The organism is Bacillus sp. D7-8, assembly GCF_052055895.1.
GTDB lineage: Bacteria > Bacillota > Bacilli > Bacillales > Bacillaceae > Bacillus > Bacillus velezensis.
The window spans coordinates 3737193-3794863 of record NZ_CP179922.1 but is presented as its reverse complement, the minus strand read 5'-3'; the positions used below and the strand labels follow the sequence as shown (position 1 = coordinate 3794863).

Genomic DNA, 57671 nt, shown 5'->3' with positions numbered 1-57671 from the left:
GCCCGGGGCATCCCCGGAAGCGATCAGCGGACAGGTGTGGGATTTGATTTCTCAAAAACGGTTTTACTGGCTGTTTGGCCGCCGGATGCCGGAACAAGAAGAAAAAAAGCCCGCCGACCGCCGGGTGACAAGGACGAGGCAGGCCTTGCAAGAAGCCATGATCGGCTTAATGGCAGAAAAAAAAGAGTACGCGGCGATTACGATTTCCGATATTGCCCGTCAAAGCAACCTCCGCCGTGCCACTTTTTATGACCATTACGCCAACAAAGAAGCATTGCTGAAAACGATCATCCATCAATCATGCCGGGATCTGATCGGATTATTGACGGTAAAAGGAGAGCCTGCCGATTGCTCCATGGAAGAAGCGGAAGCCGCGCTCGTCCGTCTCTTTTCGGCACTGTCGGAAGGCCTGCCGCTCGTCCATTTTCTGAGAGAGTGTTCCGGAGTGCCTGACGTCATCCCGGAAATGTTCAGAGCGCTGCAATCGTTTTATCTTCATCAGCCCCTGCACATTCAGGCGGGCAAAAAACTCTATGCATATTATGTCGCGTCCATGCTCGCCGGCTTGATTCAATATCGTCTTCATGAAGGAAAAGACCACGCGCCGGATATACTGGCCCGAGAGTTTCTGCAGTTTTTGGATATAAAGAAGTATCGGGTGATTTTGCTGTGAGGATGATGAAAAAGAACTCAGCCGAAAACAGGCCGGGTTCTTTTTTGCTGTTTTTTTTGAGAAGTGCCGATATGAAGTGTCCGGCTTTATCCCTTATAAAAAAACCTTCTATATGCCGCCTGATCAGCATTCTGCCGCCAAACATGACAAATGTCATATTCGGGGCATGATGGCTGCTACTACAACCGCCGCGAGCGCCTCGGTATACTTGGAATCATAATAAAAAAAAGGGGATATGACATTCATGACCAATCACGCCGCAACTCAAAAACAAGCATCTTTAAAAAAGCAGGTTGCTGCATTTTCCGGTGCCGATACAAAGCATAGTGTCAATCAGCTTTTCAACACGTTTGTGCCGTTTTTTGCCCTTTGGTTTCTTGCTTACTTCAGCCTCAATGTCTCCTATCTTCTGACCCTCGCCTTTACTGTTATAGCAGCGGGATTTTTGACAAGAATCTTTATTATTTTCCACGACTGCTGCCACCAATCCTTTTTCAAACAAAAGAAACTGAACCGGCTGTTCGGGTTTATTTCAGGTGTGCTGACACTGTTTCCGTTCCTTCAATGGCAGCGCAGCCACTCCATTCATCATGCGACAAGCAGCAACTTAGATAAACGGGGCACCGGCGATATTTGGATGATGACCGTCAAGGAATACAACGAAGCGTCAGCTTGGACAAAAGTACGCTACAGACTTTATCGCAATCCGTTTATTATGTTTATTCTCGGCCCGATTTACGTATTTCTGATTCAAAACCGTTTCAATGTAAAAGGCGCCCGCCGCAAGGAGCGCTGGAACACCTATTTCACGAACGCGGCGATTGTCTTATTGGCTGCTGCGACGTGCCTGCTTGTCGGCTGGGAAAACTTTTTGCTTGTTCAAGGTCCGATTTTCCTTATTTCGGGGTCAATCGGCGTCTGGCTCTTTTATGTTCAGCACACGTTTGAGGATTCTTATTTTGAAGCCGATGAGCATTGGGACTATGTGCAGGCCGCGGTAGAAGGAAGCTCCTTTTACAAGCTTCCGAAGCTTTTGCAATGGCTGACAGGCAATATCGGCTACCATCATGTCCACCACTTAAGCCCGAAAGTGCCGAACTACAAGCTGGAAGCCGCTCATGAGGGGCACGAGCCTTTAAAAAACGTACCGACCATTACGCTTAAAACAAGTCTTGAATCCATGAAATTCCGTCTGTGGGATGAGGACGAAAAGCAATTTGTCACCTTTCGGGAGGCGCGGAAAAAACCGGCGCCCCATCCGGTACCGAAAGAACCTTTAAAGAAAAATGCCTGATATGGCGCGCGGCTCTTTCTCTTATCAGAAAGGGCCTTCTCTTCATGCGTGAGGATGCAATGAAGGCGGTGTTTTGATAAAGTGATGGTAGACACAAGCAGCAGAAGGTGGAACAAAGATGAAGAAGTATTTTAAATTTCAAAAACTGAATGGGATTTCTCCTTATATATGGATGATTTTTTTCATCTTGCCTTTTTATTTTATTTTTAAAAGCTCTTCTACCTTTGTCATCGTGGCCGGCATCATTTTCACACTTGTTTTCTTTGGCGCATACCGCTTCGCATTTGTTGCAAAAGGCTGGCCGCTTTACTTATGGGCGCTTCTTCTGATCGGCATTTCGACCGGCTCAGCCATGCTGTTCAGTTATATTTATTTCGCCTTCTTTATCGCCTACTTCATCGGCCATATCCGAGACAAAGTTCCATTTTACATCTTATATTACATTCATATCATCAGTGCGGCGGTTGCCGTCAACTTCAGCCTTGTTCTGAAAAAAGAGTGGTTTTTGACACAAATACCGTTTATCGTCATTACACTGATCAGTGCCATCCTTCTCCCGCTCAGCATTCGAAGCAGAAAGGCACGGGAGCGCCTTGAGGAGAAATTAGAATATGCAAATGAGCGAATCGCCGATCTTGTGAAGCTGGAAGAAAGGCAGCGCATCGCCCGGGACCTTCACGATACACTTGGACAAAAGCTCTCCTTAATCGGACTGAAAAGCGACCTCGCCCGAAAGCTGATTTACAAGGACCCTGAACAGGCCCGCACTGAGCTGAAAAGCGTGCAGCAGACGGCCCGCACCTCCTTAAATGAGGTCAGAAAAATCGTCTCATCGATGAAAGGCATCCGATTGAAGGATGAGCTCGGCAATGTTCGGCAAATTCTTGAAGCGGCAGGAATTGAATTTGTGTATGAAGAAAAAGAAGCGCCAAAACATATCTCTCTGCTGAACGAAAACATCGTCAGCATGTGCATAAAAGAAGCCGTCACCAATGTCGTGAAACATAGCGGCGCCAAAGTATGCCGCATCACCATTCAGCAGCTTTGGAAAGAGGTTGTCATTATGGTAGAAGATGACGGCAGCTTTCAATGCAAAGAAGACCGCTTTTTTTCAAAGGGGCACGGCCTGCTTGGAATGAGGGAACGTCTTGAATTCGCAAACGGCAGTTTAGCCATCGATACAGCCGCCGGAACAAAGCTGACCATGAGAATCCCGAATGATTCAAAATCAAAAGAAAAGGATGGTAGCAGATGATCAACATCTTCATTGCCGAGGATCAGCAAATGCTGCTCGGCGCACTCGGTTCACTGTTGAATTTAGAAGAGGATATGACGGTTGTCGGCCAAGGCACAAGCGGCCAGGATGCCATCGATTTCGTGAAAAAACATGCGCCTGACATCTGTCTGATGGATATTGAAATGCCCGGGGTATCAGGTCTTGAAGCGGCAGAAGAACTCAAGGACAGCGGTGTGAAAATCATCATTTTGACGACCTTTGCCCGCTCCGGCTATTTTCAGCGGGCGCTAAAAGCAGGCGTCAGCGGGTACATGCTCAAGGACAGCCCGAGCGATGAGCTCGTCAGCGCCATCCGCAGCGTCATGAAAGGAAGACGCGTCTACGCACCTGAATTAATGGAGGACATCTATAGTGAAGAAAACCCGCTGACCGAACGGGAAAAAGAGGTGCTCGAGCTTGTCGCAGACGGAAAAAACACGAAAGAAATCGCAAACGCCCTCAGCATCAAAAGCGGCACAGTCCGCAATTACGTTTCGATGATCCTGGATAAATTAGAAGTGAAAAATCGAATTGAAGCCATTACCAGATCAAAGGAAAAGGGCTGGTTTAAGTAACCCGCCCTCAGCTTGTTCAGCCAGTGTTTTTGCACTGGCTTGTTTCTTTTTCACCGTCACTCCGTCTCTTCCTTCCACTTCTTATCAATCAGCATTTTCCCTGGCCAAGTGTATGCCATGATGCCGCCGTCTGCGGTGATGTCTTCTCCCGTGACGTAAGAGCTGTCGTCTGAAGCGAGGAAGAGCGCGACGGCTGCCATTTCTTCCGGTTTTCCGAGCCGGCCGAGCGGCGTGATCCATTTGTTGGCTTCACGGAACGCTTCGCCCATTTCGTCTTCTGTCGTGCCTGCCAATTTATCAATGAGCGGCGTTTCAATCGTCCCCGGCGATAAGGAATTGACGCGGATTCCGCTTCTGGCGTAATCAATGGCCATCGCTCTCGTCAGGTTCGTGATTCCGCCTTTTGCGGCGTTATAGCCGGAGCGGTCAAGGTCTGCGGCCCGGCCGGACATGGAGGAGGTGTTGATGATGGAGCCTCCTTTTTCGAGCATGAGCGGAATCAGGTATTTGCTGCACAGAAATGTGCCGCGCAGATCGACGGCGATGATCCGGTCAAACAGGTCGACCGGGTATTCATGGACTTTTCCGCCCTCTTGGTCAACACCAGCATTGTTGAACAGAATATCAATTGTTCCGTACTTTTGCTGAATGCCGTCTGCAAAAGACTTTACGTTTTCTTCGTTTGATACATCAAGGTGAAAGGCTTCTGCTTCTCCGCCGTTTTTTCTGATGGCGCTGACGGTTTCATTCAGTTCGCTTTCATTGATGTCACCGCAGATCACGCGGGCGCCTTCATCGGCGAAAACCCGTGCCGTCGCTTGTCCGATGCCTGTCGCGGCCCCTGTGATGATTGCGGTTTTGTCTGTTAATCTTCCCATATTGCGATTCCTCCTTTTTTTATATCTGTTCCCGCTGAATAGGGGGTTAAACATACGGAGGTCTGTTTCTAAATACCTATTAAATATGTTAATATTATGTATATACATCATTGGGAGTTTTACATATTTTGAAGATACAGCATAAGAAGGAGATAGCGTTTTATTGTTATGCCAGTGTTCCTATGGGATTTGTGATTTACACCGTTATCTCTATTCTATTTCAGGACATCACATTTCCTCTCACTGTAAGAAATGTTCTTCATGAGTCTTTGCGAAACTTGGGATCTCTTATCTTATTTAGTTTGTTTTTCTACCCGTCATACATATGGATGAAGAAGGAATTCGGCAGCCGGAAAGAAGCAGAGAGGAGAGGATGATCAACATTCTCTCTTTTTTATTGATAAAATGGGTGAAATGAATCCATTAACATGTTAAATTTACAATATATGCATCTGCTAATCCTAGTTGACAATTGTCACTGTATATGATAAATAGATGCTGAAAAGATTTTACATAACATCAAAGCATAATTAAAGGAGAGATCTGAAGTGCGGAAAAAAAAGTTTAAAGCAGAATCCAAGCGATTGCTGGACATGATGATTAACTCCATTTACACGCAGAAGGAAATTTTTCTCCGCGAGTTAATTTCCAACGCGAGCGATGCGATTGACAAAATCTATTACAAGGCGTTAACCGATGATTCATTAACGTTTGATCAAGACAATTACTACATAAAAGTGACGGCGGACAAAGAAGCGAGAACGCTCACCGTCACAGACACCGGTATCGGGATGACAAAAGACGAGCTTGAACAGCATCTCGGCACAATTGCGAAAAGCGGTTCACTCGCTTTCAAGCAAGAAAATGACTCGAAAGACGGCCATGACATTATCGGCCAGTTCGGCGTCGGATTTTATGCGGCGTTTATGGTGGCTGATAAAGTCACGGTGAAAAGTAAGGCGCTCGGCAGTGACGAGGCGTATGTATGGGAGTCGGAAGGGGCTGCCGGCTACACGATCGCGCCGTGTGACAAGGAAACCATCGGTACGGAAATCACCTTGAAAATAAAAGAAAACACAGAAGATGAAAGCTATGATGAGTTTTTAGAAAACTACCGCATCAAAGCGATCGTGAAAAAGTACTCTGATTTTATCCGCTACCCGATCAAAATGGAAGAGACGGTCAACAAGCCGAAAGAGGGCAGCGAGAACGAATTTGAAGAAGTTCAGGAAGAACAGACGGTCAACAGCATGGTGCCGATCTGGAGAAAAAACAAAAGCGAGCTGACGGATGAGGATTACGAGGCTTTTTACGCCGAGAAGCATTACGGTTTTGATAAACCGCTGACCCATGTGCATATCAGCGTCGATGGAGCGGTGCGCTACAATTCGATTTTGTTTATTCCGGAAAACATGCCGTTTGACTATTATACGAAGGAATTCGAAAAAGGATTGGAGCTGTACTCCAACGGCGTGCTGATCATGAACAAATGCGCCGACCTGCTTCCGGACCATTTCAGCTTTGTAAAAGGCATGGTGGATTCTGAGGATCTGTCGCTGAACATTTCCAGAGAGATGCTGCAGCACGACCGCCAGCTGAAGCTGATTGCGAAAAACATCAATAAAAAAATCAAAGCCGAGCTCAAGAGCCTGCTGAAGAACAAAAGGGAAAAATACGAATCTTTCTATGAATCTTTCGGCAGACAGCTGAAATTCGGCGTCTATAATGATTTCGGCGCGAATAAAGACGTATTAAAAGATCTGCTTCTCTTCTATTCATCTAAGGAGAAAAAGCTCGTCACTCTGGACGAATATGTGTCCAGAATGCCTGAGGATCAAAAATATATCTATTACGCGTCCGGCGATTCATATGAGCGGATTGAAAAGCTGCCGCAAACTGAAATGGTCGCGGACAAAGGCTACGAAATTTTATATTTCACGGAGGATATTGATGAATTCGCGATCAAAATGCTGACAAGCTACGAGGAAAAAGAATTCAAGTCCGTATCCAGCGCCGACTTAGGCATCGACAGTGATGAGGATGAAAAGCAGACCGAAGCCGAAGAAAACGAATATAAAGACCTGTTCGAAAGCATGAAAGAGATTCTTGCGGATAAAGTAAAGAACGTCAGAGCATCGAAACGTTTAAAATCCCATCCGGTATGCTTTGCGACAGACGGCGAAGTGACGATCGAAATGGAGAAAGTGTTAAACGCCATGCCTGACAGCCAGCAGGTCAAAGCGGAAAAAGTGCTGGAAATCAACCCGAATCACGAAGTGTTTGAGACGTTAAAGAACGCGCACGGACAAGATCGGGAAAAGCTGGCATTATACACAAATCTTCTCTACAATCAGGCGCTTCTGATTGAAGGGCTGCCGATCCATGATCCGGTCGAATTTACGAATGACATTTGCAAAGTTATGGTATGACGCCAAAAAGGAATCGCCCAGCGGGGGCGATTCCTTTTTTTGTTACAGTGTGCGCTGTTTAAGAATTTGATTTTGTTTGCTGCGCTTTTTTAAGGAGAACCGTTTTTTCAAGTGCGTTTCGATTTCTTCTAAACTTCTGCCCTTCGTTTCAGGAACGATGTAAGCGGCGAAGAAGAAAGATGAGAGGCAAATGACTGAGAATATTCCGAATACCCAGCCGATGCCCATAGCGCTCAGCATAAGCGGGAATACCAGTGAAACGATCAGGTTGGTTGCCGACAGAATCAATGTCGTAAATCCGGTTGCGGCTCCGCGTGCGTTTGACGGGAACAGCTCCGGCATCAGAACCCATACGACGGGACCCCAGGTCGCCTGGTAGAAGACGATATAGATGCCGAGAAACAGCACGGTCAGCCATGCTGTTGAAGCTGACAGGCCGGCCAGAAGGAGAATGGCTGATAGTGACGCCAGGCTCAAGGTAATGCCGACGCTTCCCCACATCAGCAGTTTTTTCCGGCCGATCCGGTCGATTAAGATCATGGCGGTGATACACATGATGACGTTTAAGACACCGATGCCCATCGTGCCGAGAACGGACGCCGAAGTGCCGAGTCCGGCCTTTGTAAAGATGGTCGGCGCATAGTAAATCACCGTGTTGATACCGACCGCCTGCTGGAAGATGGCGAGGCCGATCCCGATCAGCAGCATAGGACGGATCCATTTTGCTTTCAGCAAGCCGAGCGTAGATTCTTTTTTCTCGGCTTCTCCTTGTTTCATTTCCGCCAATTCAACGGCGATATCCTCTTTGTCGTGGGTCATTTCCATGACTTGTCTGGCTTCCTGCTCACGGCCGCGTTTGACGAGCCATCTCGGAGATTCCGGCATAAACGCGATTCCGATTAATAAAAGCGCCGCCGGTACTGCGGCGAGACCGACCATCCAGCGCCAAGCTTCAAACGGGGTGAATATGTAATTCACGATATATGCGAGTAAAATTCCGGTTACAATCATTAAGTTATTCAATGTGCCGAGCGTTCCGCGTATTTTTGTCGGCGCCATCTCAGATAGATAAACGGGAACCAGCGCCGTTGAGCCCCCGACGGCTAACCCGAGAATGACACGGGAGATAATCAGCATGGTGACGGTTTGCGAAGCCGCACAGGCAAGCGCGCCGATAATAAAAATGAGTGAAAGGACGAAAACCACTTTTCTCCGGCCCCATCGGTCAGAGCATGTCCCGCTTAATGCGGACCCGAAAATCGCACCGAGCAGCAGCATGCTGACGACCAATCCCTCGGTCAGCGTGTTTAAAGGAATATCATTGTTAATAAATAACAAAGCCCCTGAAATCACACCGGTGTCATAGCCGTAAAGCAGCCCGCCTAATGCTCCGAAAAAGTAAATCAGGTATTTTTTGGTGTTTTTCTTCACAGATGATCCTCCTCATCTTTTGGAACGCATAATAGTTTATTTAGATAACTATTTCATTCCCCGAAGAGAAAAATATAAACATAAAAAAACACGCCCCTTTAAGAGGCGTGTTTTTTTCTTAGGAAAACAGCTTGTCGATAAACGCGATTTCTTCAGCAGATAGCGTAATGGAGGCTGCTTTCATGTTGTCTTTTAATTGATCCGCGCGTTTGGCGCCCGGAATCAGGATATCGATTTCAGGTCTCGCCAAGTACCAGGCAAGCACGATATGCGCCGTATCGGCATTGTGCTTTTCGGCAATCGGTTTGAGCTGGTTGACTTTTTTGATGTTTTCTTTAAACTGCTCCCCTTGGAAATGCGCCTGATCATTGCGCAGGTCGCCTTCAGGGAAGGTTGTGTTCTCGTCGTATTTGCCGGCCAGCAGTCCGGATACGAGCGGGAAGTACGGAATGAATGAGATGCCGTGTTCTGTCGTATAAGGGAAGAAAGTCTTTTCCGCCTCACGGTTCAGCAGGTTGTATTCTCCTTGAATCACGTCGACTAAGCCGTCTTTATTGGCTTCTTTCAGCTGTTCCAAAGAGAAATTGGATACGCCGATGGAACGGATTTTTCCTTCTTTTTTCAGCTCATTCAATGCTTGAACGGCTTCGTCCTTCGGCGTGTGCTCATCCGGGAAATGGATGTAGAATAAATCGATGTAATCAGTCTGCAGGCGTTTCAGGCTGTCTTCGACCGATTGTTTCAAAAAGGCCGGTGAATTGTCGAAAACAAAGTCATCGCCTTCTTTTCTGTGAGCGGCTTTTGTGGCGATGAAGACATCCTCGCGGTTACATTCTTTCAGCACCTCGCCGATTAATTCTTCAGAACGGCCCACACCGTAAATATAGGCGGTATCTAACATGGTAACGCCGCTTTTAATCGCTTCCCGAACCAATTCTTTTCCCGTTTCTTCATTCAGATTCGGATAGAGATTGTGTCCGCCGACCGCATTTGTTCCCAAACCGATCGGAAATACCTTTAGGTCAGTTTTGCCGATTGTTACTTTGCTCATGTTTTCGCCCCCTGAAAAAATTGGATATCATAGCGACTGCCGGAAAAATACGGCAGCGTTCTCTATTAACTATAACGCTATGCCAAGTGAATGTCGATTTGATGCTCTTGGCAATACTTCGTATATTCCTCATCGAGCTGCTGAGAAGTGACAATGCTGTGAAGCCGGTCGAAAGGCGCGTATGTCAAAAGCGTGGATTTGCCGAATTTGGAATGATCCGCGAGCAGATACACTTCGTTCGCCTTTTCGGAAATTCTCTTTTTCACCTCGTATTCCAGTAAGTCGGAATTCGTCAGGCCGTGGGTGATCGTTGTCCCGGTAGCGGACATGAACGCCTTGTTAATGTTGTATTTATTGAGTGTGCTCGGATCATCAATGCCGACAAACGACCTTGTCTTCCGTTTGTAGTTATTGCCGATGATGATCAGGTCGATATTTTTCATGGATGAAGCCGCGTTAATAATATCAAGGCTGTTCGTCAAAACCGTTACATTCTTATCGGGATCAAGCGTCTCCAGCATCGATTTGGTCGTCGTGCCGGAATCAATAAATACAAGATCGTGATCCTCGATAAACCGTGACGCATAGCGGGCGATTTTGATTTTTTCATCCTGATGTTGAATGGTGCGGTTTTCAAAAGGGACGAGCACAGATTTTTCGGCTGACGTCACGCCGCCGTATACCTTTTTGATAACCCCTTTTTCCGCAAGCTTATTAATATCGCGTCTGACCGTGTTTTTAGAGACGTTGAATACCTCGCACAGCTCATCCAGTGAAGTGGCTCCGTGTTTGAGAATGTATTCTTCCATCTCCTGAATCCGCATCAGTTTCATAAAAAAACTCCTTCTAGAATTCTTAAAGTAATTAAAATATATAATAAACACCAGAAGTTAATCAATAGTTACTTAACAAATGATAAAAAAGAGGGATCATCCCCTCCGATTCGACACGGTTCTCCAAGTTCCTGTTTTCCCGATCAAAAAAAGTATGGTAAAAATAATGAAAAAATTTTGATTTTTTAGATTGACTTGAAGATGTGTTGGGCTTACAATGTAACCAAGAAATGACCAAAACATAACCTGTAAAATCAAAAGTGAAAGATGTAACCGTTTGCTTTTTCCGGTACATGACCAAGTTTTACATGGAAAGATTGGGATTCACCATCATTTTAGCATTTGTAAGCGTTTAATTCATGTCTTTTATATGTAAAAGATGAATATATTCATCCGTTATTATCCAGCTGAACAGGATGTTTACTATTTAAGGAGGCAATGAGAATGGCAGAGATCAGAAAACTGAAAAACTACATCAATGGTGAATGGGTTGAAAGTAAGACAGATCAATATGAAGACGTTATCAATCCGGCTACAAAAGAAGTGATGTGCCAGGTTCCGATTTCTACGCGGGAGGATGTGGAATACGCCGTCCGCTCAGCGTCAGAGGCATTTCAAACATGGTCAAAGACGGCAGTGCCGCGCCGTGCGAGAATTCTATTTAACTATCAGCAGCTTCTCCAGCAGAACAAAGAAGAGCTTGCCCGTCTGATTACTTTGGAAAACGGTAAAAACACGACGGAGGCACTCGGTGAAGTGGGACGCGGAATTGAAAACGTCGAATTCGCAGCGGGCGCGCCGTCACTCATGATGGGCGATTCACTTGCCTCCATCGCGACGGATGTAGAGGCGGCGAACTACCGCTATCCGATCGGGGTGGTCGGCGGTATCGCACCGTTCAACTTCCCGATGATGGTCCCGTGCTGGATGTTCCCGATGGCGATTTCGTTAGGAAATACGTTCATTCTGAAGCCGTCTGAGCGCACGCCGCTGTTAACGGAAAAACTGGCAGAGCTGTTTGAACAGGCCGGCCTTCCGAAGGGCGTCTTCAATGTCGTGCACGGCGCGCATGACGTCGTAAACGGCGTTCTTGAACATCCGGATATTAAAGCCATCTCATTCGTCGGTTCAAAACCTGTCGGCGAGTATGTTTTCAAAAAAGGCAGCGAACATTTGAAGCGCGTGCAAGCGTTAACGGGCGCGAAAAACCATACGATCGTGTTAAATGACGCCCACCTTGAAGATACGGTGACAAACATTATCGGTGCGGCATTCGGTTCGGCAGGAGAGCGCTGCATGGCATGCGCGGTTGTGACGGTTGAAGAGGGAATCGCCGATGAGTTTATGGCGAAATTACAGGAAAAAGCAGCGGACATCAAGATCGGAAACGGACTGGATGACGGCGTGTTCTTAGGCCCGGTCATCCGCGAGGACAACAAAAAACGCACGCACAGCTATATTGAAAAAGGCATCGAAGAAGGAGCGAGACTTCTTTGTGACGGGCGTGAAAACGCAACGGAAGACGGCTATTTCGTCGGACCGACGATTTTTGACAACGTGACGACGGATATGACGATCTGGAAAGATGAAATCTTTGCGCCCGTTCTGTCGGTCATCCGCGTGAAAAACTTAAAAGAAGCGGTGGACATCGCCAACCAGTCTGAATTTGCGAACGGCGCGTGTCTGTTCACTTCAAATGCGAACGCGATCCGCTACTTCCGTGAGAATATTGACGCGGGAATGCTCGGCATCAACCTTGGCGTCCCGGCGCCGATGGCATTCTTCCCGTTCTCTGGCTGGAAGTCTTCTTTCTTCGGCACATTGCACGCAAACGGAAAAGACAGCGTCGACTTCTATACACGTAAAAAAGTCGTGACGGCACGATACCCGTCTCCTGACTTCAATTGATCTGACAGCCGGCCCGGACGGCTTTGTGATTCCGTCCGGGTTTTCTTTTACCATCCATTAAGGAGGAATAAACATGAGTCATTTGCTGCGCAAACCGCAGGCCGATGAGATTTCTCAAGGCGTGAACATCATACATGACGTCACTTCAGCCAATTCAGACCTCAAATACGTCGGATTTAAAGTCGTTGACCTCACTCCCGGTTCCGCATATACAGAAGATTTGAAAAAGACGGAGTGCTGCATCGTTGCGGTAACGGGAAAAATCACCGTCACTGATTATGATCAGACATTTGAAAGCATCGGCACCCGTGAAAGCGTATTTGAAAGAAAACCGACGGACAGCGTTTATGTGTCCAATGACCGCTCTTTTGAGATCACAGCGGTCAGCGGGGCGAGGGTCGCGCTGTGCTATTCTCCGTCCGAACACCAGCTTCCGACAAAGCTGATTAAAGCGGAAGACAACGGTGTGGAACATCGCGGCAAGCTGGCAAACAAACGAACCGTTCATAATATTCTCCCCGATTCAGATCCATCGGCAAACAGCCTTCTCGTTGTTGAAGTTTACACGGACAGCGGCAACTGGTCGAGCTACCCGCCTCATAAACATGACCAAGACAATCTGCCGGCTGAATCCTTTTTAGAAGAAACCTATTACCATGAAACGGACCCGCCGCAGGGGTTTGTCTTCCAGCGTGTGTACACGGACGACCGCTCGATTGATGAGACGATGACCGCAGAAAATGAAAACGTTGTCATCGTGCCGGCGGGCTATCACCCGGTTGGTGTTCCGGACGGGTATACCTCTTACTACCTGAATGTAATGGCGGGACCGACACGAAAATGGAAGTTTCATAATGATCCGGCCCATGAATGGATCCTGGAACGCTAACAAGTGAGGAGTGGCAGATAACGATGAAATATACATTTAATGAAGAAAAAGAGTTTGATATTGTCGCGATCGGACGCGCGTGTATTGATTTGAACGCTGCGGAATACAACCGGCCGATGGAAGAAACGATGACGTTTTCTAAATATGTCGGCGGCTCCCCGGCAAATATTGCGATCGGCAGCGCCAAGCTCGGATTAAAAGCCGGTTTTATCGGCAAAATCCCGGACGATCAGCACGGCAGATTCATCGTTTCTTATATGCAGGGAAAGGGCGTTGATACGTCACAAATGACCGTTGACAGAGAAGGGCGCAAAGCCGGGCTCGCTTTTACCGAAATTCTCAGTCCCGAAGAGTGCAGCATTCTGATGTACCGGGATGACGTGGCGGATTTGTATCTTGAGCCGTCCGAAGTCAATGAAGGCTACATCGCAAACGCGAAAATGCTGCTCGTATCAGGCACGGCGCTTGCGAAAAGCCCGTCGCGCGAAGCCGTCTTAAAAGCGGTGCATATCGCAAAAAAACATGACGTAAAAGTCGTGTTTGAGCTCGACTACCGTCCGTATACATGGCAATCGGCAGAAGAAACAGCCGTGTACTACACGCTGGTGGCGGAACAATCCGATATCGTCATCGGTACGCGTGACGAATTTGACGTAATGGAAAACCGCAGCGGCGGAGGTAACGATGAAACCGTCCGCCATTTGTTTGCGCACTCCGCCGACCTTGTCGTCATTAAGCACGGCGTTGACGGATCATACGCATACAGCAGATCGGGAGAAGTTTTCCGGGCGCATGCCTATAAAACAAAGGTGCTGAAGACCTTCGGAGCGGGTGATTCCTATGCGTCAGCCTTCATCTACGGACTTGTCAGCGGCCGGGATATTGAAACGGCTTTAAAATACGGGAGCGCTTCCGCTTCCATCGTCGTCAGCAAACACAGCTCCTCAGAAGCAATGCCGGCTGCCGGTGAAATCATCGAACTGATTGAAGCGCAGCACAGTCTTAACGGTAAATAGAACGTATAAAAGGTGGGATCGTTTGTGGGTAAGACAATTCGCTTAACGACAGCACAAGCGCTGATTCAATTCTTGAACCGGCAGTACATTCATGTTGACGGAAAAGAAGAGCCGTTCGTTGAGGGCATCTTCACGATTTTCGGCCACGGAAATGTGTTGGGGATCGGGCAGGCGCTTGAGCAGGACGCCGGGCACCTGAAAGTCTATCAAGGCAAAAACGAACAAGGCATGGCGCATGCCGCGATGGCATACAGCAAGCAGATGCTGAGAAGAAAAATTTACGCGGTATCGACATCGGTCGGTCCGGGTGCCGCTAACTTGACGGCTGCCGCGGGTACGGCGCTGGCCAATCATATCCCGGTGCTGCTGCTTCCGGCCGATACCTTTGCGACGAGGCAGCCTGACCCGGTGCTTCAGCAGGTGGAGCAGGAATACAGTGCCGCCGTCACAACAAACGATGCGTTAAAGCCCGTGTCCCGCTATTGGGATCGCATCACCCGCCCCGAGCAGCTGATGAGCAGCTTAATCCGGGCGTTTGAAGTGATGACAGATCCGGCAAAAGCGGGCCCGGCGACCATCTGCATTTCTCAGGATGTAGAGGGAGAAGCATTTGATTTTGATGAAAGCTTCTTTGAAAAACGCGTTCATTACATTGACCGGATGCAGCCGAGCGAGCGTGAACTGAAAGGCGCCGCGGAAAGAATTAAGCAGAGCAGCCGTCCCGTCATTTTAGTGGGCGGCGGCGCGAAGTACTCCGGCGCGCGTGAGGAATTAATCGCGCTTTCTGAAACATACGGCATTCCGCTTGTCGAAACGCAGGCCGGCAAGTCAACGGTTGAAGCCGATTTCGCCAACAATCTGGGCGGCATGGGCATCACGGGCACCCTCGCCGCAAACAAAGCCGCCCGCCAGGCTGATCTGATCATCGGTGTCGGCACACGGTACACGGACTTTGCGACATCCTCGAAAACGGCGTTTGATTTTGACAAAGCAAAATTTTTGAATATCAACGTCAGCCGCATGCAGGCTTACAAGCTTGACGCGTTTCAGGTCGTAGCCGATGCGAAAGTGACGCTTGGCAGGCTGCACGGCTTATTAGACGGATATAAAAGTGCATTCGGCACGGCGATTAAAGACTGGAAAGATGAATGGCAGGCTGAACGGGACCGGCTCGGCAAGGTCACTTTTACACGTGACGCGTTCGAACCGGAAATTAAAAACCATTTCTCACAGGATGTGTTAAACGAGTATGCCGACGCGCTCGGGACTGAGCTGCCGCAGACAACGGCGCTGTTGACCATCAATGACACGATTCCTGAAGATAGCGTCGTCATCAGTTCGGCGGGATCTCTTCCGGGAGATTTGCAGCGGCTGTGGCATTCCAACGTCCCGAATACGTACCACCTCGAGTACGGCTATTCCTGCATGGGATATGAAGTATCAGGCACGCTCGGCCTCAAGCTGGCCCATCCCGACAAAGAAGTCTATTCACTCGTCGGCGACGGAAGCTTTCTGATGCTGCACTCAGAGCTGATTACCGCGCTTCAATATAACAAAAAAATCAATGTCCTGCTTTTTGACAACTCGGGATTCGGCTGTATTAACAACCTGCAGATGGATCACGGGAGCGGCAGTTATTTCTGCGAGTTCCGCACAGAGGACAATCAGATTTTAAACGTTGATTACGCGAAGGTGGCAGAGGGCTACGGCGCTAAAACATACAGAGCCAATACGGTTGAAGAACTGAAAGCGGCGCTTGAAGATGCGAAAACGCAAGACGTATCCACTTTAATTGAAATGAAGGTTCTGCCGAAAACGATGACGGACGGCTATGACAGCTGGTGGCATGTCGGCGTGGCGGAAGTGTCGGAGCAGAAAAGCGTTCAGCGGGCATATGAAGCGAAAGAGACGAAGCTGAAGTCTGCAAAGCAGTACTAGAGGGGAGGCATCACGATGGGCAAACAAGATATTCTGTGGGGCATCGCTCCCATTGGGTGGCGCAATGACGATATGCCGGAAATCGGAGCCGGGAATACGCTGCAGCATTTGTTAAGCGATATTGTTGTCGCCGGCTTTCAAGGTACGGAAGTGGGAGGGTTTTTCCCTGAACCCTCCGTCCTCAATAAGGAGCTGGCTCTCCGGAACTTGCGGATTGCGGGGAAATGGTTCAGCAGCTTTATCATACAAGACGGTATTGAAAAAATGGCTGAACAATTTACAGAACACTGTGATTATTTGCAGAAAGTCGGAGCGGATGTCGCCATCGTTTCTGAACAGACGTACAGCGTTCAGGGCTTGGACATTGATGTATTTAAGGAAAAACCGCACTTCTCAGATGAAGAATGGGATACGCTGTGCCAAGGCTTGAACCGTCTCGGGAAAATCGCTGGCGAATACGGGCTGGACCTCACGTTTCATCATCATCTCGGCACAGGCGTCCAGACGGCGGAAGAAGTTGACCGGCTGATGGATGGAACGGACCCGCGGTATGTCCATTTACTTTATGATACCGGCCATGCCTATATCTCGGACGGAGACTATATGACGATTCTCAACAAGCATATGGATCGGATCAGACACGTTCATTTCAAGGACGCCCGGTTTGACATTATGGAGCGGTGCAGACAGGAAGGCAAGTCATTCAGGCAGTCGTTTTTACAGGGCATTTTTACGGTTCCCGGCGACGGATGCATCGATTTTACCGAAGTATACCGAACGCTCGTCCGTCATGATTATTCAGGCTGGATCGTCATCGAAGCCGAACAAGACCCGGCAGTCGCCAATCCGCTTGAGTACGCGCTGATTGCAAGAAAGTACATCGACAGTGAACTGCTTGATCCTGCAAATTAGAGGGGGACTTATATGAATAGTGCCAAGGCGGAATCAGCTTTCAGCAAAAGGACCATCGCCGCAGCATTAGCAAATTACATTGATGCGGGTTCCATCGTGGCAGGATCAGCGGGTTTATCTATGTGGGTCAGCTACTTGAAGCTGTCCGACAGCCAGATCGGATTGCTCGGCGCCTTCAGCGCAAACGCGATATCAGCGGCCGTCGGAGCGCTGCTCGGCGGGTATTTGGCTGATAAGGTCGGCCGAAAAGCTGTATACACAAACAGTATGCTCGTCTACGTCTTAGGAATTTGTTTGGTTTTGTTTGGATTTAACTTTCCCATGCTGTTATGCGGATACATGATTATCGGGATTTCTGTAGGCGCGGATATTACGGCTTCATGGACCATTATCGCGGAAAACGCCCCCGAGAAAAACCGGGCGAGGCATTGCGGAGTGGCGCAGGTGGCGTGGGCCGCAGGAGCCGTTGTGGTTCTGCTGTTATCCGTTTTGGTCGGTGACCTCGGGCTTTTAGGAAATAAAATTGTCTTTGCGCATCTATTGGTGATCGCCCTGATCACATATGTGATAAGAAAGCGTTTACCTGAGTCGGATGCCTGGAAAAACAGTGAAGAGCGGCCTGCCGCCGTGAAAAAAACATCTTATTTTGACCTGCTTCAGCCGAAATTTTTCAAGAACATTTTGTTTTTAATGGGTGTGTTTCTCGTATGGAATCTCGCCGCGGGCGTCATGGGATTCTTCATGCCGTACATCTACCAGCAGGTCGGCGGCGTATCCGCAAATACGGCCAACATTCTGCAGATGGCCCTGTTTATCTTCACCGGGCTCGGCGTCGCCTGTATCTTCATGCCTTTTGCAGATAAATATCGGAAAACGGTGTTCGGAATCTGCGCAAGTATGGCCGTTGTCGGCTGGTCGCTGTTTTTACTGCCGTTTCAGGGGCTCCCGATGCTGCTTTTGTTTGTTTTAGCGATCGGCATCAATAACGGAGCCGGCCAGCAGGCGAACTACCAGCTGTGGGCAAGCGAGCTGTTCCCGACAGAACACAGAGCGTCAGCACAAGGGCTCATGTTCTTTCTCGTCCGTATTTCAATCGGAATTTGGAGTTTATTTGTGCCGGTCATCATGTCACAATTCGGCATCGGTTTTATGGCCGGTATTCTGCTCATATGTGTGACGGCCAGTATGATCATCGGGCTTGTTTTCGCACCGAATACGTCCGGCAAGTCGCTTGAACAGATACAGGAGGAACTGTACGGCGCTCCTCAGGACGGCAGCGAGAAAAGAAAGACGAGAACCATTATTTGATTATCAGAAGGAGTGGCGATCAATGAATTTACGTATAGGTGTTATCGGAACCGGTGCTATCGGAAAAGAGCACATCAACCGCATCACAAATAAGCTGTCCGGAGCGGAAATTACCGCTGTCACAGATGTGAACCAGGAGGCCGCGCAGCAGACCGTTCAGGATTTCAATTTGAACGCCTCCGTTTATCCTGATGACGACAGCCTCCTCGCTGCTGAAAATGTGGATGCCGTCTTAGTGACAAGCTGGGGCCCGGCTCACGAGTCCAGCGTTTTGAAAGCGATTCAGCACGGCAAGCACGTGTTTTGTGAAAAGCCGCTTGCGACAACGGCAGAAGGCTGTATGCGCATTGTCGAGGAAGAAATGAAGACGGGAAAACGATTGGTGCAGGTAGGTTTCATGCGCAGGTATGACAGCGGTTACGTTCAGCTGAAAGAAGCGATTGACAACCGCGTGGTCGGCGAGCCGCTGATGATTCACTGTGCGCACCGCAACCCGACAGTCGCATCGAATTATTCAACGGAAATGGCCGTCGTCGATACGCTCGTTCATGAAATTGATGTCCTCCACTGGCTCGTCAATGACGACTATGAATCCGTACAGGTGATCTATCCGAAGAAATCAAAAAATGCGCTGCCGCATCTGAAAGATCCGCAGATGGTCATCATCGAAACAAAAGGCGGCATCGTCATCAATGCCGAAATCTACGTGAACTGTAAATACGGCTATGACATTCAATGTGAAATCGTCGGGGAAGACGGCATTATCAAGCTTCCGGAACCGTCAAGCATCAGCTTGAGAAAAGAAGGGAAATTCAGCACCGATATCCTGATGGATTGGCAGCGCCGATTTGTGGCTGCGTATGATGTGGAAATTCAAGACTTCATTGATTCGATCCGGAATAAAGGCGAAGTCAGCGGTCCGACGGCATGGGACGGTTATATTGCCGCGGTGACAACTGACGCGTGCGTAAAAGCTCAGGAATCCGGACAGAAAGAGCCTGTGGCGCTGCAAGAGAAACCGGCATTCTACCAATCATTTACGACTGTGAACAAATAATAGATCGGGAGTGAAAGAAATGAAACTGGCCTTAGATCCATCCATGTACCGCGATGATTTAACGTTAGAAGAAATGGTCTATAAAACGGCGGAACTCGGATACGAATATATCGAACTGTCTCCGCGCGAGGATTTTTGTCCTTTCTATAAATATCCGAAAGTCGATTCAGCAAAAATCAAACAATTGAAGCGCCTTTTAAAAGATACAGGTGTGAAGCTGTCTTCTCTTCTTCCGCTTTACCACTGGGCGGGTCCTGATGAAGACCGTCGTCAGGCCGCCGTGCGCAACTGGAAACGGGCGATCGAAATTGCGGTTGAACTTGAAGTGGATTTGATGAACAGTGAATTCAGCGGTTCAAAATATGATCCGTTGACAAGTGAAGAAAAATTCATCAAATCCATGGATGAACTGCTGCCCGTCTTTGAAAAAGAAGGCGTTAAACTCAATCTGCAGGCTCATCCATACGATTTTATCGAAACGCACAAAGGTGCGATGGATATGATCCGCGCGCTTGACAAGGATTGGATCAATCTTGTCTACTCGACTGCGCATACGTTCTTCTATGATGACGGAAAAGGCGATATTGCGACCATGTTTGATGAAGCCGGCGACCGCCTCACACATGTTTTATTTGCAGATACTTTTAATCATAAAGCGGCGCATGGCCTGCGCTACATCGTCAACCCGCCTGACGCGAAAGTAACGGTTCACCAGCATTTGGACATCGGGCAAGGCGAGGTTGATTTTGAGACGATTTTCAGAAAGATGAGAGAGATGAAATTCGACGGAATTGCGACGAACGCCGTTTTTGCTTGGGTCGGCGAAAGAGCGGATGAATCAAGCCGGACCACGCTTAAGAAATTAAAGGAAGAATTAGGCATGGCATAAGCTGAGTATGGAGTTCGGCGGAGCGGGGCAAACAAGCCCTCCTGCCGGACTCCCTTCATATCGAAAACGCGGATGGGAGAGGCTGACATGAAACTTTGCTTTAATGAAGCGACTACGCTGGAGAATTCAAACTTGAAACAGGATTTAGAGCTGTGCGAAAAGCACGGCTATGATTATATTGAAATCCGCACAATGGATAAGCTGCCGGAATACTTAAAAGACCATTCACTGGCCGATCTGGCGGAATATTTTCGAACCCATCACATTAAACCGCTTGCCCTGAACGCACTGGTTTTCTTCAACAACCGTGATGAGAAGGGCTATAGGGAGATCATTTCGGAATTCAAAAGCATGATGGAAACCTGCAGAACCCTCGGCGTGAAATACGTAGTGGCCGTGCCGCTAGTGACAGAGCGGAAAATCTTGAAAGAAGAGATCAAAAAGAGCAGCGCAGAGGTGCTGACTGAGCTTTCGGACATCGCGGAGCCGTACGGCGTAAACATTGCCCTTGAATTTGTCGGCCACCCGCAATGTACGGTCAATACATTTGAACAGGCGTATGACATCGTGAACGCTGTCGGCCGCGATAATGTCGGACTGGTGTTTGACAGCTTCCATTTCCACGCGATGGGCTCCAATATTGAGAGTTTGAAGCAGGCGGACGGAAAGAAAATTTTCATCTATCATATCGACGATACAGAAGACTTTCCGATCGGCTTTTTAACGGATGAAGACCGCGTCTGGCCTGGGCAGGGTGCGATTGACTTAGACGCCCATCTGTCAGCGTTAAAAGAAATCGGATTCAATGATGTTGTCTCCGTAGAGCTGTTCAGACCTGAATATTATAAGCTGACTGCGGAGGAAACGATCAAAACGGCAAAGGAAACAACGGAAGCCGTCGTATCAAAATACTTCATGAAGGAGGCGTGAACATGGCTTTTGTCACCATGAAACATCTTCTTGCAGAAGCGAAACGGGAGCATTATGCAGTCGGCCAATTTAATATCAACGGCCTCCAATGGACGAAGGCGATTCTGCAGGCGGCGCAAAAGGAGCAATCGCCGGTCATCGCCGCGGCTTCCGATCGTCTGGTCGACTATTTAGGCGGCTTTAAAACGATTTCCGCCATGGTCGGCGCGTTAATGGAAGAAATGGCGATTACCGTTCCCGTCGTGCTCCATCTTGATCACGGGAGCAGTGCGGAACGCTGCAGACAGGCCATTGACGCCGGATTCAGCTCAGTGATGATTGACGGCTCCCATCATCCGATTGATGAGAACATCGCGATGACAAAAGAAGTCGCCGATTATGCCGCTAAGCACGGCGTCTCAGTAGAAGCAGAAGTCGGCACGGTCGGCGGTATGGAAGACGGGCTGGTCGGCGGGGTCCGCTATGCCGATGTCGCCGAATGTGAGCGGATCGTCAAAGAAACCAATATCGACGCGCTGGCCGCCGCCCTCGGCTCCGTCCACGGCAAATATCAAGGTGAACCGAATCTCGGATTTAAAGAAATGGAGGCTATCTCCCGCATGACTGATATTCCTCTCGTTCTTCACGGAGCATCCGGGATTCCGCAGGAACAGATCAAAAAAGCCATCACGCTCGGCCACGCGAAAATCAATATCAACACGGAATGTATGGTCGCCTGGACAGACGAAACACGCCGCATGTTTCAGAAAAACGGTGATCTGTACGAACCGCGCGGCTACATGACACCCGGCATTGAAGCCGTGGAAGAGACAGTGCGAAGCAAAATGAGAGAGTTCGGATCAGCCGGTAAAGCTGTAAAACAGCAGGTCGGCTGATGAAAAGCACTCACAACATCGTGAGTGCTTTCGTCTTTCCGTTTATGTCCTTCTCGCGTTTCACCAAAGTATCACAATCAAATCAACCTGTTCATCTTTACAGGCTCTTTCAATCCAAGCGATTTGTTACAGCTTGCCCCCCTCGTTTACTATAGTTATGAAAACTAGAATTCGTTATTATCCTTTTCTTAAAATAATCCATAAGTCATGTATCTTTGTCTTTCGCAGTGATTTCATTATTACCTTGTCTCGAATTCTCATAAGTACCGCATATACCTTACGTAAGGTCTCGTTTAGTAAAATTTCTTATTCCGTAAACCAGGAGACCGAGACATGTTATTACCATAATTGAGTAAAATAGGAAGTTTGATTGAATCGGTGATTCATCTTCGGGTGACATTGCTAACATAGGCTGTGTCCATGGATATACTTGACCTAATGGTGTACTGGCAATAATAATGGCCGGTAATGTAAAAACAATGCTAACAGCGAGTGGTATGCCAAATGTTTTAGACCTAATTGAAACAATAAGCTGCAATAAAATTAATGGTAAACAAGCTAAGATCCCTCTAATTCCATAACCTAGAATTGTAAGTAAAGGAAGACTCCCGCTTATGCCTAACATATAACCGAATCCAATAAATAAGAGGATTAAAATGAACATACTAATGAATATCATGCGGACCACTGTTAGAAACTTTCCCAGAAAGATATCTGAGTGTTTGACTGGTAAGGCTAGAAGCTGTTTCCAACCGCCTCCTACATGTTCCCCCCTGCAAACAAGGGCGGCGAAAATTCCCACTACGATAGGCAATACAAAAGGGCCCATAAATAAGGCAACTTGTGTCCAAGCCTCTACCCAGGGATTGTCTCCAGGATTCATAAAAAGGTTATAGTTTTTAATAAAGTTCGTGTATGCCAGGGATACACCTAACAAAGGCCCTAATAAATAGATGATCCATAACTTTGATCGCTTAAGCTTTAAACGTTCTACAAATAAAATGTTTTTCAAGTATTTCGCCTCCTTTTTACAAAGCATCCCGTTTAGCAAAATGAATAGAGCCTAGAAATAATATAATTATCCCTAAGAAAAGGCTAATGCAAAGGTAAGATGAAAGATCTGGGTTATATCCTATACCTTCATACTGCAGAATGACTGTCGAAGATTGACTAGGATAAGCCAGCGGAAACCATCTCGTTGATTGAGCAGCTGCCAAAAACAAACCCATTATAGATGATATTGATCCTACAAGAATTGAGAATGCTTGGTTGCTAAACACCATAGATAACCATATCTGGAATGCCATTATAGGCAGTACTGTAACTAACATGCTGTAACTATCTCCAAACAAAAGTCCCCAAGGTACACTACCTTCGAATCCTACCAGTTTGCCTAGCAGTACCATGCCGAGCAAGAAGATTGTTGACGAAATAAATAAACTGACTACTAAGCAAATAAATTTACTTACATAAATTCGCATTCTAGATACGGGAAAAGAAAGGGTTTGCTTCCATCCGTTTGCTTGATGTTCTATATTTGCTATTATTGACGCAGAAAGTGTTGCGGCTAATGGAAAACCCAGACCAAATAACAAACTGTTATCATACAGTAAATACATCCACATTGATCCAGCATGGAACATTTCAGCTTGTTTTTCCACGTATTCAGATCGATAAGTAAGATTTACCAACTCATATGCTATAATGAGTAAGGGAACCAATAAGACTACAATCAATAACGACGAACGTTTCAGTTTTAATTGATCTGCCCATAATAACTTTTTCATAGACTTCCCTCTGTACCAGTTAATTCTAAAAAAATATCCTCAAGCGATCGTGTCTTTTCTTCAAGTCGAAATACAGACAGCCCTGAATGAAGAAGTATGGAATTGATTTCTGAAACAAATTCCGGTTCTGTTTGAGACAGCCACAAATAATTTTTTTGTAAATCAACCTTTAATCCTTTCCTGTTTAGTATTGTTTTTGCTTCGATTACGTCACTAACACCGACTTTTAATAGTGGTTTTCGTTTTTGATGTAAACTTGCAATCGAGTCCTGGAAAATCATCCTTCCATTGTTAATAATCCCCACTTGAGTAGCCATTTGATCTATTTCACTCAATAAGTGGCTGGATACAATAACACTCATTCCCGATTTAGGCAATTCTTTAATTAGCTCTCTTATTTCTTGGATACCGGATGGATCTAAACCGTTTGTCGGTTCATCCAGAATTAATAAATCAGGACTGCTTAACAGGGCAACTGCAATTCCCAAACGTTGTTTCATTCCAAGGGAATACTCCTTAGTCAGTCGATTTGCTACTTTAGATAACCTTACAGTTTCCAATACTTCATTGACTCGTTGTTCCGGAAGTCCTCGTAACCTCCTAACAGCTTCTAAGTTTTCGTAAGCTGTTAAATTACCATAATAAGTTGGAGATTCTACCAGTGACCCGATTCTTTGCAATATCTGCAAACGATTCTTGTTTAGGTTTTGGCCAAAGATTTCGATGTTTCCTTTTGTTGGTTTAATTAAACCTAATAACATTCGGATGGTTGTTGTTTTACCAGCACCATTCGGTCCAAGAAAACCATAAATTTCGCCGCGCCTAATCCTTAAGTTTAATCCATCAACTGAAGTATGCTTTTTATACTTTTTAGTTAGATCGTGTGTTACCACTATTTGATCATTCATTTGTCTCTCACCTCACTTTTATCATAAGCGATGTTCTTTAAACACAAACGAAACTCTTCCTAAACATTCACTTAACGACATCCCTGGTTTATTTTCTGTATGTAGTTATATTGATACCTGAATATCAAGGTCGAAAATTTAAAAGAATATTCTGAACCCTTAACGAAAGTTAAATTCTTTCCTTTTCTGACCTTTATGTCATTGATCTCATATAAAATAAGAAATAAAAAGGAGGGTAACTTATGACGTTAGAAGAGAACAAAATCCTCATGGTGGATGATGACGAACATATCTTAAACTTATTAATAACTTGCTTTGAAAAGGAAGGTTTCAGCAATATTTCCACAGCTATGACAGGGAGCGAAACCCTTCTGAAAATCGATCAGGAACTTCCAAATATTATTTTATTAGATGTCATGCTTCCGGACACTGATGGCTTCACCTTATGCAGCAAAATACGCTCCCATACAAATGTGCCGATACTCTTCTTAACGGCAAAAACAACAGATTTAGATAAATTGCAAGGGTTTAGTTTTGGGGGGGATGACTATATTACTAAACCATTTAATCCACTAGAAATTGTAGCTCGTGTAAAAGCCCAATTAAAGAGAATGACTCAACTCTCTTCTTCTTACCCTCTAAAACAGGTATACGATTATGAATATTTTAAAATAGATCCCAATACCGGCAGACTTGTTGTTAACGGGACAAGAATCGATTGCCCTGCTCAGGAAATGAAACTTCTGATTTATTTCTGTGAACATCCCAATCAAATTTTAAGTAAACACCAAATTTATAAAGATGTGTGGGGGGAGTTTTATGGCGGAGATAGTACTGTAATGGTACATGTAAGACGATTACGTGAAAAATTAGAGGAAGACCCGAGCAGACCAAGATGGATTAAAACGGTTCGAGGACAGGGCTATATATTTGAAGCAGAGCCTATAGATGAGGATTTATTTTGAAGCTGAGAAATAGGATAGCATTTTACTTCGTATCGAGACTTTTTTTACTCATGTTTATTTGGGGTCTGCTCATTGTGGGCAGTATCATATTTTTCAGCCTCGTCTTAGGTCAGAATAAAATGGAAACGCCGCACTTATCCTTAAAAAAAATTGTTGACCAAACAGTTGTTGCAGATAAACAATTTTCAATAAATACGAAAGCAAAAGAAGATTTATTAGAGAACCGAATGTGGATTCAAATTTTAGATGAACAAGGAGATGAGGTTTTTTCTTTTAATAAACCTAAAAATATACCTAAGCATTATATTCTTGGAGAGTTAATATCAGATTACATGTATCCTGCCAAAAAAGGTTATCAATTATCTACGTGGTATGAAACGAAAAACAATCAGGATTTAACATGGGTATGGGGAAAACCGATGGAAAAAAATAACCCTTTTTTCTATTGGGTGAATAACTTGTGGATAGTTTCTATTATTATGGCAGGGATTGTAATTGCAATATTTTACGGAAAAAAACTAGGTGCTCCCCTGCTGTTTATTGTATCTTGGATTGAGAATTTGTCTAAAGAAAAATATGAAGAACCTTATGATTGGAAGTTTCATTCAAGCAAATATAGACATAATAAATCTGGATATAAGACCTATCAAGAATTAATGCAAGCTCTGTCTGAACTTACCTCAACGCTTCAAAGGAATAAGGCTGAGAGAGAGTTATTGGAAAAGACAAGAGAAGAGTGGATGGCCGGTGTCTCACATGATTTAAAAACCCCTCTTTCGGTTATTAAGGGATATACGGTTCTTTTATCTTCAAATGAATATGAGTGGGAAAATCAGCAAGTGCGTGATTTTTCCTTAATAATGGAAGAACGTGTCGAATATATGGAAAAGCTGATTGAAGATTTTAACTTAACTTTTCAATTGAAAAATGAGTCGCTTCCAATCCATCTTGAAGAAAAAAACGTAGTGAAAGTAATTCATGACACTTTAGAAAAAATGAAGTTGCTACCGGAGTCAGAAAATAAGAGATTCGCTATAGAATCCAGTCACAATAAGATACTTTTTAATATGGATGAAAGGTACCTAAAGCGCGCAGTTGAAAACTTGATTGCTAATTGTATTAAACATAATCCTCCGGGCACTAAAATAAAGGTCATATTATATCATGACGTGTTACATGACAATGAAATACAAATTATAATAGAAGACGATGGAATAGGAATGGACGAAGAGACGGTTGAATGTTTATTTGATCGGTATTTCAGAGGGACAAGCGCTTCGTCAAATAACTCAGGGACTGGATTAGGAATGGCTATTGCTCAACAAATTATCAAGGCGCATGGGGGAAATATTGATATATATAGTCAGCCGGGAATTGGCACAAGATTTAAAATTACCTTTCCGAGTCCGCCATCTAAGTATAACAATGTCAATTAGAAATAATCGATCTTACATTGAGAAAGGGAGAAGCGGGTCTTTTATAAAGGCCCGCTTTCTCATGTTGCAGAGAACCGATGAAAGCATTATGATGGGGGCATCAAATAATGAGGGCTCCGAAAAGCCGTATCCTTTTGGAGGATGGTTGCATGAATAAAATCATGATTGTGGAAGACAGTGAAGACATTCGCGGACTATTGCAGAATTACCTTGAAAAATACGGATATCAAACCGTGGCCGCCGATGATTTCACGGCTGTTCTTGATGTTTTTTTGCGGGAAAAGCCTGATGTGGTGCTGCTTGATATCAATCTGCCGTCTTATGACGGCTATTATTGGTGCCGCCAGATCCGCCAGCATTCTACAAGCCCGATCATTTTCATCTCAGCCAGAAGCGGGGAAATGGATCAAGTAATGGCGATTGAAAACGGCGGAGATGATTATATCGAAAAACCGTTTTCTTATGATATTGTGCTGGCGAAAATCAAAAGCCAGATCCGCAGGGCATACGGAGAGTACGCCGCCAAGCAGGGAGAGAAAGTGGTTGAATATGCCGGTGTGCAGCTCTTTGTGGAACGGTTTGAACTGCGCTTTCAGGACGAAAAAAGCGAGCTTTCTAAAAAAGAAAGCAAGCTTTTGGAAGTGCTGCTGGAGCGGGGAGAAAAGGTGACGGGAAGAGACCGGCTCATGGAAAAAACGTGGGACACCGATATTTTCGTCGATGATAATACGCTTAACGTGTATATCACGCGGCTCAGAAAAAAACTGCGGGAGCTGAATGCGCCTGTTTCCATTGAATCGGTGCGGGGCGAAGGCTACCAGCTGAGGGGGCTGTCATGAAGCTGTTTCTCCGGTCTCATGCCGTGCTGATTCTGCTTTTTCTCCTTCAAGGGCTGTTTGTCTTCTTTTATTACTGGTTTGCGGGTCTTCATTCTTTTTCCCACCTGTTTTACATATTGGGCGTGCAGCTTCTTATTTTGGCGGGATATCTTGCCTATCGCTGGTACAAAGACCGCGGTGTGTATCATTGGCTCAGCTCGGAGCAGGAAGGGACGGACATCCCGTATCTCGGTTCTTCAGTGTTTTGTTCAGAGCTGTATGAAAAGCAGATGGAGCTGATCCGGATGCAGCACCAGAAGCTCCATGAGACCGAAGCCAAGCTTGACGCGCGGGTGACGTATATGAACCAATGGGTGCACCAAGTAAAAACGCCGCTGTCGGTCATTAATTTAATCATTCAGGAAGAGGATGAGCCCGTCTTTGAACAAATCAAAAAAGAGGTCCGGCAGATTGAATTCGGGCTGGAGACGCTTCTTTATTCTTCAAGGCTTGACCTGTTTGAGCGGGATTTTAAAGTTGAAGCGGTTTCTTTATCAGAGCTTCTCCAATCAGTCATTCAAAGCTATAAACGATTTTTTATTCAATACCGGGTCTATCCGAAAATGGATATTCGCGATGATCATCAGATTTACACCGATGCCAAATGGCTCAAATTTGCGATCGGCCAAGTGGTCACAAATGCGGTCAAGTATTCGGCAGGCAAGAGTGACAGACTTGAGCTGAATGTCTTCCGCGATGAAGACAGGACGGTGCTTGAAGTCAAAGATTACGGTGTCGGCATTCCCTCGCAAGATATCAAGCGGGTGTTTGACCCTTATTACACCGGCGAAAACGGACGGCGTTTCCAAGAATCTACGGGAATCGGCCTCCATCTCGTCAAAGAAATTACGGGCAAGCTCAATCATACGGTGGACATCAGCTCGTCCCCCGGTGAAGGGACATCGGTCCGATTTTCATTCCTTACAAAAATGTAAGGCTGCGTTAAGAAAACAACATAGCTCGTTTTGTTTCCCCTTGATAACATGGATTTATGTCAAGGGGATTTTTATGTTAAATGCCCCGGCATTACATGAAAGCAGCCCAGACCAACAAGAATAAAACCATAAGGAGGATTTTCATGGCGAATATGCTTGAAGTCAAACATATAAATAAAACCTATAAAGGACAAGTGTCCTATCAAGCTTTAAAACAAATTTCGTTTTCAATAGAAGAAGGCGGGTTCACGGCGGTGATGGGACCGTCCGGCTCCGGAAAAACAACGCTTTTGAATATCATTTCAACGATCGACCGGCCGGATTCAGGCGATATCCTGATTCACGGAGAAAACCCGCACCGGCTGAAGCGGACAAAGCTCGCTCATTTCCGCCGCAAGCAGCTCGGATTTGTGTTTCAGGATTTCAACCTTCTGGACACGCTGACGATCGGTGAAAATATCATGCTGCCGTTAACGCTTGAAAAAGAAGCGCCGTCTGTCATGGAAGAAAAACTGCACGGCATCGCGGCAAAGCTCGGAATCGAAGACCTGCTCAACAAACGGACGTTTGAAGTATCCGGCGGACAGCGCCAGCGGGCCGCCATCGCAAGAGCGGTCATTCATAAGCCGTCACTCATTCTGGCCGATGAACCGACGGGAAACCTTGATTCCAAAGCGTCAAAAGACGTCATGGAAACGATGCAGAGCCTGAACCAGGATGATCATATCACGGCTTTGATGGTGACCCACGATCCGGTTGCGGCAAGCTACTGCCGCCGCGTCATCTTTATAAAAGACGGCGAACTGTTTAATGAGATTTACCGCGGGGAAAACCGCCAAGTCTTTTATGAGCAGATTCTTGATGTGCTGTCTATGCTGGGGGGAAACGCAAATGACCTTTCTTCAGTTCGCTTATAAAAACGTCACGAGAAACAAAAGGGCCTATCTTGCTTTCTTTTTAAGCAGCGCTTTTTCCGTTTTGATTTTCTTTACCTTTGCGATGTTCCTGTTTCATCCGGCACTAAAGGAAGGCTACCTGAATAACATCGCCAGAAAAGGCTTAACCGCCGCGGAATGGATGATCTTTGTTTTTTCTTTCTTATTTGTTCTGTATTCGGTTAACGCATTTTTGAAATCGAGAAATAAAGAATTCGGCATCCTGCTGATGCAGGGTATTACGCCGGTGCAGCTGAGAAAGCTCATTACGGCGGAAAACATGATCATCGGCGTCATGTCGATCGCAGCGGGGATTATCGGAGGCTTCATTTTTTCGAAAACGTTCTTTACGGTCGGCGCTTATATTTTAGAAATGGACGCGCTGCCTCTGTACATGCCTTGGAAAGCGCTCGGCATTACGGCCGGCGGATTTCTGCTCTTATTTTTCCTTTTATCGCAGTTCACGATCCTTTTTGTCAGATCAAATACGGTGATCAAATTAATAAAGGGCACTGACAAGATCAAGCCGGAGCCGAAGCCGTCCGTGCTTCTGTCTATATTCGGCATCGCCTGCCTGTGCGGCGGGTACGGCATGGTCCTTAAAGGCAATGTCCACGGGACTCAACCGTTCATCATTTTACTGCTTACCGTCATCGGCACGTATTTCTTTTTCAGCCAAAGCAGCATCTGGATTCTGCGCGCGCTGAAGAAGTGGAAAACCTTTTATCTGCGCGGGAAAAATGTCATTTGGGTTTCTGACCTTGTCTATCGATTAAAAGACAACGCCCGCCTGTTCTTTATCGTCAGCATTATTTCCGCGGTAGCGTTTACGGCGACGGGCGTGCTCGCGATGTACAAATCGACTGTCGGGGCGGAAGAGTCCGCTTATGAGATGGAGTATTTATCTTACAGCGGCAACCCAAAAGAACAGACTCATTTGAAAAAAATTGACCATGAACTGAAAACACACGGCTTTACGTATAAGAAAGACAAAATAAATGTTTCCTATGTCCGCTATCAGGAAGGAGATACTGTTCCGCCTGTTTACATGATCAGCGAATCGGATGTGTCAACATACTTCCATGTCAAGCTGAGCGGCCTGAAACATGATGAGGCTGTCTATTTCCCGGGCACGTATGACCGGAATTTCAAAAACAAAGCACCGGATCAGCTGAAGCTGCTGAACCAAAAAGGCAAGCCGTCTGAACAAAAACTGACGGTAAAAGAACTCGAAAAACCGCTGATTTCATTAAATGCCATCATCGCGGTGAACGATCAAACCTTTGATCAGCTCAAATCACTCGGTGAAAAAGCGTCATTATACGGCTACAGCTATGATCATTGGAAAGACAGTCTTGGGTTCAGCCAATCTCTGAAAGATGAGATCTACGGCAACTATATCGACGTGCATTCTGATTTTATGTCAAAAGCCGGGACGTACTATGATACGGTGCAGCTGCCGAGCCTGAGTTTATTCATCGGCCTGTTTATCGCAATTGTATTCTTTGTCGCGGCAGCAAGTTTCTTATATTTCAGGCTGTTCACAGATTTAGATGAAGACCGGGAGCGCTACCGTTCATTGGCCAAAATCGGTCTGAGTGAGCGTGAAATGGCACAAAGCGTGACGATACAATTGGCGATTCTCTTTTTCTTTCCTTTCGTCATTGCCGTCATGCATACACTGTTTGCCTTGAGAACATTGGCCGTGGAAGGCTATTCCGATGTAGCGGGGCCGCTCAGTTTCACTATCGGAGGGTTTTTCATTTTTCAGCTTCTGTTCTTCCTCACAGTGCGGTCAAGCTATTTGAAAAAAATGAACAAGTAAGGGGAGTGCACAGATGAAAAAAGCATTGGCAATCCTGGCCGTCTTGGCGGCCGCTGCCGTCATATACGGACTTCTCTTTTTTCATAATGATGTTACAGACAGATTTAATCCGTTTATTCACCAGCAAGATGTTTATGTACAGATTGATCGAGATGGCAAACATCTTAGCCCGGGCGGTACTGAGTATACATTAGACGGATACAACGCATCCGGGAAAAAAGAAGAAGTGACCTTTTACGCCGCGAAAGACCTTCGGAAGAACGCGTATTTGAAGGTGAAGGCGAAAGGAAAGTATGTCGAGACCTGGGAAGAAGTCAGGTTTGAAGATATGCCGGGCTCCGTACAGTCAAAATTAAAGTGAACATGAAAAACGGCACAGTGTCATGGGACTGCCCCCCGTTTTTGAGACAGGGGTCAAAACACCTTTTAAACAGCCAATTGCCGATAGTTTATCGGTGATTGGTTGTTTAGTTTGGTTTGAATACGAATATTGTTATAATAATGAATGTATTCTATGACAGTGCGTTCTACGATGGCAGTCGTAGTTCGATCAATGCTGTTAAAATAGAACGTTTCAGACTTTAGCGAGGAATGAAACGATTCGATGGAGGCATTATCAGCGGGCGTCCCTTTGCGGGACATGCTCATGGTAATGCCTTTTGTTTTAACAGCTTTTTGATACTCGTAAGATGTATACACAGAACCTTGGTCACTATGTAACACGCAGTTCTCAGGCAGCATTGGTAGCTGATCAAGTGTGTCTAAGACAAAGGCTGTGTCCTGCTTATCCCCAATAGTAAAAGCAATCACTTCTCCATTGTATAAATCTAATATACTGGAAAGGTACAATTGTTTCTGTCCATAAGGCAAATATGTGATGTCCGTTACTAGTTTTTCAAGAGGACGATCAGACTGAAAGTTCCGATCCAATATATTATCGACCACGGCATATGGCTGCCCATCCTTCTTGCGCTTTTTCACCTTAACCCGACACTGCCATTGATTTTTCTGCATAATACGTTGAACCGTTTTATGGTTAATACACATTCTCTTTTTTAGTATGGCTGTGATTTTTCGATATCCATATCGATACTTGTGCTCTCGGCACAACGTGCCGATTTGTTTTTCCAAATGGCGCTTGGGATGATCCTTCATCAGATTCTTCTTCCAACGATAATAAGACGCTCGAGAGATACCTAAATGAATACAGATATCCTGTACGGTCATTGTGCTGTGCAATATTTCTACAAGTTCGACTGACGTTTCGCTATCAACTTCCTTTCCAATTCGTTGTACTTTTTTAAAACTTCATTCTGTTGTCTCAGGTAACGAATCTCTGCCTGCAGTTTCTCTAAATCGGAAGAATACTCCGGACCTTTTCCGTAAGTGTATTGCTTTCCAACAGGCTGTTCGAATCGATGTGTATCACCAGCCTTATACCATCTAACCCATGTCTGAACCTGTGTCTTATTCTTAATATTCAACTCCTGCAGGATCTCTTTCATAGGTACGCCTGCCAATCTCATTTCTACAGCCTTCTGTTTCACTTCAACCGGATAACTCACTCTTGTCCCCATAGAAAAAACACCTCCAAGTCTAATTTCGGATAACAATCATCCGTATTCAAACTCGAAGGTGTTTTTATTTGTCTCATCTTATGGGGTCAGTCCCTCATGACTGTGCCGCTTTTTTTATTTTTTATTTTCTATTTTCTTCAGCCCGTTTGATCAGCATGTCGGTGATGATATCCATCTGTTTGCTTACGGCAATCGGGTCATAAGGATAGAAGGTGTTGAAATCGTTGATAAAGACACGATTGTTTTTTACGGCATCGAGATTTTTCCAAACGGATGAATCTTTCAGACGCTCAAATGTTTTGCTTTCTCCATTCGGATTGTAATCGGTAATGAACATATAATCAGCCGCATATTGAGGGATGACCTCTTGGGAAACCTGTTTCATGGCGCCCGTTTTCATGATGTCTTTTTCAATTTTGGCCGGCGCTTTCAATCCGAGCGCGTTATAAACGGCTTGGCCGCCGCGGCCGGAATTGTCATTGAAAATCCAGATTTCGCCTTTATCCGTCGTTTCATAAAGGCCGACTGTCTCGTCTTTGCCGATCACGTTTTTGAGGCGCTTTTGATTCGCTTCGGCTTTTTGGTTGAAGTCTGCCATAAAGCTTTTGGCTTTATCCTTCGCCCCGGCAATGTCGCCGAATAGGCTGACCGTATCTTTCGTATTCTTTGCGGTGTTAAAAGGAATGACAATCGTCGGTGCGATTTTCGATAGTTTCTCGTATTGGTCATCCTTCATCAGCACGATTAAATCAGGCTTCAGCTGCATCACTTTCTCCACATTGACGGGATTGCCGATGTCCGTGGTGTTTTTCAGCTGTTTTTTGATAAACGGATTTTTGAAAGCCCATGAGCCCGCCCCGACGACATTTGCGTCAACGGACAGCAGCTCACCTGCATAAAAGTCAGTGACGATCCGTTTCGGATGTGCGGGTATGTCAATATTTCCTTTTGTTGATTCATATGTACGCATGTCTGTCTTTCCTTTGCCTGATGCCGATCCGTTGTTTTCCTTCGCGCCGCTGCAAGCGCTTAATGCGAAAACAAGCAGAAGTGCCAGGCCGATCAGCCATGATTGTTTCTTCATAATGATCCCCCTATTTCAGTGATAATGATTATCATTATTAATATAGCAGGAAGACGTCATTCCGTCTATGTTTTTTATAGAAAACCTTCCTTGATTATCCATGTTATAGTAGTAAAGGAAGAGGAATGAATGTTGATTACGAAAAGAGGGACTTGGTGGGAAGTGCTGCACAGCTGGTGGCTGCTGCTGACTTTTGCGCCGTTTGCGCTGACCGCTTTCTTGGCCTTTTTCTATATCGGCTACCGGGCTAAGAACAAAAAATGGCTGAAATACGGACTTATTATTTTATTATTTTAGCAATTGCTTTTGTGCTGCCGAGCACGCCGGGCGTGTATATCGTGCTGCCTTTATGGGTCATCTCCATCATTCACGGGCTGAAAGTGCGGGCGGCTTATTTGATACAGCTTGATGTGTTTAAACAAAACGTCGAAGCAAGAGCGTATGAAGCGGTAAGGCATGAGGCTGAAGCAAAATTCGGCGGAAAACCCGCTCATCGCATTGATCTGACAAAACAGAGATAAAAACAAATGACAAAGCCGGTATCTCGCGCTTTGTCATTTGCATGACCGGCCTATTGCTGGTATGAATGCTGCTGAAACGGTGTGTGATGCTGTGTTTGCGGGAATGAAGAAACATTAGCGTTTGCCATCGGTGCAGGCATGTGTCCGCTTACTTCCTGCTGAAGCTGATTGCACACATTCACGATTTGCTGGCATTTTTGAATGGCCGCTTCATGCCCCTGCAGCGCTTGCTGAATGGTATGAACGGCATGCTGTTCATGGTTAAGCATCTGCTGAAGCATTTGAATGTTTTGCTGTTCCTGCTGGAGCATTTGCTTGTACTGCTGACTGCTTTGCTGTGTCTGCTGAATAAGCTGCTGTGCTGTTTGGCGGCATTGCTGCAGCTGATTTCCGCTGTATTGGTTTTGATACATCATGAAAACCTCCTGGAGTGATTGATTTTACACATTTATCATGTGAAAGAATAGGAGAGGCATTCATGCAAGAAAAGGATTCAAATATTTACCTGTTATGTACAGAGCGGAATACAAGGCTCGGGATGGCCTGTCGAGCTTTGTATTCCGGCCCTTTTTCTCAGAAGCCGCCTTCTGTAGCGTGAAAAGGAATATTGAGTCTGTTTTCGACTGCGCGCAGGCGCTGATTCAAACGGTTTAAGCGGCGGGTATGGATTTCAATGGACTGGCTCAGCCGTCTGATCTGCTCATTCATACGCGTGATTTCCCGGTTTTGGCGCTGGTCTTCTTGTGAGAGGCGGGTGAGCTCTCTCGTTTGCTCGGCGTTTTGTCTTTCAAGCTGGGCGACTCTCCGTTCTAAACCTGTCGGCTGCCGCTCTTCGGACTGAGGGGGCGCATAATAATAGCTTTCCTGCTGCTGATATGGCTCATACTCAACGCGGTTCACTTCGTATTCCTGCTGCTGAGGGAAATAGGCAGGCGGGGTGTAGTACTGATATGGGTTCATTCATCATTCTCCTTATCTAGTGAAGTCTTTATACACTATGTAGTCAATTGCACAGTGCCACGGCATCCGCCTAAGTTACAGACGTAAAAAAGCTTCAAAGGAAGGTGATTTTGTTGCGGAACATACGGATTTTCATCATGACGGTTCTTGTTTTCGGATGCGTCATGATAACAGGCTGCTCGCAAAAGAAAGCAGACGAACCCCCTTTTTATTACGGGACATGGGATGCGGGGCTGAAACCGGGCCCGATGGACGGGGTCAGATCTGAAACCGTCACGTTTACGAAAGACAGCGTGCTGACAAAGCAGGTCATTCAAGGCCGCGGCGAGGTTGCCATGCCCTCAGATGTGTACAAGGTGATCTCACAAAACACGGACGGGACGATCGAGATTGAATACCTCGGACATCCGCACCCCGTCAAAAGCACGTTGAAAAGAGGAAAAAACGATACGCTCATTTGGAAGATATACGGAGAAACAAAGACAATGACAAGAATAAAAACCGGCGGGGAGGATGCACATGAGAAATAAGGCTGCCGACAGACTCGTTTTGACGGGTGTCATCGTACATATCATTCAATGGTTTTCACTGTTATGGTTATTTTTTATGCTTTTTGATCAGTTCGGGCGTTTTACCATTTACAATCCCAATGTCGTCAACGGAAGCATGCAGTCTTTTTCATTCTTTGATATGATGCGCGCTCTTCTGTTTTCCGGCACGCTGCGGAATACGCTCCTGCTGTTTCTGTTTGCGGCGCTGCTCATTTACTTGTGGGTGAACGCTCTGTTTATCCTGCTGGAAATCGTTTCTTATATCATGATCAGGCGGAACAGCCGTTCATTATGGGCATACTTTCCCGCAGCGATGGGAATAAAGCTTGCCCTTCTGGACATAGCGGCCGTCCCTTTCTTTGCGGCGGGGCTGATGCTCTTGAAGCAGAAAACAGATGACGGCGGCGAACAAGCTGACAAGGGGAAAAGACGGCCCCGCATCCGGAGGCAGGCCCGGTTTACGAAGAGAAGGCGGAGAAACTTGTCCGTTTGATTTTTCATTGAAACGAAAAAACGATATGATGAAAGCATAAGTAGAAAAGGATACAAAGGAGATGCAGGATGTACAAGTTAATCGCAATAGATATGGACGGCACACTATTAAACGATCATCATGAAGTGACGGCTGAAGTCCGCGGGGCGCTTGATGCCGCCAAAGCGGAAGGGGTCAATATCGTCCTGTGCACGGGCCGGCCGATCGGCGGCGTGCGTCGGTATTTGGAAGAGCTGAACTTACAGGAGGAAGGCGACTTTGTGATTGCCTATAACGGCGCACTCGTCCAAAATACGTATACAAACGGTGTCGTGGCCGAGCAGTCATTAGGCTTTGAAGATTTGAAGTCGCTTTACGAGCTGAGCTTACAGCTGGATACTCCGATGCATTACTTTGACACAGCCAATCTGTACACGCCGAACCGGGATATCAGTGAATACACGGTATACGAATCATACATTACGAAAGTGCCGCTTCATTTCCGCACGATCGATGAAGTGCCGAAGGATATTCTGATTCCGAAAGTCATGTTCATTGACGATCCGGACAAGCTGGAGAAAGCGATCGCTTCCATTCCGGAATCATTCAAGGAAACATACACAATGGTCAAAAGCGCGCCATTCTTCCATGAGATTCTTCACCCGAAAGTCAGTAAAGGAAACGCGGTCAAGCTGCTGGTCGAAAAACTCGGCATTGAACAGAAAGACGTCATGGCAATCGGCGATAACGGCAACGACATGTCCATGATTCAGTGGGCCGGCTGCGGTGTGGCAATGGCCAATGCCATCCCGGAAGTAAGGGAGATTGCTGATTTTGAAACGAAATCAAATAACGAACACGGCGTGGCGCATGCGATTCAGGAGCTTGTGCTGAAAAAATAGGCACCCCATCAGAGGGTGCTTTTTTACCGCGTGTTTTGGTGATATGATAAGCGGAGAGGGGAGGCGCGACATGGATCGTGAAAAACAGCAGCTCAGCATAGAAGCGGCAAAACTATATTATCAATCAGATTACAGCCAGCAGCAGATCGCCGAACGGCTTGATCTGTCACGCCCCACCGTTTCAAGGCTGCTTCAGTACGCAAAGGAAAAAGGGTATGTTCAAATTCGCGTTATGGACCCGTTTGAGGATCTGGACGAACTCGGCGCGAAACTGGAAGAAAAATACGGGCTGCTTGAGGCGCACGTCGTCTTTTCTCCAAGTGACGATTACCAGGCCATTACACATTACTTAAGCCGCTATGGCGCAGACTATATGCATAAAACCGTAAAGGACGGCGATATACTCGGCGTAAGCTGGGGGACGACGATGTACCAGATCGCAAGCCGCATGGAGCCGAAGCAGGTAAAGAGCGTTGAAGTCGTGCAGCTGAAAGGCGGCATCAGTCATTCCAATGTTAATACGTATTCGTCTGAAACGATTCAGCTGTTCGCCGAAGCATTTCAGACCATGCCGAGGTATTTGCCGCTGCCGGTTATATTTGACAGCGCCGATGTGAAACAGATGGTCGAACGGGACAGACATATTAAGCGGATCATTGAAATGGGCAGACAAGCCAATATCGCCCTGTTTACGGTCGGAACCGTCCGGGATGAGGCGCTGCTTTTCAGACTCGGCTATTTCCGGGAAGAAGAGAAACAATTGCTGAAAGCACGCGGAGTCGGCGATATTTGTTCGCGCTTTTTTGACGAGGAAGGCAGGATTTGCAGCAGCAGCATTAACGGCAGGACGATCGGAGTCGAGCTCAGCGACTTGAAAATGAAAGAGCGTTCGATTCTGGTGGCGGGCGGCAGCAGAAAACGCAAGGCCATTCACGGTGCTCTGAAAGGAAAGTACGCCAACGTTTTGATTACCGATCAGCATACGGCCAAAAAACTCATTCAAGAATTGTGACAATTCATGAACATAATTTCAATTACCAATTTACATATGTTCAAAATTCGGTTATTCTAAACGTATCCTAGGAAAAAGGAAGTGCATACAATGTCAATTGCAAGTCAAATAGACCATACTGCTTTGAAACCGCATACACAAAAAGCTGATATTTTACAACTGATAAAAGAAGCAAAAGAATATAAATTCGCTTCCGTTTGTGTAAACCCGACTTGGGTCAAACTCGCAGCGGAGGAACTGAAAGGCACTGGAGTTGACGTTTGCACCGTTATCGGATTTCCTCTCGGCGCAACGACATCGGAAACAAAAGCATTTGAAACGAAGGATGCCATCTCAAAAGGGGCAACTGAGGTTGACATGGTCATCAATATCGGCGCATTAAAAGACGGCGATGATGAAGCGGTTGAAGCTGATATCCGCGCGGTAGTTGAAGCAGCTGATAAAAAAGCGCTCGTCAAAGTGATCATCGAAACATGCCTTTTGACAGATGAAGAAAAAGAGCGCGCGTGCCGCTTGGCGGTATCCGCAGGCGCAGATTTCGTCAAAACGTCTACCGGTTTTTCTACAGGCGGGGCAACGGCTGAAGACATTGCTCTCATGAGAAAAACAGTCGGACCTGACATCGGGGTCAAAGCATCAGGCGGCATCAGAACAAAAGCTGATGTTGACAGCATGATCGCTGCGGGCGCGAGCCGGATCGGCGCAAGTGCGGGCGTCTCTATCGTGAGCGGCGGAGACAGCGGCAGCAGCGACTATTAATCAGCAGTGCGGAAGCTGAAAGCTTCCGCCATCCTCTTTCTTTGTTGATGCATAAAAAATTGTAAGCGAATACAAATAAAAGGAGAACACATATGAAGTATCTCATCGGAATTATCGGAATCATTGTGTTTTTAGGTCTTGCCTGGCTTGCCAGCAACGGCAAAAAAAGAATCAGAATCCGGCCGATCGCCGTCATGCTCGTGCTGCAGCTGATTCTCGGTTATATTCTCCTCAACACCGGTATCGGGAATTTTCTTGTCGGCGGTTTTGCAAAAGGATTTAACTACTTGCTGGAATATGCATCAGAAGGGATTAACTTTGTATTCGGCGGGCTTGTGAACGCGAAACAGACGACGTTCTTCATGAGCGTGCTTCTGCCGATCGTCTTTATATCCGCTTTAATCGGAATTCTGCAGCATTGGAAGGTCCTCCCCTTCATCACGAAGTATATCGGTCTTGCGTTAAGCAAGGTGAACGGAATGGGGAAAATCGAATCTTACAACGCTGTCGCATCCGCGATTTTAGGGCAATCAGAAGTCTTTATCAGTTTGAAAAAACAGCTCGGTTATCTTACTGAACAGCGCTTATATACGCTTTGCGCATCCGCAATGTCGACGGTTTCAATGTCGATCGTCGGTTCTTACATGATGATGCTGAAGCCTGAATACGTCGTGACGGCGCTTGTGCTGAACTTATTCGGCGGATTTATCATCGCTTCTATCATCAACCCGTACACCGTCAGCAAAGAAGAGGATTTGATCGTCGTTCCTGAAGAAGAAAAGCAATCCTTTTTTGAAGTGCTCGGTGAGTATATAATGGATGGATTCAGAGTCGCCGTCGTCGTAGCGGCGATGCTGATCGGATTTGTCGCACTCATTGCTCTGGTCAACGGCGTTTTCAACGCGGTCTTCGGCATTACATTCCAGGCGCTGCTCGGATATGTCTTCGCGCCGTTTGCGTTTTTAACCGGTATTCCGTGGAATGAAGCGGTGAGCGCCGGAAGCATTATGGCGACGAAAATGGTATCGAATGAATTTGTGGCGATGCAGACACTCTCATCCGGCGATTTCCATTTCAGTGCGCATACACAGGCAGTGGTATCTGTATTCCTTGTCTCATTCGCGAATTTCTCCTCTATCGGAATCATTACCGGTGCGGTGAAAGGGCTGCATGAAAAACAAGGAAACGTCGTCGCGCGGTTCGGGCTGAAGCTGCTGTACGGCGCAACGCTCGTCAGCTTCCTGACAGCGGCGATCGTCGGATTGATTCACTGAACATAAATGAAGGACAGGTGATAGGTCATGAGAATGGTAGATCTTATTGTAAAAAAACAAAATGGAAAAGAACTGACAACAGAAGAAATTCAATTTTTCGTAAAAGGATACACGGACGGAAGCATCCCTGATTATCAGGCAAGCGCACTGGCTATGGCGATTTACTTTCAGGATATGACAGATCAGGAGCGCGCCGATCTGACAATGGCGATGGTGAATTCAGGGGAAACGATTGATCTCTCCGCCATTGAAGGCATTAAAGTCGACAAGCACTCTACGGGCGGGGTCGGCGACACGACAACTCTCGTACTCGCACCGCTCGTCGCGGCGCTCGGGGTTCCCGTTGCTAAAATGTCCGGCCGCGGTCTCGGCCATACGGGGGGAACCATTGATAAGCTGGAAGCGATCGAAGGCTTTCACGTGGAATTATCAAAAGATGAATTCATCAAGCTTGTGAACCGCGACAAAGTAGCCGTCATCGGACAAAGCGGCAATTTGACGCCTGCCGATAAAAAGCTGTATGCGCTGCGTGATGTAACGGGTACGGTGAACTCCATCCCGCTGATCGCAAGCTCAATTATGAGTAAAAAAATCGCCGCCGGAGCAGATGCCATCGTGCTTGACGTCAAAACGGGAGCCGGCGCGTTTATGAAAACGGATGAAGACGCCGTGAACCTCGCCAAAGCAATGGTGCGCATCGGAAACAACGTCGGCCGCCAGACGATGGCCGTGATTTCTGATATGTCGCAGCCGCTCGGTTTTGCGATCGGGAATGCCCTGGAAGTACAAGAAGCCATTGATACATTAAGAGGGGAAGGGCCTGAAGACTTAAACGAACTCGTCCTCACGCTCGGCAGCCAAATGGTCGTATTGGCGAAAAAAGCTGAGACATTGGAAGAAGCGAGAATGAAGCTGCAGGAAGTCATGAAAAACGGCAAAGCGCTTGAAAAGTTCAAAGAGTTTCTGAGCAATCAGGGAGGAGACGCTTCCGTCGTTGACGATCCGTCCAAACTTCCGCAGGCGGCGTACAAAATTGACGTTCCGGCGAAAGAAGCGGGTGTCGTTTCAGAAATCGTCGCCGACGAAATCGGCGTCGCAGCGATGCTGTTAGGCGCGGGACGTGCGACAAAAGAGGACGAAATCGATCTTGCCGTCGGCATTATGCTTCGCAAAAAAGTCGGTGACAACGTCGAAAAAGGCGAGCCGCTCGTCACCCTTTACGCCAACCGCGAAAACGTTGAAGACGTGACCGCCAAAGTCTATGACAACATCCGCATCTCAGAAAAAGCGGAAGCGCCGAAACTGATTCATACGCTGATTACGGAATAAGACAAGAAAGGCACATACCTCATCAGTATGTGCCTTTTTTTATGGCATGGTTTTATCCAAATGAATGTCACGGACGGATTGTTTCGGCTGTTTCTTTCTCAAAAAACGAATGAGATAGCACAGGATCATACAAGGAATTCCGCAGAAGAGGGCGATTCTTTGATTGGGATCAAATGCAAGGCCTACGCATGAAGCGAAACATAAGATCACAGCGGCGATCGGAACGAGAGGGTATAACGGTGTGCGGAAGGTCAGATCCGAGACGCGTCCGCCGTTTTTCACATAATGTTTTCGAAATAACAGCTGAGACAGGGCGATGCTCATCCACACCACGACGCCGGCAAATCCGGCTATTGCCACAAGCACCACGTAGACCGTGCCCGGGGCGGCGATGCTTGAGATCAAGGATATGCAGGAAACGGCCATGCTGGCGAGCAGAGCATTCAGCGGAATGCCTTTCGGCGTGACTTTTTTGAACCGGGCGCTGATCATGTTTTCATTCGCAAGAGACCACAGCATCCGGGTGGAAGCATACAGTCCGGAGTTGGCGACCGAAAGCAAAGCCGTTAAAATCACGAAATTCATGATATCGGCGGCGTATGGGATACCGATTTGGGAAAAGACCGCGACAAACGGACTTTCAATCACACCGGCTTCCTTCCAGGAGATCAGTCCGGACAGCACAAAAATGGCGCCGATAAAAAAGATAACCGTTCTCCAGGCGACATTCCGGATCGAACGCGGAATATCTTTTGCCGGATTGGCGGTTTCACCCGCTGTAATTCCGATCAGCTCCGTCCCTGAAAAGGCAAAGCTTACGGAAATCATTGCAATGAAAACCGCAAGAAAGCCGTTCGGAAACAGTCCGCCGTGCGAGGTGAAATTCGACAGCATCGGAGCTTCACCCGAACCGTGCAATGAAATCAAACCGAACATCGCGGCGCCGCCTAAGATGATAAATAAAAGGATGGTAACGATTTTGACGCTGGAAAACCAAAACTCTGTTTCTGCAAACAATTTAACGGAGAATGCATTGGCGGCAAAAAGGAGAGCCGCGAAAATCGCGCTCCACATCCAGACGCTGCTGTGGGGAAACCAGCGCTGCATGAGGATACCGGAAGCTGTAAACTCCGATCCTACCGTCACCACCCAATTCACCCAATACATGATACCGACCATAAAACCCGTGGACGGCCCGATAAACGTTGTCGCATACGTTTGAAATGAACCGGTCACAGGCATGGCTACTGACAATTCTCCGAGACACTGCATGACAAGATACATCATCAAGCCGCCGATCAGGTAAGCGGCGATCGTCCCGCCCGGCCCGGCCTGGCTCAATGTATACCCTGTGCTCAAAAACAGCCCCGTGCCGATGACTCCTCCCAATGAAATCATAAATAAGTGCCTGCTTTTCATCGTGCGCTTTAGTTGATTGCCGCCTTGATCAACATCCATCGTGATCTCCCCCTTTTTGCGTGGCGTGAGAATCTTCCGGCAGCCGAGAGCACGCGTGCCGGATTTGACTTTAACGTGACAATCTAAATCCCTTTAATGCATGTAAAATGACGTGTGCGGCTGCCCGGCTTGTCATATCGCGAAAATCAAGTGTCGGATCAACCTCAACGATCTCAATACCCGAGATGTCAGCCTCACTGGCTAAAAACCGGACCGCCTGAAGCAGTTCTTCGGTATACAGGCCTCCGGGGCCGATCGCGGGGCAGCCGGGCGCATGGGCTTGATCCAGCACATCCATATCAACCGAAATAAAGATGGCGTCGGCTCTTTTTCGAACGGCCGGCAAGACCTCTTGTATCGTTCGGAGGAGCCCTTTCTCCCGGATCATCTCCATTGTATGCACGTCTGCCTGCCGCTCTTTTACGTATTGTTCATATGCCAAGCTGTTGCTGAACTCCCTGATTCCAAGCTGAATCAGGTTTTGTCCGCTTATGATATTTTCATCTAACAACCGGCGGAATGGCGTGCCGTTTGTCGGTCCTCCGTCTTCTGTGTTGCGGACATCGTGGTGGGCATCGAATTGAAACACGGCCGTTGTTCCTTTCGTTTCCGCAATGGCTTTGATGGTGGAATAACTGATGGAGTTGTCGCCGCCGAGAATGACGGGCACCCAGTCAGGCTGGTCCGTCAGAATGTCATGAATGGTCCGATAAATGTGTTCGTGAGATGTGACGACATCCGTGACGTGAATCTGAATATCGCCGATATCGTACAGATGGTCAATGACATGCTCCCGCAGCTCCGCGGAATAAGCGGAAATCCCGCCGAGCGCCCGGCGGATCGCACCGGGTGCAAAGCAGGCGCCGGAATGGCTGATTGACGACTTAGAAAGCGGAACGCCGATCAAAGCCGGCCCTTTGATCGTTTGTCCCGCCCACGCTTCCGTCACATCGCCGATCCTTGTCACATGGCGGTCGTTGAAGAGGGAGCCGGCTTTTTGCAGAAACGGATACTTATCCAAGAGCGGCTCCCTCCCTTGAGACAACCGTCTTTCCGTTCTTGATGACACGGCGGACATGATTGACGCCGTAATGATACGGGATATACATGTAATTCGGCGCTTCCCAAATGACAATGTCAGCCGCCCGTCCGGCTTTAATTTGTCCGGCCTCTTCGCCTTTTCCGATCGCATACGCGGCATTAACGGTGACGGCGTGCCAGATTTCTTCTGCGGTCATTTTTAAATGAAGCGCGGCAATCGACATAATGAGCTGGAGATTTTCCGTCGGTGAGCTGCCCGGGTTGAAGTCAGTCGCCAAACTGACCCGTACGCCCGCATCAATCATCTCCCGGGCTCTCGCATAAGTGTGTTTGCCGAGATAGAAAGTTGTGCCCGGCAGCAGGACGGCGATCGTTCCGGACGCCGCTAGCTTTTCGATGCCTTCGTCAGACGCCCCCACCAAATGATCGGCAGAAACAGCATGCAGCTCTGCCGCCAATTCCGCGCCGCCGAGCGGGTCAATCTCATCAGCATGAATTTTCAGGCCGAAACCGGCTTCAGACGCCTTTTTCAGGTAGTTCCGTGACTGGCTGACGGTAAAGACGCCTGTTTCTGTGAAAATATCGGCAAATTGCGCGAGGCCTTTTTCTTTTATTTCAGGCAAAAGCTGCAGCATGCGATTCAGAAATTCGTCAGGGCTGTTCCGGTACTCAGGCGGAATGGCGTGTGCCCCCATAAAAGTTGTGACAAGGTCAACCGGCTGGCGTTCGCCCAGTTTTTTCGCCGCGGTCAGCTGTTTCAGCTCCGTGTCTTTGTCGAGTCCGTACCCGCTTTTTACTTCTGCCGTCGTGATGCCGTATGACAGCATGCGTCCGAGGTGAAAAAGCCCTTTTTCAATCAGTTCTTCTTCGGAAGCGGCTTTCGTGTCTTTGACCGTTGACAAAATACCGCCGCCTTGCGCCAGAATATCCAAATAGGACATGCCCTGAATTTTTAAATTCAGTTCTTTTTCCCGGGACCCTCCGAATACAAGATGGGTATGGGGATCGACGAGGCCGGGGGTGACGAGCCGTCCCCCGCAGTCGATGATGTCTCTTGCCTCGTATCCTTCCTCCGCTCCTTGATGTCCGGCAAAAACAATGCGCCCGTCGGAAATGCCGATGACGGCATCTTCCGTGACACGAAGATCCTGCATGCTTCCGCCTGATCGGGGGCCGCCGGATTCCATCGTCAGCAGCTGGCCGATGTTGGTGAGTATGGTATCTATTTGTTTCGGCATGTTACCGCTCCTTTTTCATCGGTATCATAATGTCTTGTTCCTCGGCGACTTGAGCCGCTTTTTCATAACCTGCGTCCGCATGGCGGATGATGCCCATTCCCGGATCGCTTGTCAGAACGCGGGAAAGCCGCTGTTCCGCAAGGATGCTGCCGTCAGCGACCGCGACCATTCCCGCGTGAAGGGAATACCCCATGCCGACGCCCCCGCCGTGGTGAAAAGAAACCCAGCTTGCGCCTGAGGCCGTGTTGATCAGCGCGTTCAGCACCGCCCAATCGCCGACCGCGTCGCTGCCGTCTTTCATCGCTTCTGTTTCCCGATTCGGGGAGGCGACAGATCCGCAGTCTAAATGGTCTCTTCCGATGACGATCGGGGCTTTCAGCTCGCCGTTTCTGACCAATTCATTGATGGCGAGCCCCATCTTTTCCCGTTCACCGTAGCCGAGCCAGCAAATACGGGACGGCAGGCCTTGGAATGTGACTTTTTTCTGTGCCATGTCAATCCAGCGGTGAAGGGCTTGATTTTCTGGAAACAGCTCTTTTAATAAAGCGTCCGTGCGGTATATATCTTCAGGGTCACCCGACAGCGCGGCCCAGCGGAACGGCCCTTTTCCTTCACAAAATAAAGGCCGGATGTAGGCGGGAACGAATCCCGGAAAATCAAAAGCATCGGCGAGACCCTCATCTTTGGCAGCCTGGCGGATATTGTTGCCGTAATCAAAGACGACGGCACCTTTTTTCTTGAAGGCGAGCATGGCTTCCACATGCTTTTTCATACTCTGCTTGGAAAGCCTTACGTATAATTCAGGCTGATCCCGGCGCAGGCGGTCGGCCTCTTCAAGTGAGTATCCTGCCGGAATATAGCCGATCAGCGGGTCGTGAGCGGAAGTCTGATCGGTCACGATGTCAATATGGACGCCGCGGTTCAAAAGCTCATGATGCACCTCAGCCGCATTACCGAGAAGGCCGATCGATAAAGGCTCTCCGGCTTGTCTGGCTGCTTCGGCCCAGCGCAGCGCTTCGTCAATTGATGCGGTTTTACGGTCGCAATAGTTTGTTTCAATGCGTTTATCAATCCGTGTTTCATCCGCTTCAACGGCGATGACGACGCCATCATTCATCGTGACGGACAGCGGCTGGGCGCCTCCCATTCCGCCAAGTCCGGCCGTCAGCGTAAGGGTTCCTTTCAGACTGCCGCCGAAATGCTGTCTCGCAAGCTCCGCAAAGGTTTCATAGGTGCCTTGCAAAATACCTTGTGAGCCGATATAAATCCAGCTGCCGGCCGTCATCTGCCCGTACATCATCAGCCCTTTTTTCTCAAGGTCATGGAAATGCTCCCAATCCGCCCATTTCGGCACGAGAACCGAATTGGCCAGCAGGACGCGGGGCGCGCGGCTGTGCGTGCGGAACAATCCGACCGGTTTTCCGGATTGGATCAGCAGTGTTTCATCATCTTTTAACATTTTGAGGGAACGCTCAATCGCGTGAAAAGCATCCCAGTTTCGTGCGGCCTTGCCTATGCCGCCGTATACGATCAGATCCTCCGGCTTTTCGGCAACCTCCGGGTCAAGGTTGTTTCGGAGCATGCGGAGCACGGCTTCCTGCTCCCATCCTAAGCATTCAAGTTCGGTGCCGCGGCCGGCGCGGATTGATTTCTTTACATCAGTCATCTTGTAAGTCCCCCTTCATTGGTCATCAGTTTTTGGTGATGCTCATTCGGCAGAAAAGACTCCTTCTTCAGCCAGTCACTCAGATGCTCGATGTCATAAGAAAACACGCGGTCTTCTTGTATGGACGGCACGATGTTTCTCATTTCGTGATAGAGCTGTTTTGTGTACGAGGCGCAATGTTCCTCACCCCGGTACTCCACGGCCTGCAGCGCGCAAATAGCTTCAACGGCAAGCACCCGTCTCGTATTCGCAATGATCTGGTAGGCGTGCCTTGAGGCGATGGTTCCCATGCTGACGTGATCCTCCTGGTTTGCCGATGAAGGAATGGAATCGACACTGGCGGGATGGGCCAGGGTTTTATTTTCTGACACGAGGGAGGCCGCCGCATATTGCATGATCATCGCTCCGGATTGTAAGCCGGGCTGAGGGCTCAGAAAGGGCGGCAGGTCATTCAGCTGCGGATTCACAAGCCGTTCGATCCGGCGTTCAGAAATATTCGCAAGCTCGGCCGCCGCCACTTTGAGAAAATCCATGGCAAAGGCGATCGGCTGTCCGTGAAAGTTTCCGCCTGAGATGATTTTGGCGCCGTCTTCAAAAATGAGCGGGTTATCTGTCGCGGCATTCATCTCAATTTCTAATTTTTCTTTTACATACGCTAATGTCTGCCATGATGCGCCGTGGACTTGAGGAATACAGCGGATCGAATAGGCGTCCTGGACACGCAGCTCCCCTTGGACGGTCGTCAGCTTGCTGTCTGACAAGTAATAGCGGATTCGCTCTGCGACATCCATCTGTTCCTGATAACCGCGGGCGGCATGAATGTCCTCGTCAAACGCATCGATAATACCCTGAAGGCCTTCGATCGTTAAGCTCGCGATCCGTTCCGACTGATAGGCCAGTTTTTCGGCTTCTAGGTAAGCGATCAGCCCCATCGCGGTCATGGCCTGCGTTCCGTTGATCAGCGCGAGCCCTTCCTTAGAGGTCAGGACGGCCGGCTGAAGGTTTGTCTGTTCTAAAGCATGAGCTGTCGGCATCCGGGCCCCTTCGTAAAAGACTTCGCCTTGACCGATAAGCGCCAGTGCGAGATGAGAAAGCGGCGCCAAATCCCCGCTCGCCCCCAGTGACCCTTGCTGCGGGATGACCGGGTGAATGCGATGATTGAGGTACGCGAGCAGTTGATCAATCAGCTCAGTCCGCACGCCGGAAAAGCCTTTCAGCAGGGCATTGGCTCGCAAAAGCAGCATGGCCCGCGATACAGATTCCGGAAACGGATCACCGACGCCGCACGCGTGAGAAAGAATCAGATTCAGCTGCAGATCCGCGGCGTCTTCTTTTTGAATCAGCACATCGCTGAACTTGCCGAATCCCGTCGTAATCCCGTAAATGGTCTTCTCTTCCTGAACGATCCGTTCAACCGCCGCCCTGCTTTTTTTCACACGTTCCATGCTTTCGGCAGATGCTTGAACCTCTTCAAAATCAAACAGCACACGCTGGGCATCTGCGGTTGTCAGTGAGGAACCGTCTAACGTCACCATCATTTCAACCCCTTTTCCTTTACTTTGGTAAAGCGCCCATACAAAAAGGAGCTATGCCATGAAAATGATATTTCACGCATAGCCCCCTATCATCTGAAATCTATGGGCTGATTCATATGTGATTAATTCCGACTCCGAATGTTTCGTGCTCAAGCCCCTTAATCGGAGCTCCGATCGTGCCGTAAAGTGAAACGGCGATCCAATCGCCTTCCGCCTCGCTTTCATACGGATTTCCCCGCAAGACGGCAAACTTCAGGCCCACGGTACGAAGCAGCGAGCCAAGCAGCATTTCGCCCCGCGTCACTCCGTGCAAAGCTTCCATTGTGGCATGATACAGCGCATGTGATTCGCGATAACCCTCAGATTGAATGACGCCGCTCTTTTTGGAAGCGGTTTCAATTGCGGCTACCACCTTATGCGCATCCATTGAACCCACCCTGCCGAGACAGACTTTCCAGCCGTCCCGTTCCAGCCGGCTGATCTGCTGGTTTTCTTCAGTCTCATGAAGCAGAAGAAGGACGGACAGTCGCCCGATGCGGCGGTCTTTGTGTAAGGTCATATATGCTTCACTCAATTCTTAAATATTCTGATAACTAGTAACTGTTTTTTATATTAAGTGTTTGCGAATCAGAAGTCAAAACTTTTTTTCCAGTCTTTCACAAATCAGATTGTTATCGAAGTAAAGCGGTACATCGCGAAGCCGGCGCTGTTGATCACATATTTCCGCCATCCGCATCATAAAATGGAGCGTTGTCTTGAAAGCGTTTTAAGAAAAGAAGAGAGCGAGGAGATTTCAGAAAATGAAAACCAGTTTCTTTCGTGTGTGCCTGGTCTCAGCAGCGGTCATCGGGTTCACTCTGCCGCAGGCAAAAGCCCAGCATCCGGTTTTTTCAGAGGTCAGCGTGCATGATCCGTCCGTCATCAAAACAGGCGATACATATTATGTATTCGGCTCGCATTTGGCTTCCGCCAAGTCGAAAAACCTGATGCAGTGGCAGCAGATGTCTTCAAGCGTCAATCCCAATAATCCCCTGATCCCGAACGTCTACACCGAATTAAAAGAGACATTCGACTGGGCCCAGTCTGATACGCTGTGGGCGCCGGACGTCGCCCAGCTGTCTGACGGGAAATATTACATGTACTATAACGCCTGTAAAGGAGACTCGCCGCGATCCGCTCTCGGTGTCGCCGTGAGTGACAAAATCGAAGGACCCTACAAAAACAAAGGTATCTTTTTGAAATCGGGCATGGAAGGAAAAAGCGAAGACGGCACGACGTATAATGCAAACGTTCACCCGAACGTCGTAGATCCGCAAACGTTTTTTGACCACAAAGGCAAGCTCTGGATGGTGTACGGCTCTTACTCCGGCGGGATTTTCATACTGGAAATGAATCCGAAAACCGGTTTCCCGCTCCCGAACCAAGGCTACGGAAAAAAACTGCTCGGCGGAAATCACAGCAGAATCGAAGGCCCGTACATCAGCTACAATCCGGAAACGAAATATTACTATCTGTATCTGTCATTCGGCGGACTTGACGCAGCCGGCGGTTATCATATGCGTGTGGCGCGCTCTAAAAATCCGGACGGTCCGTACTATGACGCCGCAGGCCATAACATGCTTGATGCCAAAGGAAAAGACGGCAGTTTCTTTGACGACAAAGCAATTGAACCGTACGGGGTCAAACTCATGGGCGGCTACAGCTTCGCCTCACAATCTGAAAAAGGCACGGGCTACGTATCGCCGGGACACAACTCCGTGTTTTACGACGGGAAAACGAAACGATCATACCTCATTTTCCACACCCGTTTCCCGAACAGAGGCGAAGAGCACGAAGTCAGAGTGCATCAGCTGTACATGAACAAAGACGGATGGCCCGTTGCAGCGCCATACCGCTATGCGGGAGAACCGGATACACACATTCCGGCGGCCGCCGCATCCGGAGCCTACAAACTCATCCAGCACGGAAAAGACATCACAGCTACGATCAAAAACCCAAAAAACATCCAGCTTAACAACGACGGCACCATTTCCGGGGAAATGACCGGAACCTGGACAAAAACGGACAGCAGCAAAGCCCGAATTAACCTGAACGGCACAAACTATGACGGCGTCTTCCTGAAAGAATGGGACTCAGCGAGAGAGAAAGAAGTTGTGACGTTTAGTGTGCTGAGCGGTGATGGGGAGGCTGTTTGGGGAGTGAAGTGAATTAGCACCTACTCCATTTTGGAGGGTGCTTTTTTCTTGCTAATTAGGAGAATGACCTTCTATTGCTTTTAATAAACCATTTGAATTATGATGGATTCAACCTCTATCGTTTACAGTGAACAGTATAAAATTGAAAAATTTGAATACATACCTAAGAAAAGACGAAAGGAAGTTTAATTTTGAAAAAAACAATAAAAGTAGCCGCCGCAGTCATACAAAATGAAAACAATGAAATTCTATGTGCTCTACGTTCTCCAACAATGTCTCTGCCTAATCTGTGGGAGTTTCCTGGTGGAAAGCTTGAAGAAGGGGAGAATGCACGAGAAGCACTTGTAAGAGAAATTGAAGAGGAACTTGATTGTAAAATTGTTGCGGGCGATGTGATAGCCGATATTCATCATGAATATGAGAAGGTCATCGTCAATTTAATTTCAATAAAAGCGAAGATTGTATCAGGGAAGCCGGTAGCAAAAGAGCATGCGGAATTCAGATGGGTGCCTATTCGTGAGCTAGAATCACTAGAGTGGGCACCCGCTGATCTTCCGACCGTATCTGTTTTAATTCGTTAAATCCACATACAGGTTTTCTGGGACAGGCTGATGGAGCTTCCATTTGACATTCATTGGCTTGTCTCCGTGACTTGATACGTAATCCGCTTCTCCTACATAAATAAATGGTAAAGTGATGTTGTGCATTTCAGTGAATTTCCTCACAAATAAATGAATATGGTATCCTTTTTCCTTATGGTGAATAAAGTTTTGCCCTACGCTTGATGTATGTGAGGTTTGGTTTTGACTTTGCCAGTGAAAATGGCTAGGATCAATAAAATAATCTTTATATAGCAAATGATCTTCTACTTTTTCTGACTTATTCAAATTGATAAAGATTAAATAGTGATTTTTAACTCTACGTACACCCTCTCGCCAAGTCCCTTCCTGATCAGTTGACTGAAAAAGATAAATGAGCTCATTTCTTGTATAGGTTTGATACATTGTAAGCTTAATCTCTTTTGAAGCAAGGGCTTCTATATTGTTCATACGTCTAAATTCAATCAGTCCATAGTGGACGCGCTCCTTAATATACGGTCCGAATAATGGATCGTTTAATATCTCGCTCACTTCTGTATCTAACTTGAATGTATCACCTTGTAATGTACCAAAGCGCCAATTCTGTTTTTGATCTGATTTCGTTAAACGCTCCATTGCTCGCTGAATGAGGTCATCATGTGTATCTGTTGTGATTTGAATATGAAACTGTTTTTCTAACGATTCTTTTACATCTTCTATTGTGATGATATTTTTGTGAAAACCGCTCTGTAAAATTAACCATTCATAAGGCCATTTAATAGGTAATTGCTGTTCTAATTTTGCTACTATCCCTACAACCAAGGGGTTGTTGAGAATTCCTTCATCTGTAACATTCAAATCGTCCATTTTCTTTTTGGTCTGTACCCACGATTTGTATTTCTTTATAAAAAAGGTAAGCCCAGGTGCCTGTTCAGAGTATAGAAAATCAATTAATTCTGGAGAGCGTCCGAGCTCTTGTTTAAATTGCTTATATAACGTTTTCAGCATGGCATCTGAATTTAGTTTAATATGATCGATCTTATTTAAAATTTCTTTCTTCGTTACGGCTGAAAGGTCAACATAAGATCCTCCAGGTAAATCTGAAAACTCATGCGTCACGGCCACTCGGAGGGAATCTTTATCAAACGATTTTTGGCTTGTTTGTCCAGATAGTGCGAGTGGAATAACGAATGACTTTTGATAGTTTCCGATAAAATCCAGTATCGTTACAAACTCTTTGTCGTCAGTTTTTCTAAGTCCCCGTCCTAATTGCTGAATGAAAATCGTTGGTGATTCTGTTGGTCTAAGGAACAATAGTAGATTGAGCTTTGGAATATCTATTCCTTCGTTGAAAATATCTACTGTAAATATAATTTCTAAACTGTGGTGTGGGTCCTCCAAATGACGAATGACCTCTTGTCTTTTTGCAGGAGAATCATTTCCTGTTAAGTAAGTTGTATAAAATCCCAATTTATTAAATTCATCACTCATGTATATTGCGTGTTCGACGTTTGTACAGAAACCTAAGCCAACCATTTTCTCGCCGTGGAATCCATACATGTTGATCATCTTCATGATATATTCTACTCGTTTATGAGTTTTTAAATGATCTACTAGCGATTTCTCTTCGTACAGTCCATTTTTCACTTTTACTTTTTCGTAATCTACAGTATGATCTGAAATTCCAAAATAGTGAAATGGTGCAAGTAGCTCTGCCTTTAGGGCATCGCGGAGTCTGATTTCGTAAACAACATTATGATCACAAATCTGAAGCACATCTTTACCGTCAAGACGCTCTGGTGTTGCAGTTAAACCTAATAAAAACTTTGGTGTAAAGTAGTTTAATACAGCTTGATAGGTAGATGCTTCTGCATGATGGAATTCATCAATCACAATGTAGTCAAATTCATCTGTTGAAAAGGATTCCAATGTTTCTTTTTTATGTAGCGTTTGTACAGTGCTAAATAAAAAACGCTTATCTCTTTCTTTTTTCGTTCCAGTCAATAAACCAAAATCTTCATGATTATTGGTGACTTTCTGGAATGTTTCGATTGCTTTTGTAAGTAACTCTTCCCGGTGGGCAAGAAAAAGATATTTATTTGGTTTAAATTGCTCAAAATCAAATGCTGCTAAAAATGTTTTTCCGGTTCCAGTGGCGGCGATGATGACTGCTTTTGTCTCCCCTTCGTTTCTTGTTTTTTTAAGGTTTCGTAACGCTTCCTTTTGCATGGCATTCGGGGACATTTTCGTTTTGTAAAGAGAGTTTTGAGCAGCAAAGGAAGCACTTACCTTTTGGCTTCCTGCTTGGAATTCCTCATAGGCTTGTAAAAATTGTTCGTCAACAGGCTGTGTCTTTTCATTCCAAACAGTGTCAAACAAATCTTTTGTTTGTTGATAAACGGGGAGATATCTGGTTTCAGGTAGTCTAACATTTAACTCATACCCGGTCGTAAGTGCAGCTTGTGATAGATTTGAAGATCCTACAATGACACTATGCTGTCCAGAACAGCGTTCAAATAAGTATGCTTTCGTATGGAAAGATTTTTTATATTCATTTGCAATTTTCAACTCAACATTTTCAAATTGAAGAAGATGTCTTAACGCTTTCGGTTCTGTAATACCCATATAGGTAGATGTAATGATGCGTACAGGGACATGTCTTTTAGCAAGCTCCTGAAGCGGAGGGATCAAAAGCTGAACACCAGACCACCTTGTAAAACTAACCATAAAGTCTACCCGATCCGCCGTTAACATCTCGTGTTTTAATGCTTTGAAAAAGTTATCATGAGTTTGATGATTTCCTAGCAGTTTCAGACGATGTAGAGAGAATTCCTCTGAAATAGGAAGTTCCATTTCGTTTAAACTATAAAGCACTGTGGAAAGTGGTAATGAAAAATTCGTATGTTGTCCAAGCTGAGAGGCAACTTTCTCGCTCAGCTGAATCGCTTGTTCATATTGATCTTGATCCACAAGTGTTTGAAATGTCTCGCTCAGTTGTTTTGCCGTATGTAAAGTCAACACCTCTGCATATTCTTTAGGGCTGACCGGTTGAATGCGATGTGATGTTGGATAAAGTTTTTGTTGTTGCTGGATTTCCTCATGGAAGCCTCTATGATTTCTCATCATAATCTCCTTTTTTATATCAATAATTCCATTTTATCACTACCCTTGCCAATAGGTAATACTAAAAAAGAAGAGAATAAAGTCCTATTTTATTAAGCGTTTAAAAAATAACGCTGAGGTAGTTTGGTGAAGTATGGAATATTCTTACATTGAAAATGCTGTTGAGGTAATGGGCTTGAATTGACTGCATGATCTAGTATTTGCTCTTATCAACTGGAAGCAGGTACTATTTTAACCGTTGTGGACAAACTAGAGAAGTGTGAAATTAAAGTAGAGAAGAGGAATTAGGGCGCAATTTAACTTAAAGCTACTTTATCAGAGGAACTTAACATGAGGGTTCTTTTAGTTAATATAGTAGATGGGAACAATATTTTAATGCCTTTATATATTTGACTAGTACATTTTTAAAAATGTAAGCGTTGACACCCAATAAATCCAGTGCTAAAGTATACATATCAACCCAATATCATTCACCCAGGATTGTTACTGCAAATCGCAGGCAAAACCTAAATTGCGTCAGACAGGGGGAGACTCCCGTGTTCTGTGCAGTTTGGGTTTTTTTTTATACCCTTTTTTCGGAGGTGATGCTGATTTCATAACAAAAAAAGCCGGAGAAAGGCGGGCACCTTTCGTCCGGCGGTTCCCCCATTTTTAAGGAGGTATACTCATGGACTATCATAAAATATCAAAAGAGATATTACAACTTGTCGGCGGGGAGGAGAATGTTCAGAGTGTCATCCATTGCATGACGCGGCTTCGTTTTAATTTGTATGACAATGCGAAAGCAGATCGGAGCGGGCTGGAACAGACGGAAGGCGTGATGGGGACAAATATCAGCGGCGGGCAATTTCAGATCATTGTCGGCAATGATGTGCCGAAGGTGTATCAGGCTTTGATGGAGAGCAGCGGGCTCAGTCATGAAAGCGCAAACAAAACTTCGAAGCAGAAGAAAAATGTGCTGAGTGCCGTATTTGACGTGATTTCCGGTGTGTTTACACCGATTCTGCCGGCCATTGCAGGAGCCGGCATGATAAAAGGGCTTGTCGCGCTAGCGGTGACATTCGGCTGGTTGTTGGAGAAGAGCCAGACTCACAGCATTCTCACGGCTGTCGGTGACGGTGCGTTTTATTTTCTGCCGCTTTTGCTTGCGGTAAGCGCGGCGAGAAAATTCAGATGTAATCCGTACGTGGCGGCCGCTGTGGCGGGTGCGATTCTGCATCCGGATTTAACGGCCCTGCTTGGAGCAGGGAAAAGCATCTCCTTTATCGGTCTTCCTGTAACCGCTGCCACGTATTCATCGACAGTCATCCCGATTTTGCTGGCGATATGGCTGATGTCCTATGTAGAGAAAGGAATTGACCGAATCACGCCTTCATCTTTGAAATTGATTGCCGTTCCGATGCTTACGCTTGTGATCGTCGTGCCTGTCACCTTGATCACAGTCGGCCCGCTCGGCGCGATTCTCGGGAATTACCTGTCTGTCGGCGTCAATGATTTGTTCAATCATGCGGGTATTGCCGCGATGATTCTTCTTGCCGGCACATTTTCCCTCATCATTATGACGGGGATGCATTATGCGCTTGTGCCGATCATGATCAATAACATCGCCCAAAACGGACATGATTATATTCTGCCTGCGATGTTTTTGGCGAATATGGGGCAGGCCGGCGCGTCATTTGCGGTTTTCTTAAAATCCAAAAACAAAACCTTCAAATCGCTGGCGTTTACGACGGGCATTACGGCATTGATGGGCATTACCGAACCCGCGATGTACGGCGTTAACATGAGATTGAAAAAACCGTTCGCGGCAGCATTAATCGGCGGCGCGGCAGGCGGAGCTTTTTACGGTGTAACGGGCGTCGCTTCTTACATTGTCGGCGGAAACGCCGGTCTGCCGAGCATTCCGGTCTTTATCGGGCCGACATTTCTTTACGCGCTGATCGGGCTTTTTGTCTCATTTGCGGCCGGTATTGCGGCGGCACTGCTGATCGGGTTTGAGGATGTACAGTCCGAACGGGACAAAGCGTCTGAAGCGCCAGGGGTGACGGCAGGCGGAGAAATCATTCACAGCCCGATTAAAGGCGAAGTGAAAGCATTAAGCGAAGTGAACGACAGCGTCTTTTCCGGTGGAATGATGGGAAAAGGTTTTGCGATTCTGCCTGAAGAGGGCGCAGCGGTTTCTCCCGTAGAAGGGAGGGTGACAGCCGTATTTAAAACAAAGCACGCCATCGGCATTACGAGCACCCGGGGAGCCGAGGTTCTCATTCATATCGGGCTTGATACCGTCCGGCTGGATGGCAGGCATTTTGAGATGCATGTCAAAGAAGGCGATACTGTCGCGCCGGGAGATCTGCTGATTACTTTTGATATCGACGAGATAAAGGCTGCCGGTTTTGACGTGATCACGCCGGTCATCATTACGAATACGGATCAATATTCATTTACAGACGTGAAAAAAAGCGGAATGGTCAAACCGAACGAAGCGCTTCTGGCGTTATCCTGAAAAAGAGGTGGAGAAAACATGAAGAGATTTCCGGATGGTTTTTTATGGGGCGGCGCAACGGC

52 protein-coding genes and 1 pseudogene (2 of these 53 cut by a window edge) are annotated in these 57671 nt (G+C 46.9%); 35 read left to right on the top strand and 18 right to left on the bottom strand.

The window, feature by feature from the left end; translation table 11 throughout:
- The 4 genes from ACKTRM_RS18760 to ACKTRM_RS18745 form a co-directional block, all read left to right on the top strand.
- Positions 1-673: the 3' portion of a TetR/AcrR family transcriptional regulator gene (locus ACKTRM_RS18760; RefSeq protein WP_012118855.1), read on the top strand. The gene continues 485 nt to the left of window position 1, outside the view; the window shows 673 of its 1158 coding nt (coding positions 486-1158); its start codon lies off the left edge, out of view; its stop codon occupies positions 671-673.
- A gap of 244 nt (positions 674-917) precedes the next feature.
- Positions 918-1967 (top strand): fatty acid desaturase, encoded by a 1050-nt coding sequence (locus tag ACKTRM_RS18755; RefSeq protein ID WP_012118854.1) that lies wholly within the window; start codon positions 918-920, stop codon positions 1965-1967.
- Between the two features lie 118 nt (positions 1968-2085).
- On the top strand, positions 2086-3222 hold the full coding sequence (locus ACKTRM_RS18750) for a sensor histidine kinase (RefSeq protein WP_012118853.1): 1137 nt from the start codon (positions 2086-2088) through the stop codon (positions 3220-3222).
- A complete protein-coding gene (locus tag ACKTRM_RS18745) occupies positions 3219-3818 on the top strand; it encodes a response regulator transcription factor (RefSeq protein ID WP_012118852.1) in 600 nt (199 codons plus the stop codon). Before ACKTRM_RS18750 ends, ACKTRM_RS18745 begins: the two co-directional genes overlap by 4 nt.
- Before the next feature lie 56 nt (positions 3819-3874).
- Here ACKTRM_RS18745 and ACKTRM_RS18740 read toward each other — a convergent pair whose 3' ends face one another.
- Positions 3875-4696: an SDR family oxidoreductase gene (locus tag ACKTRM_RS18740; RefSeq protein WP_012118851.1), complete on the bottom strand. Its 822-nt coding sequence runs from the start codon at positions 4694-4696 to the stop codon at positions 3875-3877.
- 128 nt (positions 4697-4824) lie between these two features.
- On the opposite strand from ACKTRM_RS18740, the gene ACKTRM_RS18735 reads away from it, so the two are divergent.
- Positions 4825-5073 (top strand): hypothetical protein, encoded by a 249-nt coding sequence (locus ACKTRM_RS18735; RefSeq protein ID WP_012118850.1) that lies wholly within the window; start codon positions 4825-4827, stop codon positions 5071-5073.
- A 171-nt stretch (positions 5074-5244) separates the two neighbouring features.
- Positions 5245-7125 carry a molecular chaperone HtpG gene (gene htpG, locus ACKTRM_RS18730; protein ID WP_012118849.1) on the top strand — a complete coding sequence of 627 codons (1881 nt, stop codon included), beginning with the start codon at positions 5245-5247 and terminating at the stop codon, positions 7123-7125.
- 42 nt (positions 7126-7167) lie between these two features.
- Here the strand turns inward: htpG and ACKTRM_RS18725 are convergent, their stop codons facing one another.
- The 3 genes from ACKTRM_RS18725 to ACKTRM_RS18715 all read right to left on the bottom strand — a co-directional run bounded on the left by ACKTRM_RS18725 (position 7168) and on the right by ACKTRM_RS18715 (position 10440).
- Positions 7168-8556, bottom strand: coding sequence for a sugar porter family MFS transporter (locus ACKTRM_RS18725; RefSeq protein WP_007407844.1), 1389 nt, complete (start codon positions 8554-8556; stop codon positions 7168-7170).
- Between the two features lie 118 nt (positions 8557-8674).
- Positions 8675-9607 (bottom strand): aldo/keto reductase, encoded by a 933-nt coding sequence (locus ACKTRM_RS18720; protein WP_007407843.1) that lies wholly within the window; start codon positions 9605-9607, stop codon positions 8675-8677.
- A gap of 77 nt (positions 9608-9684) precedes the next feature.
- Entirely contained in the window at positions 9685-10440 is a 756-nt protein-coding gene (locus tag ACKTRM_RS18715; protein WP_007614879.1) for a DeoR/GlpR family DNA-binding transcription regulator, read from the bottom strand.
- Between the two features lie 444 nt (positions 10441-10884).
- Between ACKTRM_RS18715 and iolA the strand changes: the two genes are divergently transcribed.
- The 10 genes from iolA (at position 10885) to fba (ending at position 22162) form a co-directional block, all read left to right on the top strand.
- Entirely contained in the window at positions 10885-12348 is a 1464-nt protein-coding gene (gene iolA / locus ACKTRM_RS18710) for a methylmalonate-semialdehyde dehydrogenase (RefSeq protein ID WP_012118848.1), read from the top strand.
- A gap of 73 nt (positions 12349-12421) precedes the next feature.
- Positions 12422-13237 carry a 5-deoxy-glucuronate isomerase gene (gene iolB / locus ACKTRM_RS18705; RefSeq protein WP_012118847.1) on the top strand — a complete coding sequence of 272 codons (816 nt, stop codon included), beginning with the start codon at positions 12422-12424 and terminating at the stop codon, positions 13235-13237.
- Between the two features lie 23 nt (positions 13238-13260).
- Positions 13261-14253: a 5-dehydro-2-deoxygluconokinase gene (iolC, locus tag ACKTRM_RS18700; RefSeq protein ID WP_012118846.1), complete on the top strand. Its 993-nt coding sequence runs from the start codon at positions 13261-13263 to the stop codon at positions 14251-14253.
- Positions 14254-14277: 24 nt separating this feature from the next.
- On the top strand, positions 14278-16191 hold the full coding sequence (iolD, locus tag ACKTRM_RS18695) for a 3D-(3,5/4)-trihydroxycyclohexane-1,2-dione acylhydrolase (decyclizing) (protein ID WP_012118845.1): 1914 nt from the start codon (positions 14278-14280) through the stop codon (positions 16189-16191).
- Between the two features lie 15 nt (positions 16192-16206).
- Positions 16207-17103, top strand: a complete 897-nt coding sequence (gene iolE, locus ACKTRM_RS18690; RefSeq protein ID WP_012118844.1) for a myo-inosose-2 dehydratase — start codon at positions 16207-16209, stop codon at positions 17101-17103.
- Between the two features lie 12 nt (positions 17104-17115).
- Entirely contained in the window at positions 17116-18411 is a 1296-nt protein-coding gene (locus tag ACKTRM_RS18685; protein ID WP_012118843.1) for an MFS transporter, read from the top strand.
- A gap of 22 nt (positions 18412-18433) precedes the next feature.
- The gene (locus tag ACKTRM_RS18680; RefSeq protein WP_012118842.1) at positions 18434-19468 is read left to right on the top strand and encodes a Gfo/Idh/MocA family protein; all 1035 of its coding nucleotides are present in this window, start codon (positions 18434-18436) and stop codon (positions 19466-19468) included.
- Positions 19469-19487: 19 nt separating this feature from the next.
- Positions 19488-20357, top strand: coding sequence for a sugar phosphate isomerase/epimerase family protein (locus ACKTRM_RS18675; RefSeq protein WP_007407833.1), 870 nt, complete (start codon positions 19488-19490; stop codon positions 20355-20357).
- Between the two features lie 87 nt (positions 20358-20444).
- Entirely contained in the window at positions 20445-21287 is an 843-nt protein-coding gene (iolI, locus tag ACKTRM_RS18670) for a 2-keto-myo-inositol isomerase (RefSeq protein ID WP_012118841.1), read from the top strand.
- A 2-nt stretch (positions 21288-21289) separates the two neighbouring features.
- On the top strand, positions 21290-22162 hold the full coding sequence (gene fba / locus ACKTRM_RS18665) for a class II fructose-1,6-bisphosphate aldolase (RefSeq protein ID WP_012118840.1): 873 nt from the start codon (positions 21290-21292) through the stop codon (positions 22160-22162).
- Positions 22163-22439: 277 nt separating this feature from the next.
- Here fba and ACKTRM_RS18660 read toward each other — a convergent pair whose 3' ends face one another.
- From ACKTRM_RS18660 to ACKTRM_RS18650, 3 genes are read right to left on the bottom strand one after another with little or no spacing between them, the layout of a single operon-like run.
- The gene (locus tag ACKTRM_RS18660; RefSeq protein ID WP_012118839.1) at positions 22440-23174 is read right to left on the bottom strand and encodes an ABC transporter permease; all 735 of its coding nucleotides are present in this window, start codon (positions 23172-23174) and stop codon (positions 22440-22442) included.
- Between the two features lie 16 nt (positions 23175-23190).
- Positions 23191-23949, bottom strand: a complete 759-nt coding sequence (locus ACKTRM_RS18655) for an ABC transporter permease (RefSeq protein ID WP_012118838.1) — start codon at positions 23947-23949, stop codon at positions 23191-23193.
- A complete protein-coding gene (locus ACKTRM_RS18650) occupies positions 23946-24857 on the bottom strand; it encodes an ABC transporter ATP-binding protein (RefSeq protein ID WP_012118837.1) in 912 nt (303 codons plus the stop codon). Before ACKTRM_RS18650 ends, ACKTRM_RS18655 begins: the two co-directional genes overlap by 4 nt.
- Positions 24858-25099: 242 nt before the next feature.
- On the opposite strand from ACKTRM_RS18650, the gene ACKTRM_RS18645 reads away from it, so the two are divergent.
- From ACKTRM_RS18645 to ACKTRM_RS18615, 7 genes are all read left to right on the top strand, one after another.
- Complete coding sequence (locus ACKTRM_RS18645; RefSeq protein ID WP_012118836.1) at positions 25100-25822, top strand: response regulator transcription factor; 723 nt, start codon at positions 25100-25102, stop codon at positions 25820-25822.
- Positions 25819-27258, top strand: coding sequence for a sensor histidine kinase (locus ACKTRM_RS18640; RefSeq protein ID WP_012118835.1), 1440 nt, complete (start codon positions 25819-25821; stop codon positions 27256-27258). Before ACKTRM_RS18645 ends, ACKTRM_RS18640 begins: the two co-directional genes overlap by 4 nt.
- Before the next feature lie 149 nt (positions 27259-27407).
- The gene (gene yxdJ / locus ACKTRM_RS18635) at positions 27408-28097 is read left to right on the top strand and encodes a two-component system response regulator YxdJ (RefSeq protein ID WP_012118834.1); all 690 of its coding nucleotides are present in this window, start codon (positions 27408-27410) and stop codon (positions 28095-28097) included.
- Positions 28094-29071 (top strand): two-component system sensor histidine kinase YxdK, encoded by a 978-nt coding sequence (gene yxdK, locus ACKTRM_RS18630; RefSeq protein WP_023357208.1) that lies wholly within the window; start codon positions 28094-28096, stop codon positions 29069-29071. The genes yxdJ and yxdK overlap by 4 nt, the downstream gene beginning before the upstream one ends.
- Before the next feature lie 143 nt (positions 29072-29214).
- Complete coding sequence (gene yxdL / locus ACKTRM_RS18625) at positions 29215-29988, top strand: ABC transporter ATP-binding protein YxdL (protein WP_007614823.1); 774 nt, start codon at positions 29215-29217, stop codon at positions 29986-29988.
- Positions 29963-31831 (top strand): ABC transporter permease YxdM, encoded by a 1869-nt coding sequence (gene yxdM, locus ACKTRM_RS18620; protein WP_012118832.1) that lies wholly within the window; start codon positions 29963-29965, stop codon positions 31829-31831. Before yxdL ends, yxdM begins: the two co-directional genes overlap by 26 nt.
- A 13-nt stretch (positions 31832-31844) precedes the next feature.
- Positions 31845-32192, top strand: coding sequence for a YxeA family protein (locus tag ACKTRM_RS18615; protein WP_012118831.1), 348 nt, complete (start codon positions 31845-31847; stop codon positions 32190-32192).
- Between the two features lie 65 nt (positions 32193-32257).
- Here ACKTRM_RS18615 and ACKTRM_RS18610 read toward each other — a convergent pair.
- Both ACKTRM_RS18610 and ACKTRM_RS18605 read right to left on the bottom strand, forming a co-directional pair.
- Positions 32258-33408, bottom strand: a protein-coding gene (locus ACKTRM_RS18610; protein WP_144080792.1) for an IS3 family transposase whose coding sequence is annotated in 2 segments (ribosomal slippage) — positions 32258-33135 and positions 33135-33408 — 1152 coding nt in all. Because the reading frame shifts where the segments join, the coding sequence is not laid out codon by codon here.
- A 121-nt stretch (positions 33409-33529) separates the two neighbouring features.
- Entirely contained in the window at positions 33530-34492 is a 963-nt protein-coding gene (locus ACKTRM_RS18605; RefSeq protein ID WP_012118829.1) for an iron-hydroxamate ABC transporter substrate-binding protein, read from the bottom strand.
- A 129-nt stretch (positions 34493-34621) separates the two neighbouring features.
- On the opposite strand from ACKTRM_RS18605, the pseudogene ACKTRM_RS18600 reads away from it, so the two are divergent.
- Positions 34622-35013, top strand: a pseudogene (locus tag ACKTRM_RS18600) (hypothetical protein).
- Positions 35014-35063: 50 nt separating this feature from the next.
- Here the strand turns inward: ACKTRM_RS18600 and ACKTRM_RS18595 are convergent.
- Both ACKTRM_RS18595 and ACKTRM_RS18590 read right to left on the bottom strand, forming a co-directional pair.
- Positions 35064-35426, bottom strand: a complete 363-nt coding sequence (locus ACKTRM_RS18595; protein ID WP_007407823.1) for a hypothetical protein — start codon at positions 35424-35426, stop codon at positions 35064-35066.
- A 160-nt stretch (positions 35427-35586) separates the two neighbouring features.
- On the bottom strand, positions 35587-35973 hold the full coding sequence (locus ACKTRM_RS18590; protein ID WP_007407822.1) for a hypothetical protein: 387 nt from the start codon (positions 35971-35973) through the stop codon (positions 35587-35589).
- Between the two features lie 110 nt (positions 35974-36083).
- Here ACKTRM_RS18590 and ACKTRM_RS18585 point away from each other — a divergent pair, with 110 nt between their 5' ends.
- The 7 genes from ACKTRM_RS18585 (at position 36084) to ACKTRM_RS18555 (ending at position 42272) form a co-directional block, all read left to right on the top strand.
- The gene (locus ACKTRM_RS18585) at positions 36084-36503 is read left to right on the top strand and encodes a DUF3255 family protein (protein WP_025285528.1); all 420 of its coding nucleotides are present in this window, start codon (positions 36084-36086) and stop codon (positions 36501-36503) included.
- Entirely contained in the window at positions 36493-37017 is a 525-nt protein-coding gene (locus tag ACKTRM_RS18580) for a hypothetical protein (RefSeq protein WP_012118825.1), read from the top strand. Before ACKTRM_RS18585 ends, ACKTRM_RS18580 begins: the two co-directional genes overlap by 11 nt.
- Positions 37018-37085: 68 nt before the next feature.
- Positions 37086-37898 (top strand): sugar-phosphatase, encoded by an 813-nt coding sequence (gene yidA, locus ACKTRM_RS18575; RefSeq protein WP_012118824.1) that lies wholly within the window; start codon positions 37086-37088, stop codon positions 37896-37898.
- Positions 37899-37968: 70 nt separating this feature from the next.
- Positions 37969-38910, top strand: coding sequence for a sugar-binding transcriptional regulator (locus tag ACKTRM_RS18570; protein WP_012118823.1), 942 nt, complete (start codon positions 37969-37971; stop codon positions 38908-38910).
- 90 nt (positions 38911-39000) lie between these two features.
- Entirely contained in the window at positions 39001-39669 is a 669-nt protein-coding gene (deoC, locus tag ACKTRM_RS18565; RefSeq protein WP_004393277.1) for a deoxyribose-phosphate aldolase, read from the top strand.
- A gap of 92 nt (positions 39670-39761) precedes the next feature.
- Positions 39762-40943: a NupC/NupG family nucleoside CNT transporter gene (locus tag ACKTRM_RS18560; RefSeq protein ID WP_004393280.1), complete on the top strand. Its 1182-nt coding sequence runs from the start codon at positions 39762-39764 to the stop codon at positions 40941-40943.
- Between the two features lie 27 nt (positions 40944-40970).
- Positions 40971-42272, top strand: a complete 1302-nt coding sequence (locus tag ACKTRM_RS18555; protein WP_012118822.1) for a pyrimidine-nucleoside phosphorylase — start codon at positions 40971-40973, stop codon at positions 42270-42272.
- Between the two features lie 39 nt (positions 42273-42311).
- Here the strand turns inward: ACKTRM_RS18555 and ACKTRM_RS18550 are convergent, their stop codons facing one another.
- From ACKTRM_RS18550 to hutP, 6 genes are all read right to left on the bottom strand, one after another.
- A complete protein-coding gene (locus tag ACKTRM_RS18550; protein WP_007407815.1) occupies positions 42312-43730 on the bottom strand; it encodes an amino acid permease in 1419 nt (472 codons plus the stop codon).
- A 70-nt stretch (positions 43731-43800) separates the two neighbouring features.
- Positions 43801-44751 carry a formimidoylglutamase gene (gene hutG, locus ACKTRM_RS18545; protein ID WP_012118821.1) on the bottom strand — a complete coding sequence of 317 codons (951 nt, stop codon included), beginning with the start codon at positions 44749-44751 and terminating at the stop codon, positions 43801-43803.
- Entirely contained in the window at positions 44744-46009 is a 1266-nt protein-coding gene (gene hutI, locus ACKTRM_RS18540) for an imidazolonepropionase (RefSeq protein WP_012118820.1), read from the bottom strand. Before hutI ends, hutG begins: the two co-directional genes overlap by 8 nt.
- 1 nt (position 46010) lies before the next feature.
- Complete coding sequence (hutU, locus tag ACKTRM_RS18535) at positions 46011-47675, bottom strand: urocanate hydratase (protein ID WP_012118819.1); 1665 nt, start codon at positions 47673-47675, stop codon at positions 46011-46013.
- The gene (gene hutH, locus ACKTRM_RS18530) at positions 47672-49210 is read right to left on the bottom strand and encodes a histidine ammonia-lyase (RefSeq protein ID WP_041482230.1); all 1539 of its coding nucleotides are present in this window, start codon (positions 49208-49210) and stop codon (positions 47672-47674) included. Before hutH ends, hutU begins: the two co-directional genes overlap by 4 nt.
- A 112-nt stretch (positions 49211-49322) precedes the next feature.
- Complete coding sequence (gene hutP, locus ACKTRM_RS18525) at positions 49323-49769, bottom strand: hut operon transcriptional regulator HutP (RefSeq protein ID WP_004393292.1); 447 nt, start codon at positions 49767-49769, stop codon at positions 49323-49325.
- Between the two features lie 241 nt (positions 49770-50010).
- On the opposite strand from hutP, the gene ACKTRM_RS18520 reads away from it, so the two are divergent.
- Both ACKTRM_RS18520 and ACKTRM_RS18515 read left to right on the top strand, forming a co-directional pair.
- Complete coding sequence (locus tag ACKTRM_RS18520) at positions 50011-51417, top strand: glycoside hydrolase family 43 protein (RefSeq protein ID WP_012118817.1); 1407 nt, start codon at positions 50011-50013, stop codon at positions 51415-51417.
- Positions 51418-51596: 179 nt separating this feature from the next.
- The gene (locus tag ACKTRM_RS18515) at positions 51597-51986 is read left to right on the top strand and encodes a (deoxy)nucleoside triphosphate pyrophosphohydrolase (RefSeq protein WP_012118816.1); all 390 of its coding nucleotides are present in this window, start codon (positions 51597-51599) and stop codon (positions 51984-51986) included.
- On the opposite strand, the gene ACKTRM_RS18510 is transcribed toward ACKTRM_RS18515, so the two are convergent.
- The gene (locus tag ACKTRM_RS18510) at positions 51975-55106 is read right to left on the bottom strand and encodes a DUF3427 domain-containing protein (RefSeq protein ID WP_012118815.1); all 3132 of its coding nucleotides are present in this window, start codon (positions 55104-55106) and stop codon (positions 51975-51977) included. The two genes, ACKTRM_RS18515 and ACKTRM_RS18510, sit on opposite strands and share 12 nt — an antisense overlap.
- Before the next feature lie 667 nt (positions 55107-55773).
- Between ACKTRM_RS18510 and ACKTRM_RS18505 the strand changes: the two genes are divergently transcribed.
- Positions 55774-57609, top strand: a complete 1836-nt coding sequence (locus tag ACKTRM_RS18505) for a beta-glucoside-specific PTS transporter subunit IIABC (protein ID WP_012118814.1) — start codon at positions 55774-55776, stop codon at positions 57607-57609.
- A gap of 18 nt (positions 57610-57627) precedes the next feature.
- Positions 57628-57671: the start of a 6-phospho-beta-glucosidase gene (locus tag ACKTRM_RS18500; RefSeq protein WP_012118813.1), read on the top strand. The gene runs 1354 nt beyond the window's last position; 44 of the gene's 1398 nt are visible here — the first part of the coding sequence; it begins with the start codon at positions 57628-57630; its stop codon lies off the right edge, out of view.

What these genes read in the sequence shown, in the direction of transcription:
- yxdL (WP_007614823.1), top strand. Translation starts at nt 29,215, where the DNA reads ATGGCGAATATGCTTGAAGTCAAACATATAAATAAAACCTATAAAGGA.
- ACKTRM_RS18675 (WP_007407833.1), top strand. Translation starts at nt 19,488, where the DNA reads ATGAAACTGGCCTTAGATCCATCCATGTACCGCGATGATTTAACGTTA.
- hutP (WP_004393292.1), bottom strand. Translation starts at nt 49,769, where the DNA reads ATGACCTTACACAAAGACCGCCGCATCGGGCGACTGTCCGTCCTTCTT.
- ACKTRM_RS18590 (WP_007407822.1), bottom strand. Translation starts at nt 35,973, where the DNA reads ATGAACCCATATCAGTACTACACCCCGCCTGCCTATTTCCCTCAGCAG.
- yxdM (WP_012118832.1), top strand. Translation starts at nt 29,963, where the DNA reads ATGACCTTTCTTCAGTTCGCTTATAAAAACGTCACGAGAAACAAAAGG.
- ACKTRM_RS18740 (WP_012118851.1), bottom strand. Translation starts at nt 4,696, where the DNA reads ATGGGAAGATTAACAGACAAAACCGCAATCATCACAGGGGCCGCGACA.
- ACKTRM_RS18555 (WP_012118822.1), top strand. Translation starts at nt 40,971, where the DNA reads ATGAGAATGGTAGATCTTATTGTAAAAAAACAAAATGGAAAAGAACTG.
- fba (WP_012118840.1), top strand. Translation starts at nt 21,290, where the DNA reads ATGGCTTTTGTCACCATGAAACATCTTCTTGCAGAAGCGAAACGGGAG.
- iolA (WP_012118848.1), top strand. Translation starts at nt 10,885, where the DNA reads ATGGCAGAGATCAGAAAACTGAAAAACTACATCAATGGTGAATGGGTT.
- ACKTRM_RS18595 (WP_007407823.1), bottom strand. Translation starts at nt 35,426, where the DNA reads ATGTATCAAAACCAATACAGCGGAAATCAGCTGCAGCAATGCCGCCAA.
- ACKTRM_RS18570 (WP_012118823.1), top strand. Translation starts at nt 37,969, where the DNA reads ATGGATCGTGAAAAACAGCAGCTCAGCATAGAAGCGGCAAAACTATAT.
- iolC (WP_012118846.1), top strand. Translation starts at nt 13,261, where the DNA reads ATGAAATATACATTTAATGAAGAAAAAGAGTTTGATATTGTCGCGATC.
- ACKTRM_RS18650 (WP_012118837.1), bottom strand. Translation starts at nt 24,857, where the DNA reads ATGAATGATCAAATAGTGGTAACACACGATCTAACTAAAAAGTATAAA.
- ACKTRM_RS18550 (WP_007407815.1), bottom strand. Translation starts at nt 43,730, where the DNA reads ATGGATGTTGATCAAGGCGGCAATCAACTAAAGCGCACGATGAAAAGC.
- ACKTRM_RS18720 (WP_007407843.1), bottom strand. Translation starts at nt 9,607, where the DNA reads ATGAGCAAAGTAACAATCGGCAAAACTGACCTAAAGGTATTTCCGATC.
- ACKTRM_RS18685 (WP_012118843.1), top strand. Translation starts at nt 17,116, where the DNA reads ATGAATAGTGCCAAGGCGGAATCAGCTTTCAGCAAAAGGACCATCGCC.
- yxdK (WP_023357208.1), top strand. Translation starts at nt 28,094, where the DNA reads ATGAAGCTGTTTCTCCGGTCTCATGCCGTGCTGATTCTGCTTTTTCTC.
- ACKTRM_RS18715 (WP_007614879.1), bottom strand. Translation starts at nt 10,440, where the DNA reads ATGAAACTGATGCGGATTCAGGAGATGGAAGAATACATTCTCAAACAC.
- ACKTRM_RS18605 (WP_012118829.1), bottom strand. Translation starts at nt 34,492, where the DNA reads ATGAAGAAACAATCATGGCTGATCGGCCTGGCACTTCTGCTTGTTTTC.
- ACKTRM_RS18745 (WP_012118852.1), top strand. Translation starts at nt 3,219, where the DNA reads ATGATCAACATCTTCATTGCCGAGGATCAGCAAATGCTGCTCGGCGCA.
- ACKTRM_RS18645 (WP_012118836.1), top strand. Translation starts at nt 25,100, where the DNA reads ATGACGTTAGAAGAGAACAAAATCCTCATGGTGGATGATGACGAACAT.
- hutH (WP_041482230.1), bottom strand. Translation starts at nt 49,210, where the DNA reads ATGGTGACGTTAGACGGTTCCTCACTGACAACCGCAGATGCCCAGCGT.
- ACKTRM_RS18755 (WP_012118854.1), top strand. Translation starts at nt 918, where the DNA reads ATGACCAATCACGCCGCAACTCAAAAACAAGCATCTTTAAAAAAGCAG.
- iolB (WP_012118847.1), top strand. Translation starts at nt 12,422, where the DNA reads ATGAGTCATTTGCTGCGCAAACCGCAGGCCGATGAGATTTCTCAAGGC.
- hutU (WP_012118819.1), bottom strand. Translation starts at nt 47,675, where the DNA reads ATGACTGATGTAAAGAAATCAATCCGCGCCGGCCGCGGCACCGAACTT.
- ACKTRM_RS18520 (WP_012118817.1), top strand. Translation starts at nt 50,011, where the DNA reads ATGAAAACCAGTTTCTTTCGTGTGTGCCTGGTCTCAGCAGCGGTCATC.
- ACKTRM_RS18615 (WP_012118831.1), top strand. Translation starts at nt 31,845, where the DNA reads ATGAAAAAAGCATTGGCAATCCTGGCCGTCTTGGCGGCCGCTGCCGTC.
- ACKTRM_RS18655 (WP_012118838.1), bottom strand. Translation starts at nt 23,949, where the DNA reads ATGAAAAAGTTATTATGGGCAGATCAATTAAAACTGAAACGTTCGTCG.
- ACKTRM_RS18580 (WP_012118825.1), top strand. Translation starts at nt 36,493, where the DNA reads ATGAGAAATAAGGCTGCCGACAGACTCGTTTTGACGGGTGTCATCGTA.
- hutI (WP_012118820.1), bottom strand. Translation starts at nt 46,009, where the DNA reads ATGCCGAAACAAATAGATACCATACTCACCAACATCGGCCAGCTGCTG.
- ACKTRM_RS18750 (WP_012118853.1), top strand. Translation starts at nt 2,086, where the DNA reads ATGAAGAAGTATTTTAAATTTCAAAAACTGAATGGGATTTCTCCTTAT.
- deoC (WP_004393277.1), top strand. Translation starts at nt 39,001, where the DNA reads ATGTCAATTGCAAGTCAAATAGACCATACTGCTTTGAAACCGCATACA.
- iolE (WP_012118844.1), top strand. Translation starts at nt 16,207, where the DNA reads ATGGGCAAACAAGATATTCTGTGGGGCATCGCTCCCATTGGGTGGCGC.
- ACKTRM_RS18510 (WP_012118815.1), bottom strand. Translation starts at nt 55,106, where the DNA reads ATGAGAAATCATAGAGGCTTCCATGAGGAAATCCAGCAACAACAAAAA.
- ACKTRM_RS18560 (WP_004393280.1), top strand. Translation starts at nt 39,762, where the DNA reads ATGAAGTATCTCATCGGAATTATCGGAATCATTGTGTTTTTAGGTCTT.
- ACKTRM_RS18680 (WP_012118842.1), top strand. Translation starts at nt 18,434, where the DNA reads ATGAATTTACGTATAGGTGTTATCGGAACCGGTGCTATCGGAAAAGAG.
- ACKTRM_RS18505 (WP_012118814.1), top strand. Translation starts at nt 55,774, where the DNA reads ATGGACTATCATAAAATATCAAAAGAGATATTACAACTTGTCGGCGGG.
- iolI (WP_012118841.1), top strand. Translation starts at nt 20,445, where the DNA reads ATGAAACTTTGCTTTAATGAAGCGACTACGCTGGAGAATTCAAACTTG.
- yxdJ (WP_012118834.1), top strand. Translation starts at nt 27,408, where the DNA reads ATGAATAAAATCATGATTGTGGAAGACAGTGAAGACATTCGCGGACTA.
- yidA (WP_012118824.1), top strand. Translation starts at nt 37,086, where the DNA reads ATGTACAAGTTAATCGCAATAGATATGGACGGCACACTATTAAACGAT.